Here is a 55,768-nt window from a genome sequence, read left to right on the forward strand (position 1 = left end):
TCTACCTGTTCCTTGGCCATCACCGGTTTCGCGGCTACCGCATCGCGCGGCGCGAGAGTGAGCGGGTGGTGGCCGGGCTGCGCGCCCATGCCGATGCCACCGCCCCCGATCCCGACCGCGTGATGGTCAACACCCGCCCTTTTGAAAAGATCGCCCATATGGCGGTGAGCCGGGGCAATGGCGCCCGGCTGCTGGTCGATGGCGAGGCCACATTTGCCGCGCTCTTTGCCGCCATCGATGCCGCGCGCCACTATGTGCTGATCCAATTCTATATCGTGCGCGACGACGATCTGGGGCTGGAACTGCGCGACCGGCTGATCGCGGCGGCCCGGCGCGGGGTCAAGGTGCGCTTCCTCACCGACGCCATCGGCAGCTACCGTTTGTCGGACAGCTATGTCGAGGATCTGCGCGCCGCCGGTATCGACATAGCCGACCCGCGCAAGCAGCGCGGTCCCAACACCCGGTTTCAGGTCAACTATCGCAACCATCGCAAGACGGTCGTGGTGGATGGGCATACCGGATATATCGGCGGCCACAATGTGGGCATCGAATATCTGGGCCAGGACCCGGCGATGGGCCGTTGGCGTGATACTCATGTGGAAATCACCGGTCCTTCTGTCCTGCAACTCCAGTTGGTCTTTGCCGAGGACTGGCACTGGGCGCGGGGCGAGGACCTGCTTGATCTTCTCATTTGGGATACCCGACTGGCCCAGCAGGATGCAAATGCCCTGATCGTCGCCACCGGCCCCGGTGACCGGACCGAGAGCGGCGCCATGATGTTCTTTGCCGCGATCACCGCGGCACAGCGCCGGTTCTGGATCGCCTCGCCCTATTTCGTACCCGATCTCGACATTCTGGCGGCGCTGAAACATGCCGCCCTGCGCGGGGTCGATGTGCGCCTTCTGGTACCCGACGAGGCCGACCACACCATCCCCTGGCTGGCGGCCTTCGCCTATTTCGACGAGGTGCGCGAGGCCGGGGTGCGCGTGATGCGCTATACCGACGGATTCCTGCATCAAAAGGTGTTCGTGGTCGATGACACCATCGCCGCCGTGGGCACAACCAACCTGGACAACCGGTCCTTCCGCCTGAATTTCGAGGCGATGGCGCTGTTCTTTGACGCTACCGTGGCCGCGCAGGTGGCGGCCATGCTGGAGCATGATTTTGCCAGCAGTACCGAGCTGACGCGCAGCCTGGAGGCGCAGCCGGCGTTCATCCGCTATGGCGCGCCGCTGGCACGGCTGTTTGCCCCGATCCTCTAGCGCGGCAACCGCCCTTCAAAGACACGGGTCATCAGCGCCACCAGATAGGCGGTCGACAAGCCAAAGGTCAGCAGCCCCGCCACCGCCGCAAAGGCCGCAAAGATGCGCAGCCCCGGCCCCAGCACGATGTCGCCATAGCCCAGCGTGGTATAGGTAACGAGCGAGAAATAGAGCGCCTCGTTCCAGTCGACCAGAACATCGCTCCAGATCCAGACCCCGGCCCAGAGCCAGACCTGCAAGGTATGGGCCAACACGATAAAGACCAGCGAGACCGACATCACTGCCGCCGTCCGCATCGCCTGCGACAGATGCCGCAGCCGCGCCGCAAGCCGCACGAGCAGCAAGGTACACCAGACCAGCAGCAGAACCTCGACCACGAAACACAGGCCCAGATACAGGCTGCCCCACATGATCTGTTGCAAGAGTGTCATCGGTTCCCCGCCTTTGCGCCTGTTCGCTCCGGGCGCAGGATGACGGTGCTGGCCAGTGGGTGCAACCCCGCCGCCCCCTCAGGCCGCGGCGTCACGCTCAGCGCGTCTGCGCCATGCAGTCGTCGTAGGTCCGGGTGTAGATCTTCTTGCGCCGCTTTTCCTCGAATCGCTCCGATGCAGCCGACCCGGCATAGGCCGGCGCCCCCTGCGTCGCGGGCCCCGAGGAGCGCGACACACCCACGCCCACCGACCCTCCAAGGCGCAGTGTCGTGCGCCCCTGCGACCATTCGGTGTCACGGATACCCGCCTGTTTCAGCGCCCTCTCATGGCAAAGGGCGGCGCGGTCCTGTGCCAAGGCGGGCGCGGCGGCGAGGACAGCAAGCAAAAGGGTAGTTCTGAACATGAAACGGCTCCTGACCCTTTGCACATGGGGCCGCGTGCGACCGATTGCAATCGCGACCCGTGTCCTGCGGCGAAAGGTGGCCATCGCGGCTTGGGGCTGGACAGCGGCGGTGGACGGACCATTCTCTGACCCATAACTGCCCGGAGGCCGCGCGCCCATGCTTCTGACCGTCGATACCGTGACCAAGACCTATCCAGGCGGCCGCCCGGTGCTGCGCGGCGCCTCGATCACGCTGGATCGGGGGCAGAGCCTGGCGCTGACCGGCGAAAGTGGCAGCGGCAAGAGCACGCTCTTGAACCTGACCGGCGCGCTGGACGGGTTCGACAGCGGCGAGATCATTCTGGACGGGGTGGCGTTGTCGCGGCTTGACGATGCGGGCCGGGCGGCGCTGCGGCGCGACCACGTGGCGCTGGTGTTCCAGCAGTTCAACCTGATCCCGGCGCTGACCGTGGCACAGAACCTCTCGTTCCAGGCGCGGCTGGCCGGTCGGCTGGATGCCGATTGGCTGAAAGAGATCACCGCGCGGCTGGGGCTGGGCGATCTGACCGAACGCTATCCCGAGCAGCTGTCGGGCGGGCAGCAACAGCGGGTCGCCATCGGGCGGGCCATGGCGGGGCGCCCGAAACTGTTGCTGGCGGACGAGCCGACCGGCAACCTCGACGAGACCGCCGCCGGCACCGTGCTGGACCTGATGCTGGACCTGGTGCGCGACAGCGGCACGGCGCTGCTTTTGGTGACCCATTCGCAGGCCATCGCCGCCCGGCTGGACCGGCGCGCGCATCTGACCGGCGGGCGGGTGGCGGCGTGATCGGCGCCGCGCTTCTGGCGCTGGGGTCGCATTGGCGGCGCCATCCGGTGCAACTGGTGACGCTGCTTCTGGGCGTGGCGCTGGCCACCGGTCTGTGGTCGGCGGTGCAGGCCATCAACGGTGAGGCGCGCGCCTCTTACGCACAGGCCGCCAACCAGATCGGCGCTGGCGGACTGGACCGCCTGCGCCGTGCGGACGGGGCGGCCCTGACGCTTGATGACTATCTTGCGCTGCGACGGACAGGGTGGCAGGTGGCGGCGGTTCTCGAAGGCGAGATGCGGCTGGGCCTGCGTGCGGTGGCGGTGACCGGCATCGACCTTCTGACCTATCCCGACCTGCCCGCCATCGCCGAAAGCGCCGCCGCCGCCGAAATCGCCCCGGTCGAGGCGCTGACCGCGCCCGGACGTCTGTTTGCCGCGCCAGGGCTGGCGCTGACCTTGCAGGGTGAACCCGGCCTGCCGCCCGTGGTCGCGACCACCGCCCTGCCCCCCGACACGATGCTGACCGATATCGGCACCGCCGAGACGCTGCTGAACCGTCCCGGCCAGATCTCGCATCTGCTGGTCCTGCCCGAGCAGCCGCTGCGCCGCACCCCTCTGGCCGAGATCGCGCCCGACCTGATCCGCCAACCGGCATCCGGCGCCAAGGACATCGCGCGGCTGACCGACAGTTTTCACCTCAACCTCACCGCCTTTGGGCTGCTCTCCTTCGTGGTGGGCCTGTTCATCGTGCATGGCGCGGTCGGGCTGGCGTTTGAACAGCGGCGCGGCCTTATCCGCACGCTGCGCGCGCTGGGCCTGCCGCTGCGGCTGTTGACCCGGCTGCTGCTGGCCGAGCTGTGCCTGCTGGCGCTGCTGGGCGGCGCGGCGGGGCTGGTGCTGGGCTATGTGGTGGCCGCCGCCCTGCTGCCGGACGTGGCCGCCACGCTACGCGGTCTCTACGGCGCGCCGGTCTCGGGCGCACTGGAACTCAGGCCCGTCTGGCTGCTGTCGGGCCTTGGCATGGCGGTGGCGGGCACCCTGCTGGCCAGCGCGCAGGCGCTGTGGCGACTGGCGCGCATGCCGATCCTGGCCGCTCCCGGGCAGCGCGCCTGGGGCAGCGGGCGCCCGCGCGCCCGGACCCAGCTGCTGCTGGCGCTGGCGCTGTTGCTGGGTGGGCTGGCGGGCTTTGCGCTGAGCGGCGGGCTGATCGGCGGTTTTGTCCTGTTGGGCGCGGTGCTGATGGCCGCCGCGCTGACGCTGCCGCCGACCCTCTCGGTTCTGCTGACGATCGGCGCTGCGCGGGCGCGTGGCCCGGTTGCAGAATGGCTGTGGTCCGACATGCGGGCACAGCTGCCCGGCCTGTCACTTGCGCTGATGGCGCTGCTGCTGGCACTGGCCGCCAATATCGGCGTAGGAACCATGGTGGCGAGCTTTCGCCTCACCTTCGACGGCTGGCTTGACCAGCGGCTGACCTCGACCCTTTATGTCACCGCCCGCGACGATGCGCAGGGCGCCGCGTTAGCGGACTGGCTGGAACCGCGCGCCGATGCGGTGCTGCCGATCCGCTCGACCGAGATCGACCGCGCAGGCATGCCGCTGTTCGTCTATGGCATCGTCGATCACCCGAGCTATCGCACCCACTGGCCGCTGATCGCGCGCAGCGCGCAGGACTGGGACCGGGTGATGCGCGGAGAAGCGGCGCTGATCAACGAACAGATGGCGCGGCGCGAAGCGCTCTGGCCCGGCGACAATGTCGAGCTTGCTCCTGGCTGGAGCCTGCCTGTCGCCGCCGTCTATTCCGATTACGGCAACCCGACCGGTCAGGCCATCGTGTCGCTGGAGCAGTTGCTAGACCGCTACCCCGGCACGCCGAATACAAGGTTCGGCGTACATCTGGCGCCTGAGCGGGCCGAGGGACTGGCCGATGAGATCGACGCCACATTCGACCTGCCCGCCGGCTCGGTGATCCGTCAGGAGACGCTCAAGGCCCGCTCACGCGCGATCTTTGAAAAGACATTCCTGGTGACCGGCGCGCTCAACATCCTGACATTGGGGGTGGCGGGGTTTGCCATCCTCACCAGCCTGCTGACCCTGTGGACTCAACGACTGCCGCAGCTGGCACCGGTCTGGGCTCTGGGGCTGACCCGTGCGCGACTGGCACGGCTGGAACTGGCGCGCGCGGTGGCGCTGGCGGCGATGACGGCAGTGCTGGCCTTACCGCTGGGGCTGGTATTGGCCTGGCTTCTGCTGGCAGTCATCAACGTGGCGGCCTTTGGCTGGCGGCTGCCGATGTATCTGTTCCCGCTCGACTGGCTGCGGCTGATCGGGCTGGCGCTGGCCACCGGCGCGCTGGCCGCCGCCCTGCCCGCGCTGCGCCTGTACCGCCTGCCACCCGCCCACCTGCTGAGGGTCTTTGCCAATGAACGCTAGGCTGCTTGTCTTTCTGCTGCTCTGGCCCTGGGCGGCGCTGGCGCAGGGCTTTGCCGGGCTGGGAACCGAGGCCGACGGCTTTGCCGTGCCAGAGCGCGGGCACAGCCCCGCCTTTCCCGCCGATCACGGGCCACATCCCGATTTCCGCATCGAATGGTGGTACCTGACCGCCACGTTGACCGGGGCGGACGGGCGTGATTATGGCCTGCAATGGACGCTGTTCCGCTCTGCCCTGAAACCGGGCGAGGCACCGGGCTGGCACAGCCCGCAGCTGTGGATGGGACATGCCGCCGTGACCACGCCCGACAGCCACCTCTTTGCCGAGCGGCTGTCGCGGGGCGGCATTGGACAGGCAGGCGCCCAGGCCACCCCCTTTCACGCCTGGATCGACGAATGGGAGATGGCGGGCGACATGAGGGGCGACATGGTGCTGCGCGCCGGGGGAAGCGATTTCGCCTATCACCTGACCATGCGCGCCAGGGGGCCGCTGGTCCTGCATGGCGAGGGCGGTTATTCGGTCAAATCCGCGGCCGGTCAGGCCAGCTATTACTATTCACAACCGTTTCTGGAGGTTTCGGGCAGCCTGACCCTGCCCGACGGAGAGATGCCTGTGACCGGACAGGCCTGGATCGACCGGGAATGGTCCTCGCAACCGCTGGCCGAGGATCAGAGCGGCTGGGACTGGTTCTCGCTGGTGCTGGACGACGGCAGCCGCGTCATGGCCTTTCGCTTGCGCGGCGACACGGATTTCACATCCGGAACATGGATTGGAGCCGATGGGCACGCGACCGCCCTGCCCGATGGCAGTATCCGCGCCGAGCCATTGGCCACTGCGCCCAGCGGAGCAGGCCCCGAGGTGCCGGTGCGCTGGCGGCTGGCGATCCCGGCGCGGGGGCTGGACGTGACAGTCGAGGCGCTGAACCCGAAGGCGTGGATGGGCACGTCTTTTGCCTATTGGGAAGGGCCGGTGCGCGTCAGCGGCAGCCATGCCGGGCGCGGCTATCTGGAAATGACGGGCTACGGGGGCGAGTGAAGCAGGATCGCGCCCGAACGCGGAGGACGGGCGCGACCTTCTGCTTTCTGGCCTATACCCCGTCGGCGTTGCGGGCGCGGGCAAGCTCCTTGTAGACCTTGTTGCGCACCCGGTTCACAGCACCCAGCGGTCGATGTTCGGGCAGCGTGTTCCACGGGTTAAAGGCCATCCTGTCGCCCGCCGCGACCCGAGCCGCGCGCGCCACCGCATCGCCCGCGTCAAGCGCCGGGATCTCGATCCGCGCCAGTTTCACCCAGCCCGCCCCATTCTCGGTCCAGTTCACGTTGGGATCCTCGATCGGATGCGCGGCCACGTCCTCTTGCGGCTGGATATAGAAATCAAAGGCCGCTGCCTTGCCCGACAATCCGTCGAGCAATTGCTCGGTCAGCCCGTCCGCGCCCTCGACCCCGTCGCGCAACTCTCCCGGCGCGGGCGCGGGATCGGGCACCACGCGATGCTTGACCGCGATATCGCCATGCAGAAACGGTGTCGTGCTCCAATAAATCGCCCGCAGGGGCGAGGTCGGATGCTGATCGCCGAATTTCTGGGCCACCGCATAGATATCGTGGCTGAAATACTTCTTGAGGAATTTCAAGTAGATACCGTTCACGATTGCGGCAAGCGCCTCGTCTCCGTTGCGTTTAAAATTCAGAACCTCGGAAACCAGATCGTTGAAGGCGGAATACTCGTTCAGATCGCCCTCGAAAAAGGTCTCGTTGTCGACCAGCACGAAATCGAGCGTGCCCTTGGCGTCCGCCGCCCCCGCGACCCGCGCGCCCGGCACGCCGAAAAGCTTGATCGCCATGCCATGGGCATCGCCACCCTTGGGATCGTCGCGCCGTTCGGTACCGTTGGAAAACCGGATCAGCGCCGCATACTCACCGGGTTGCGCAAACAGCCCCACGCGATGGGCTTGCGGCACGTCAGGGCCGACGATGAAGCGGGCCGGAATGGCGCCATGCCCCTTGGGATGCTGGGCCCGCCATTTGAAGCCGTTCTCCTCGACCTCCATCATCTTGAGATTCGCCTGAATGATGTCGGCGATGATCTGGTCCTCATTGGCCGAGATCGGCGCCTCGCCCAGATCGGCGCGAATATCCGTCATGTCAAATTACCCTTCAAAGAAACTGCCGGCGAAATAGCGCCGACAGCCAAGGCTACCACGGACGGTTGAAAAATCCAGATGCGGCAGGCGGGGTCAGCCCGCGCGCACCACATAGACCGAGACCGGCGCATGGCGCACCACGCGGGCGGCGTTGGGGCCCAGCAGGTAATCGGCCAGATCGGGCTTGTGCGCTCCCACCACGATCAGATCGCTGCCCGCGCTTTCAGCGGTTTTCAGGATCTCCTTATAGGCGGTGCCGGTGGCCACCACATGGCGGATATCGGCATTGCGCTCGGCCCCCAGTGTCTGGGTACACAGCGCCACCAGCGTGTCATGAGCGGCCTTGACCGCCTTGTCGTGATGGCCCGCCTCGAAGAAACCCGAAACCCAGGTTTCGCCGAAATCGGGCAGTACGGTCACCACGTCCAGCCGCGCCCCGTCCAGATCGGCCAGGCGCGCGGCCTGTTTCAGGATCGGGGCGTCGCTGTCGGGATTGCTGATATCGACGGCACAAAGAACAGAGCTGCTCATGCGGGGACTCCCTGTCTGGCGGCGCGGCCGCGTTGGAGAAAGGCGATAAGGCCAAGCAGCAGCAGCGCCGGGATGAACACCAGCTCCTTGGGTGGCTGATTGGCCGGGGCCTTGACGGTGACGACACGCACCGCCTCGTCAGCGTAAAAGTCGAAATCCTGCATCGATTCAGCGATCGGCGTGCCAAAGAGCGGCTCTTCGAGCTTGATCAGCCCGTCCTCCTCGAACGGCAGGAAACCCATCGCCTCGACCCGGGCGGCGCCGTCGGCCTCGTCGCCCACGGTCAGCTCCAGGCTCAGGTCCTTCATCTCGCCACTGTCGAAATCAGGCCCAGACACGATGACCCGCAGCACGTCGCCCGGCGCGGCATCGCCCACCGCCTGTTCCAGGCGGGCGGGTTCGAACAGCTCGAATGGCGGTGCGATCCGGTTCATCACATAATCGGGCCGGAACAGCACGAAAGCCACCAGGATGAGCGCAACGCTTTCATAGATGCGGTTGCGGGTCAGGAAAAAGCCCATGGTACCGGCAGTAAAGACCAGCACAGCGATGGTTGCGGATATGGCCACCAGGATGCCGCCCACCCAGCCTACGTCGATCAGCAGCATGTCGGTGTTGAAGATGAACACAAACGGCAGCGCCACGGTACGCAGGGAATAGAAGAAAGCGGTGAAACCGGTCTTGATCGCATCGCCCCCCGACACCGCGGCGGCGGCGAAACTGGCCAGCCCCACCGGTGGCGTCACATCCGCCATGATGCCGAAATAGAAGACGAAGAGATGCACCGCGATCAGCGGCACGATCAGCCCCGATTGTGCGCCCAGTTGAACCACCACACCGGCCATCAGCGAACTGACCACGATATAGTTGGCTGTGGTCGGCAGGCCCATGCCCAGAACCAGGCTCAGCAGACCCACCATCACCAGCATCAGCACCAGGTTGCCGCCCGACAGGAACTCGACCAGATCGGCCATCACCTGCCCCACCCCGGTCAGGGTGACGGTGCCCACGATCACGCCCGCCGTGCCGGTCGCCAGCGCGATGCCGATCATGTTGCGGGCGCCGTCGATCAGCCCCTGCCACAGATCGGCGACCCCGGACATGAAGCTGGTCGCCATCGCGGATTCACCCCGGAACAGCGATTTCAGCGGCTTTTGAGTCAGCAGGATCACAAACAGCAGCGCGGTCGCCCAGAACGCGGACAGGCCGGGCGATTTCTGCTCGATCATCAGGAAATAGACCAGCACCACGATGGGCAGCAGGTAATGCAGCCCCGCCTTGTAGATCTGGGCGATATCGGGCAGTTCGACCACCTCGGCATTAGGGTCGTCGGGTTCCAGATCGGGCACCTGCGCGGCGAACCACACCAGCACGATATAGATCGCTGTCACGATCAGCCCCATGATCAGCCCGGCGGAACTGGGCGCCCAAGCGGCAATCGCCTGCGCCGGGAACTGGGTCGCATAGCACAGCCCGGCAAAGATCACGAAGAAGCTGAGCATGCCCGCCACGGTGCGGATCAGATGCACCTCGCGGTCGCCCAGCGTGGGCATGTTCCGCTTCACCGCCTCGAGATGCACGATATAGATCAGCGCGATATAGCTGATCGCGGCAGGCAGGAAGGCATGGGTGATCACCTCGACATAGGAGATACCCACATATTCCACCATCAGAAAGGCCGCAGCCCCCATCACCGGCGGCATGATCTGGCCGTTGACCGAGCTGGCCACCTCGACCGAGCCGGCCTGTTCGCTGGTAAAGCCCACCCGCTTCATCAGCGGGATGGTAAAGGTGCCGGTGGTAACCACGTTGGCGATGGACGAGCCCGAGATCAGGCCGGTCGCGGCCGAGCCGACAACAGCGGCCTTGGCCGGGCCGCCGCGCAGGTGCCCCAGCGCGCCGAACGCCATCTTGATGAAGTAGTTGCCCGCGCCCGCCTTGTCCAAAAGCGCGCCGAACAGCACGAAGAGAAACACGAATTTGGTCGAGACCCCCAGCGCGATGCCGAACACGCCCTCGGAGGTGATCCACATATGGCTCATTGCCTTTTTCAGGCTGGCGCCCTTCCAGCGGATCACCTCGGGCACCCATTCCGAGGCGCCCCAGAACACATAGGCCAGAAAGATGGTGGCGATGATCGCCATGGCCGGCCCCAGCGCGCGGCGCGCGGCCTCGAACAGCAGGATCAGACCGACCAGCGCGATCCATTTGTCGGTATCGTCGGCCAGACCGCCCGAATTCACCAGCTTGTCATAGAAGATATAGCCATACAGCGCGATCCCCGCCCCCAGCACGGCCATCACCCAGTCCTGGGCGGGAATGCGGTCGCGCGGGCTGGATTTCAGCGCCGGATAGGCGGCAAAGGCCAGAAACAGGGCAAAGGCGAGATGCACCTGACGCGAGTTGTTCACGATGCTGCCGGGCAGGATCATGTTCGACATCGGCGAGGCCAGGATCAGCTGAAACACCGACCAGATCACCGCGACGATGGCCAGGAACAGCCCGATGCTGCCAGCCGGATCGCGCGCGCCCGCATCGGACGAGGCGACAAGATCCTGAAGCTCTTCTTCGGATAGCGGCCGCTTGCCCTGAATCTCAGAGGTCATGAAAATCTCTCCCTGTCACGCCGTGCTGCTTTGGCTGGTGGCGTCATTTATCCATTGCCCGGCCCCCGCCGGGAGTGAGCGGGGCGCGCCATCGCGCCCCGCCCGAAATCATCGCGTCGCGGATCAGTTGATCCAGCCGCGCTCGCGGTAATACTTCTCGGCACCCGCATGCAGCGGCGCCGACAGACCGTCCTTGATCATTTCCTCTTCCTTGAGGTTGGCAAAGGCCGGGTGCAGCTTCTTGAAGTCTTCGAAATTGTCGAACACCGCCTGCACCAGCGCATAAACCGCGTCCTCGGACACATCGGCCGAGGTCACCAACGTGGCGCCCACACCAAAGGTGGTGGTGTCACCGTCATTGCCGCGATACATGCCGCCGGGAATGGTGGCCTTGCGATAGAAGCTGTTATCGGCAATCAGCTTGTCGATGGCGTCACCATCGACGCTCACCAGCACGGAGTCACAGGCGGTGGTGGCCTCCTGGATCGAGCCCGACGGGTGGCCGACGGTATAGATCATCGCGTCGAGCTGGTTGTCGCAGAGCGCCGCCGACTGTTCCGCCGCCTTCAACTCGCTGGCCAGCGCGAAATCGCCGGTGGTCCAGCCCTTGGCCTCGAGCACCACGTCCATGGTGCCGCGCTGACCCGAACCGGGGTTGCCGATATTCACCCGCTTGCCCTTGAGATCGTCAAAGCTCTTGATGCCGGCATCGGCGCGGGCAACCACGGTAAAGGGTTCGGGATGGATCGAGAAGACCGCGCGCAGGCCTTCGAACTTGCCCGCCTCTTCGAATTTCGAGGTGCCGTTATAGGCATGGTACTGCCAGTCCGACTGCGCCACACCGAATTCCAGCTCGCCCTCGCGGATGGTGTTGATGTTATAGACCGAACCGCCGGTGGATTCGACCGAACAGCGCACGCCATGTTCCTTGCGCCCCTTGTTCACCAGACGGCAGATGGCACCGCCGGTCGGGTAATAGACGCCGGTCACACCGCCGGTACCGATGGTGATGAACTCTTCGGCCATCGCCGCGGGCGCCATGAAGGCCGCCGTGACCAATGCGCCAAGACCAAGCTTGCTGTTCCGATTCATGCTGTAACTCCCGTTAGTTATTATACGCGGGCAGAAACGCCCGAGAGATAGATTCCGGGACTGCCTCCGCCGGCTATCGCCCATACGAAGCGCAGGGGCGGGCTGCAATCCGTCAGGGCGCGCGGGGCGCGGGTCCCGATGGATCAAGGGTTCCACCCGGGCTTTGGACTTGTCAACCCGCAGGGGTGAACCGGTTGGCGAAATCGCCAGATGTGAACCGATATCGCAGATTTTCCCCCCGCGCTTGCCCGCCCGTTACCGCAGACTGCGCCAAAGCAGCAGGTCGCCATCCGACATCTCGCAAAAGACCTGCCAACCGACGCGGCGATAGAACCGCTCGGCCCGCGTCCCTGCCCCGGTCGTAAGCCAAGCCTTGCTCCAGCCTGCGCGCCGCAGATCGGCACAGGCCCGCGCCAGGAGCGCGCGGCCACCGCCGCCCCCTTCGCGGCCCGGGGCCACGAATAGCGCCCAGATGCTCCCATTGCGTGGATCGCAGGCGGAAAAACCGACCACCTGCCCGCCGGTTTCACACATCCAGAGGGTCGAGTTCCGGTGAAAGTCCAGATAGTCCGAACGCGGGACGCGCGCCGGATCCGAAAGCCGGTTTTCACTCACCGCCGCCCGGATCGTCATCAGGGCGTCGATATCGCCGATACAAGCCGGTCTGATCCGCATGGCCCGATCCCCTTGTGCCCGCCTCAACTAGCAACGGGCGCGCACGCCTGTCCATCCTTTCGCGCCGCGGCATTGGCCCCACTCACGCGGCCGCGGTTCTCCGATTTGGCCTTGCGTGGTCTGGCCGTTGCGTTTAAACGGCGAGCGCAACGCCGGAGCGTCAGGATGTGCGCCTTTCCTTCGGCCGGATTGCCCGAGAATCCGGGCAGTTCATGCCGCTTTGATGCGGCGCGGTGTTGATGGTGGTGGCCAGCGTTCGGCCCGCACAAAGAGAAGAGTGCCGCTGTAGCTCAGCTGGTAGAGCACGTCATTCGTAATGATGGGGTCGGGGGTTCGAGTCCCTTCAGCGGCACCAGTCTTCTCTCGGGCTTCCATTTCTTCAGAATACTCCGACGCTTGGTGAGCCTGTTTCCCGGTCGGCTTTGACCGCATTTCTTTCGCCGGGTTCACGCGCAGGATTCCCAAACGGAAACCGCCCTCAGGACCCATCGCCGTTCAGCCCGATCCAATTGCACCTGCCCTGCAAGATTATTTGGTGCCCAAGGAGAGACTCGAACTCTCACGCCCGTAAAGGCGGGGGATTTTGAATCCCCTGCGTCTACCATTCCGCCACTTGGGCCACCTGAGGACATGGATTAGCCGCAGCCGCGGCGAAGGTCCAGAGGCAAAAACGAGATCGGCAAGACGGTTGACCCCAACCGCGCCGCATGGTTTGCAACCTGCAACCTCAATCACAGGGCAGGCACGGGCGGCATGCTGACATCGCTCTATCACCGGACCATGGCGCTTGCCGATCACCGTCACGCACTCTGGGCGCTGGCGCTGGTCGCGTTTCTGGAAAGCTCGGTCTTTCCGATCCCGCCCGACCTTCTGATGATCCCGATGATTCTCGCCCGCCCCTCGCGGGCCTGGCTGATCGCGCTGGTGGCACTGGTGGCCTCCGTGCTGGGTGGCCTGCTGGGCTATGCCATCGGCGCTTTCTTCTATGACAGTATCGGTGCGCCGATCCTCGAGGCGATGGGCAAGGCTGAGGCGATGGAGGCCTTCAACACCCGCTTCAACGATTTCGGCTTCTGGGCGGTGCTGACGGCGGGTGTGACCCCCTTCCCCTACAAGGTGATCACCATCATGTCGGGCTGGACGGGCATGCCGCTGGGCACCTTCATCGCCACCTCGATCCTGGCGCGGGCGCTGCGCTTCTTCCTGGTGGCCGCGTTGCTCTGGAAATTCGGGGCCCCGGTGCGCGATTTCATCGAAAAGCGTCTCGGGCTGGTGATGACCGTCTTCATGGCGCTGCTTATCGGCGGCTTCTTTCTGGTGAGGTATCTGTGATGACACGTAACCGCTTGGTTCTCCTGGCCGCGGGCGGCTCGGCGGCGCTGCTGCTGGCGGCCTGGGGATTTCAATATCTGGGCGGAATGGCGCCTTGCAAACTGTGCATCTGGCAACGCTATCCGCATGGGGCGGCAGTGCTCATCGGGGCGGTGACGCTGGCAACCGGCTGGCGCATTCTGCCTTGGGCCGGCGCCTTGGCGGCCCTGACCACAGCTGGCATCGGCCTTTATCACGCGGGTGTCGAACAGGGCTGGTGGGAGGGTCCCACAACCTGCACCTCCGGCCCGATCGGCGGTCTCAGCGCCGAACAGCTGATGGCGCAAATCATGGAGGCGCCGCTGGTGCGCTGCGACGAGATCCCGTGGGATCTGTTCGGCATCTCGATGGCGGGTTGGAACGGGCTGATCTCGCTGGCCCTGGCGTTGATCTGGCTGCTGGCCGCGACCCGGCGGGCCTGACCGCGCTCTCGCGGCGACGCACCCGCCCTTCCCCTTCATTTCGCTGAAAATACTCCGGGGGAGTCGCCCCTTGGGGCGACGGGGGCAGCGCCCCCTCCCCCTCAGGTGGCTTTCTTGGTCGACAACAGCAGGCTGGTTTCGCTGGCCTGCACGCCTTCGAACAGGCGGATCCGCGCCAATGCGTGATCGAGATCTTCCAGCGTCTCGGTCCCCAGTTCAACGATCAGATCCCAGCGGCCATTGGTCGAGTGGATTGCCCGCACCTGTTTCAGCCCCTGCAACTGCCGCGTGATGCGCGCGGCGCCACGCCCTTCGATCTCGATCATCATTAGCCCACGCACCGGATCGTTCAACACGTCCTCTTTCAACGTGACCGTGAAACCCAGGATATCGCCACGCTGCATCAAACGCTCGATTCGCGCCCGCACGGTGGTGCGCGACAGGTTCAGTTGCAGCGCCAGATCCGACAGCGACGCCCGCGCGTCATGTCTGAGTGCGGCAATCAGGCGCTCGTCCGTTTTGTCCATGATGATTTCCGATTTGCACAATCCCCCTTCCTACTGAGCAAAATCACCACTGGAATTCAACACGTTTCGATCAGAATCTGACAAAAACGCAAAGAGACTGCACCCTATGACTGCCAAACGCTGCATTTTGATCGGCGCCCCGGTCGACAGCGGCAAGCGCCGCACCGGCTGCCTGATGGGCCCCGATTCCTATCGTACTGCCGGCCTGGCCGAGGCGCTCTCCGATCTCGGCCATATCGTTGAAGACCTGGGCAATCTCTCGCCCGCCGAACACGCGCCCGAGCCGAACGACACCCATCTGCATCAACCCAACCGCACCATCGGCTGGACCAACCGCCTGATCCGCGCCGCCGAACAGGCGATGCCGCGCGGGCTGCCGATCTTTCTGGGTGGCGACCATGCGCTGGCGCTGGGCAGCGTGGCGGGTGTGGCCAATCACGCCGCCCGGGTCGGGCGCCCGCAATTCGTGCTCTGGCTCGACGCCCACAGCGACTATCACACGCCGGAAACCTCCGCCTCGGGCAACCTGCACGGCACGCCGCTGGGCTATGTGACCGGGCGCGGCGGCTTTGCCGGATTCCCGGTGATCACCAACCCGGTGAAGCAACGCAATATCTGCATCCTCGGCCTGCGCTCGGTCGACCGCGCCGAGCGCGAGGCGCTGCAACAGACCAAGATCCGCTTTCACGACATGCGCCAGATCGACGAGACCGGAATCGCAAAGCCGCTCCAGGCCTTCCTCGATACCGTGGCGGCGGCCAACGGCCTGCTGCATGTCTCGCTCGACGTCGATTTCCTCGACCCTGCCATCGCACCCGCCGTCGGCACCACCGTGCCCGGCGGCGCCACCATCCGCGAGGGCCATCTGGTAATGGAGATGATCTGCGACAGCGGTCTGATGACCTCCCTCGACCTGGTCGAACTCAACCCCTTCCTCGACGAACGCGGCCGCACCGCCCAGCTGATGGTCGATCTGGCCGCCTCGGCGCTGGGCCGCCGCGTTTTCGACCGCCCGACGCGGAGCTTTTCATGACCACGATCCAGGCCCCCCAGGCGGTGGTGATGATCCGCCCGCACGTGTTCCGCTCGAACCCGGAAACCCGCGCCGACAACGCGTTCCAGACCGACTGCGCCTCGGGTGACACCGCGCCGCACGCCCTGGCCGAGTTCGATGCTGCCGTTGCCACCCTGCGCGCGGCGGGCGTCCGGGTGCATGTGTTCGATGACAAAGGCACACAGGACACGCCCGACAGCGTCTTTCCCAACAACTGGTTTTCCACCCATACCGGCGGCCATGTGGCGCTTTATCCGATGTATGCCGAAAACCGCCGCCGCGAACGCCGCCCGGACGTGATCGAGCTGTTGAAACGCGAATACCGCGTCTCGGACGTGATCGACTATAGCGGGCTGGAACAGGACGGCCTGGCGCTCGAAGGCACTGGCGCCATGGTGCTCGACCATATCGGCCGCATCGCCTATGTCGCCCGCTCGCACCGGGCCGACCCGGTGCTGCTGGAACGCTTCTGCGCCCATTTCAACTATGAACCCGTCTGTTTCGATGCGACCGACGCACAGGGTTGCCCGGTCTATCACACCAATGTGCTGATGGGGATCGGCACCGACTATGCGCTGATCTGCCTGTCGATGATCCCGGACCCCGAACGGCGCCGGACCGTCGCCGAACGTCTGGCCGAAAACGGGCGCACCGTCATCGACCTGACCCCGGCGCAGATCGGCGAGTTTGCCGGAAACGCCATCGAACTGACCGGTCATCGCCGCCTGCTGGCTCTTTCGGCCCGCGCCCACAGGGCGCTGACCCCCGATCAGATCGCAGTCATCGAACGCTCGGCACAACTGCTGCCGCTCGCGATCCCCACCATAGAAACCGCCGGCGGATCCGTCCGCTGCATGATCGCCGGCATCCACCTGACACGCCGCCCGGAAAGGATCGCCGCATGACCGCCACCACCATCCCCTCGGACAAGGCGCTGGTGCCCTTCGTCTCGGTCGATCACATGATGCAGCTGGTGCACCATATCGGTGCCGAAGAGATGATGCGCGGCATCGCCAAATATATCGAGGCCGATTTCCGCCGCTGGGAAAGCTTTGACAAGACCCCGCGCGTGGCCAGTCACTCGCCGGTCGGCGTGATCGAGTTGATGCCGACCTCGGATGGCGAGCTTTACGGCTTCAAATACGTGAACGGCCACCCCAAGAACACCAAGGAAGGGTTGCAGACCGTCACCGCCTTTGGCCTGCTGGCCTCGGTCGAAACGGGCTATCCGGTGCTGCTGAGCGAGATGACCCTGTTGACCGCGCTGCGCACCGCCGCAACATCGGCCCTGGTGGCCAAGTACCTTGCCCCCAAGGGCGCGCATACAATGGCGATGATCGGCAATGGCGCCCAGTCCGAGTTCCAGACCCTGGCGATGAAGGCGATCTGCGGCCTGAAATCCGTGCGTCTTTATGACACCGACCCGGCCGCCACCGCCAAGGCCGCCCGCAACCTGTCTGGTCAGGGGATCGAGGTGGTGAGCTGCGCCAGCCCCGAAGAGGCGATCGAAGGCGCGCAGATCCTGACGACCTGCACCGCCGACAAGCAATATGCCACCATCCTGACCGACAACATGGTGGGCTCGGGCGTGCATATCAACGCCATCGGCGGCGACTGCCCGGGCAAGACCGAACTGGCCGAGGCGATCCTGCACCGCTCGGACATCTTCGTCGAATACCCGCCGCAGACCCGGATCGAGGGCGAGATCCAGCAACTGGCCCCCGACCATCCGGTGATCGAGATGTGGCAGGTGATCACCGGCAAGGTGCCCGGCCGCACCTCGGACCGCCAGATCACCCTGTTTGACAGCGTGGGCTTCGCCATCGAGGATTTCTCGGCCCTGCGCTATGTGCGCGACCGGTTGCAGGAGACCGGCCTCTATCACGCGCTCGACCTGCTGGCCGACCCCGACGACCCGCGCGACCTGTTCGGCATGCTGCAACGGGCGGCGCCTGCGGCGGGGTAAAGGCATGCGAGGCGCTGCCTCGCGCTCCGGAGTATTTGTGGCGAAATGAAGGAATGGACCCCTGTCTTTCCTCTTGCTGCAAATATCCCCGCCGGAGGCATCGCGCGGCACGCGCGAACAGCTCCCTTGCCAGCGGGCGAGCGGATCAGTATGGCGGGGGCATGAGCGATACCTTGCCCCCCTGCCCCGATTGCGCCTCTACCTTCACCTATCAGGTGGATGCGCTGCTGAACTGCCCCGAATGCGGCCATGAATGGCAGGCGACAGAAGAAGCCGAGGCGGGCATCCGCGACAGTGTCGGCAATCTGCTGGCCGATGGCGATACGGTGACCGTGATCAAGGATCTCAAGGTCAAGGGATCCTCGGCCGTGGTCAAGGTGGGCACCAAGATACGCAACATCCGCCTGGTGGGGGGCGATCACGATATCGACTGCAAGATCCCCGGCATCGGCCCGATGGGGTTGAAATCGCAATTCGTGAAGAAAGCCGCCGACTGAGCGTCAGGCGTCCAGTTCGGCATCCCAATAGAGGAAATCCATCCAGCTTTCGTGCAGGTGGTTGGGCGGGAACTTGCGGCCCACATTCTGCAATTCCTCGGCCTGCGGGCGGCGCGGCGGGCGGCGCAGCGACATATTGGCCTGGCGCAACGATTTCGACCCCTTGCGCAGGTTGCAGGGCGCGCAGGCGGCGACCACGTTTTCCCAGCTGGTCACGCCCCCGGCGGCGCGCGGCACCACATGGTCAAAGGTCAGATCCCCCTTGCCACCGCAATACTGGCAGCGGAATTCGTCCCTCAGAAACAAATTGAAGCGCGTGAAGGCCACGCGCTTCTGAGGTTTCACATAGTCTTTCAGCACCACGACCGAGGGTATTCGGAGCACCACGCTGGGGCTGCGCACCACCTCGTCATATTCGGCGATGATATCGACCCGGTCCAGCCAGGCCGCCTTGATCGCCTCCTGCCAGGGCCAGAGCGACAGCGGATAATAGGAGAGCGGGCGGTAATCGGCATTGAGCACCAGCGCCGGGTGATGTTTCAACGCACCCGGTTCGCGCACAAAATCAGTCCTGAAATCGCCATCCATCCCGGATTCTCTCCTCGCCCCGGATTGCCGTGAGACCTGTCCAGAGCGGGGAGCACCCGCCCCGGCTTCGAACCAACTATATATCGTGTCCGGTCGCTGGCAAGCCTTGATTTTCCACTACATGTCGGCACTGCACTAGCTTGTGCAAGTAACAGGGTCGTGACGGTTATCCACAGGCTTGCCGCTGGCGTGCGCGCGCGCTATTGGCAACGCCCATGGCCTGGTTCATCCGCTTCAACAAACCTTATGACGTGCTGTCGCAATTCACCGATCGCGGCAGCGCCGACAGCCCGCGCGCAACCCTGTCCGACCATATCGACCTGCCGGGCGTTTACCCCGCCGGGCGGCTGGATCGCGACAGCGAGGGGCTGATGCTGCTGACCGACGATGGCCGGTTGCAGGCGCGCATCGCCGATCCCAGGCACAAGCTGGCCAAGACCTATTGGGTGCAGGTCGAAGGCGTGCCAGATGCGGCCGCTCTCAAGGCGCTGAGCGAGGGGGTTGAGCTGAAGGACGGGCTGACCCGACCTGCCCGTGCCCGCGTCATCGCAGAGCCGGCGAACCTCTGGCCGCGCAATCCCCCTATCAGAGAGCGCAAATCGGTGCCAGACAGCTGGATCGAGCTGACCATTCGCGAAGGCCGCAACCGGCAGGTGCGCAGGATGACCGCCGCGGTCGGCCACCCGACCCTGCGCCTGATCCGGGCGCGGATCGGGGAGTGGACGCTGGACGGGTTGGCGCCGGGCGAATGGCAAAGCCTGCCGATGCCCGCCGCCCGATCCGGCCCCCCAAAAGGGCGCCCGCGCCGCTGACCGCGCGGCGCAGCACGCCTCAGAGGCTCAGCTTGTCCCGCATGAAGGCCAGCGCCACGCTCAGCCCGTCGGGAGCGATGCCGTGGCCGGTCCCCTTCATCACATGGGCATAGACCTCTTTGAAACCGGCGCCCTGCAAGGCCTCTGCCGCCTGCGGCAGCGATTGCGCCGGCACCACGTCATCGGCATCGCCGTGCACCAACAGCACCGGCATCCGGCTGACAACCTCATCGGACAACAGGTCCGGCTCCAACAGGCGGCCTGAAAAGGCGACAACGCCCGCCACCGGATCCTCGCGCCTTGGCGCGACATGCAGGCTCATCATCGTGCCCTGGCTGAAACCGAACAGCACCACCTGTTCGGGCAGCAAATCCTCGTCCACCATCAGCGCGTCGAGGAAGGCGTTGAAATCGGCCACTGCCGCCTCCATCCCGCGCCGCGCCTCCTCTTCCGAGGACCCGTCGAGCCAGGGGATCGGAAACCACTGGAACCCGAAGGGCATACCCGGGATCGTCTCGGGCGCGTCGGGCGCCACAAAAAGCGTGTCCGGCAGATGTTCGCCCAGAACATCGGCCAGCCCCAACAGATCGGCCCCATTGGCGCCATAGCCATGCACGAATACCACCGCCGAGCGGGTGTCGCCCGATACCGGCGCCTTGCGCTCGGCCCTCAGAACACGTGTCATCTGATCCCTTCCCTGTCCTTTGCCACCCGGTAATAGGCCCAGAGCACGCGCGCCGCAACCGAGCGCCAGGGCGACCAGGCCAGCGCCATCTGTCGCAGGGCGCGTTCGCTGGGACGCTCGGGCAGATCGTAGAGGGCGCGCGCTGCCTCTTGCAGGGCCAGATCGCCGGGCGCGAACACATCGGCGCGGCCCAGGCTGAACATCGCGTAGATCTCGGCCGTCCAGACCCCGATGCCGGGCACCCGGGTCAGCTCGGCAACCACATCCGCATCAGGAGCGGTGCGCAAGCCCTTGAAATCAATGCGCGCCTTGGCCAGCTCGCGGGCATAGCGGATCTTCTGCCGACTCAACCCCACGGCGCGCAGATCGTCGTCACTGGCCCAGAGGATCTTGCGCGGGCCGATCAGTCCCGCCGCGCGCATCCGCCCCCAGATCGCATTCGCAGAGGCGACGCTGACCTGCTGGCTGACAATGGCGCTGAGCAATTCGGCAAATCCGTCCGGCCGTCGGCGCAACGGCAAGGGCCCGGTCAGCGTCATCGCATGGGCCATGCGCGGGCAACTCTCGGCCAGCCAGGCCGCCCCTTCGGCCACGCAATCGGGGGTTTCGATGATACGTCCAACCGTCATGCCTGCCCCCTTGGCGCGATTCCCATAGGTGGCAAAGTTAATCTGTTCACAATTGGTTTCAACCGGCTTGCCGCCGCATGCATTCGCCGATACGCATGCGTTCATGACCCTCGCCGATAGCCACACCAACGACAGCCGCGCCAAGCGAAACGTCGCCGTTCTCGTCGCCGCCCAGGCCATTCTGGGCGCGCAGATGCCGATGATCTTTACCATTGGCGGGTTGGCCGGCCAGTCGCTGGCCAGCAATGTCTGCCTTGCGACGCTGCCGATCTCGCTCATCGTGCTGGGGTCGATGCTGTCGGCGACACCGATTTCGGCCATCATGCAGAAATGGGGACGCCGGGCCGGGTTCCTGCTGGGGGCACTGGCAGGCGCGCTGGGCGGGGCTGTCGGGGCCTATGGGCTTTACCTTTCGTCTTTCCCTGTCTTTCTGGCGGGCAGCCTGCTGACCGGCGTCTATATGAGCGCCCATGGCTTCTATCGTTTTGCCGCCGCCGATACCGCCTCGGACGCGTTCCGTCCCAAGGCGATCTCTTATGTCATGGCCGGCGGTCTGGCCGCCGCGATCATCGGGCCGCAACTGGTGAAGGCCACCTCGGACGCCTATGTCATCCCGTTTCTGGGCACCTATTACGCGGTGATCGCGGTCAACCTGCTGGGTGCGCTCCTGTTCTTTTTCCTCGACATCCCGCGCCCGACCCCGCCCGCCGCCGACAGCCCGCGCGGACGCAGCCGGATGGAACTTCTCAAGACCCCACGCATCGCGGTGGCGGTGATCTGCGCCATGGTCTCCTATGCGCTGATGAACCTGGTGATGACCTCGACCCCGCTGGCGGTGGTGGGCTGCGGATATGATCAGGGCGACGCGGCGGATGTGGTGACCAGCCATGTGCTGGCCATGTATGTGCCCAGCTTCTTTACCGGCCACCTGATCGCCCGGTTCGGGGTGGAGAAGGTCGTGGCCGCCGGTCTGGTCGTGCTGGCCGCAGCCGGCGTGGTGGCTCTGCAAGGCGTGGATCTCAACAACTTCTTCATCGCGCTGATCCTCTTGGGTCTGGGCTGGAACTTTGGCTTCATCGGCGCCACCACGATGCTGGCGGGCGCCCATCAGGCACATGAGCGCGGCCGGATGCAGGGGCTGAACGACCTTCTGGTCTTTGGCGGCGTTACCATGGCCTCGCTGGCCTCGGGCGGGTTGATGAACTGCTCGGGCGGCAATGCGGTCGAGGGCTGGACCGCCGTCAACCTGGCGATGGTGCCCTTCCTGACCCTGGCGGGGGGCGCGTTGATCTGGCTGATGCTGCGCCCCAGGGAGGCCTGAGCGGGGGCGCTGCCCCCGTCGCCTGACGGCGACTCCCCCGGAGTATTTACGGCGAAATGAAGAGATGCGAGTCTGCTGCTTCTTTCTGGTTTAAAATACTCCGAAGCGCGAGGCGGAGCCTCGCAAATCCCCTCACCAGCGGCCGGTCGCGGCCTGCAGGCCCAGGCGCAGGTGACGGGCAAAGGGGCTGAGGCCAAGCTGACCGGTCGCAACGCTTGCGGGGTGTTTCTGAACCTGACGCAGCAGCGCGCCGCTTTGCCAACCAGCCAGCAGCGCGGGCCGCGCGGCGTGCGAAATCAGCGAGCGTTTGGCACGGGCGCGCGACAGGTGGTCAAGCCCCTCTTCGGCAAGGCGTCGGATACCCGCAGGGGTGCCATCGAGCAGCGGGACGCGCCCGCGCGCCTCCAGCTCGGGGATGGCGCGGAACCAGTTGGCCAGTCCCATCGCATAGCCGTAATCGCGCAAGACATCCTCGTCCGCCTGTCCCAGCGCCGTCGCGCTAACGCAAAGCAGGCTGGCGCTGCTCTGTTCCAGGTAACGGGTCAGGTGGGCTTTATCCTCAAACGGATCGCGATAGATGTCCCAGCGCCGCACCGCCACGAACCCATCCAGCCGCGCCGCCATCTGCGGGCTGAGGGTACCCGCCAGCGGCGTCACCACCGGATGCCGGCGCGCTGGCTTGCCCAGGGCAAGCTCTTCGAGCGCGTCGCGCCACCATTGCAGCCGCATCTCGGCGATCATCGGTTCGGCCGAGGCCCAGGGCGCGCGCGCCACCTCGACCGCCAGCGCGTAGAGCGGGAACAGCACCCGCCGCGCCGCCACCGGCGCCGCCATCGCCGCCGCGAAACGTTCCGGATCGGCGCGCTGGACCAGTTCGGCGCAGGCGGTCAGATCGGCGTCGAAGACGTCGCTCACTCTGCCGCCACCCCTTGCCCCGCGCAGTCGCGCAGCAGTTTCCAGTTGATCGCGTCAAGAAGCGCCTCGAACGAGGCATCGACTATGTTGGCGCTGACCCCCACAGTGGACCAGCGCCGCCCCTTGCCATCCTCGCTGTCGATGATGACGCGGGTCACCGCCTCGGTGCCGCCTTGCGTAATGCGCACCTTGAAATCCACCAGCCGCATGTCGCTCAGGATCGCCGAATAGCGCCCCAGATCCTTGGCCAGCGCCTTGTAAAGCGCGTTGACCGGGCCGCGGTCGCTGCCCGTCTCGTCCAGCGACTCGCTGACCGAAAGCAGCTTTTCGCCATCCACCTTGACCACCACGACCGCCTCGGAGAGGCTGACCATGCGGTCATACTTGTTCTTGCGCCGCTCGACCGTGACCTTGTAGCGCTTGACCTCGAAAAATGCGGGCATCTGGCCCAGTTCGCGCCGCGCCAGCAGCTCGAAACTGGCCTGTGCGGTGTCGTAGGAATAGCCCTCGTCCTCGCGCGCCTTGATCCGCTCCAGAATATGACCCAGCGCCGGGTCGCCCTGCGACACGCTCAGCCCCGCATCGGTCAGCCGCTTGCGCAGGTTGGACTGGCCCGCCTGGTTCGACATCGGAATGATGCGCTCGTTGCCCACCAGACCCGGGTCGATATGCTCATAGGTCGACGGATCCTTGAGGATGGCGCTGGCATGCAGCCCGGCCTTGTGGGCAAAGGCGGACGAGCCGACATAGGGCGCCTGTTTCACCGGCACCCGGTTCAGGATATCATCCAGCATGCGGCTGATCCGGGTCAGGTCGGCCAGCGCCCCCGCGCTGACACCGGTTTCGAACCGGCTGGCATAAGGTTCCTTCAGCAGCAAGGTCGGGATCAGCGAGGTCAGGTTGGCATTGCCACAGCGCTCGCCCAGCCCGTTCAGCGTGCCCTGGATCTGGCGCGCGCCCGCCATCACGGCGGCCAGCGAACAGGCCACCGCCTGATCGGTATCATTGTGGCAATGGATGCCCAGCCGGTCACCGGGAATACCGGCGGCAATCACCTCACCCACCACGCGGGCCACATCGGCGGGCATGGCGCCGCCATTGGTGTCGCACAGCACGATCCAGCGCGCGCCTGCCTCCAGCGCGGCGCGGCAGACCTCCAGCGCATAGGCGGGATTGTCGCGATAGCCGTCAAAGAAATGCTCGGCATCAAACAGCGCCTCGCGCCCCTGCGCCACGATATGGGCCATCGAGGCGCGGATATTCTCGGTATTCTCGGCCAGCTCGATCCCCAGAGCCTGGGTCACATGGTAATCATGCGCCTTGCCGACCAGACAAACGGTGCCCGTGCCCGCGTTCATCACGGCGGCCAGCACATCGTCATTTTCCGCCGAGCGGCCCGACCGTTTGGTCATGCCAAAGGCAGTCAGCTTGGCGCGGGTCGCTGGCGCGGCCTCGAAAAACGCGCTGTCGGTGGGGTTGGCACCGGGCCAGCCGCCCTCGATATAGTCGATGCCGAGGCTGTCGAGCGCACCCGCGATGCGCAGTTTTTCCGGGGTCGAGAATTGCACGCCCTGGGTCTGCTGCCCGTCGCGCAGGGTGGTATCGTAGAGATAGAGGCGCTCGCGGGTCATGCGGTGTCTCCTCGACAGGGCCGCGCCCGGCCCGGGGTGGGCGCATCGCGCCCGCCCATGGGGGCGGGTCGGGCGCGGCCCGGGCAAGCCCGGGCGGGGCATTCGCGATGGAGGGTCATTTCAGGACCTCCAGTTCATCAACTGTTGGGCTTCCTTTGATCGTTGCACTGGGAACTTGAATGCCACCCTCTTTTGAAACACTGAGATCAACACCAGCGAGCAACGCGCTTTTCTTTAGTCTATCAGCTGCTTCGAAGTTCTTCGCATCGCGAAAGGCCATCCAGCGACGCGCTAGATCGTTCGCCGCTTCCAGAACTTCCACACTTGTTGAAAAACCGAAAGAGGCCACCCCAAAATTCACAGTCTCTTGCAGCCCGAGCATCTCCAAGCCCGCTTCAAGCGCCGCATAGTCCTTCTCTTTAGCCAGGCGATGCAACTCCGCAATCGCACCAGGCGTATTCAGATCATCTGTCAATGCATCAATGAACTGCGGCGATGGTTTGATTTCCAGTTCATCAAGAGGAGCAGTCAACCGCCACCACTTGCGCAGGGTTGCTTCTGCCTCTTTCGCCTTCTTCTCGGTCCAGTCCATCGGCTTGCGGTAATGGGTACTCAGGAACACGAAGCGGATCACCTCGCCCGGGATGCCCTGATCCAGCAGGTCGCGCACGGTAAAGAAATTGCCCAGCGACTTGGACATCTTCTTGCCCTCGACCTGCAACATCTCGTTATGCAGCCAGACATTCGCAAAACGACCCTCGGGATGGGCGCAGCAGCTTTGCGCGATTTCGTTCTCGTGATGCGGAAACATCAGGTCGTTGCCGCCACCATGGATGTCGAAGCTTTCGCCCAGAAGTTCGAAACTCATGGCCGAGCATTCGATATGCCAGCCGGGCCGCCCCCGGCCCCAGGGGCTGTCCCAGCCGGGCAGATCGGGGGTCGAGGGTTTCCACAGAACGAAATCCATCGGGTTCTTCTTGTAGGGCGCGACCTCGACCCGGGCGCCCGCGATCATGTCATCGACCGAGCGGCCCGAGAGCTTGCCGTAATGCTCTTTCCACGAATCCACCGCGAACAGCACATGCCCCTCGGCCGCATAGGCATGGCCCTTGGCGATCAGGCTTTCGATCATCGCCACCATCTGCGGGATGTACTCTGTGGCGCGCGGCATGTGGTCGGGCTCCAACGCGCCAAGCGCGCCCATGTCGTCCAGAAACCACTGGGTCGTCTCGGCGGTGATGTCGCCGATGGGCCGCCCGCTCTCAGCCGCGCGCGCGTTGATCTTGTCGTCGACGTCGGTGAAGTTGCGCACATAGGTCACGTGATCCGCGCCATAGACATGGCGCAGCAACCGGTAGAGCACGTCGAACACCACCACGGGTCGCGCGTTGCCCAGATGCGCCCGGTCATAGACCGTGGGACCGCAGACATACATGCGCACGTTCTGGGGGTCGATCGGGACAAACTCTTCCTTTGTCCGCGTCCGTGTGTTGTGCAGCTTGATCGTCGTCATCGGGTCTTGTTCCTCAACAGCATGCGGCAGGCGCTTGTCAGCGCGGGCTTAGCAACTTGTCTTTGCGAAGAAAACGACGAATGACCAGCCCGCGAATGGATCAGCGGGTAATGCAGCAGATAATGATGCGAATGGTGCGGGTCATGGATCATCCCTTAGCACGCCGGGCCTGCTTCTCCAACATGAAATCCGGACGGCAATTGACAAGCGGAACCGGCTCTGCCCCTCTCCGCCTGGGACTCAGGCAAGGGAAGCGGGATGAGACTGTCACGGCGGATAACCGGCCTGACCGGGGGCGGATCGGACGGATGGGACCTGTTCCTGCGGGCGCGGCGGATGATCGCCGAAGGCATCGCGGTGACCGAACTGACCATTGGCGAGCATGACACGCGGACGCACAGCTCGATTCTCGATGCCATGGACCGCTCTGCGCGCGGTGGTCATACCGGGTATGCCATGGTTCCGGGCACGGCCCTGTTGCGCGATACCGTGGCCGCAAGGGTGCAGGAACGGACCGGTCAACGCACGACCCGCGACAACGTGCTGATCACACCGGGCGGTCAGGCGGCCCTCTTCGCGGCGCATAGTGCCGCTTGTGATCCCGGGGATATGGCGCTGTTTGTCGATCCCTATTACGCCACCTATCCAGGCACGATTCGCGGTGTCGGTGCCCTGCCCCGCGCCGTGATTGCGAGGGCCGAGGACGGGTTCCAGCCGCGTCCCGACGTGATCGAGGCCGAGGCAAAAGGGGCGGTGTCGCTGCTCATCAACTCGCCCAACAACCCGACAGGAGTGGTCTATAGCCACGAAACGCTGGAGGAGATCGCCAATGTCTGCCGAGACCGCGATCTGTGGCTGATCTCGGACGAGGTCTATGACACCCAGATCTGGGAAGGGGCGCATCTGTCCCCCCGCGCTTTGCCCGGAATGGCCGAGCGCACGCTGGTTGTCGGTTCGATGTCCAAGTCCCATGCCATGACCGGGTCGCGCTGCGGCTGGATCGTCGGACCGGAAGAGGCGATTTCGCATCTGATCACGCTGGCCACCCACACCACCTATGGTGTGCCCGGGTTTGTGCAGGATGCGGCGGTTTTTGCCCTGGGTCAGGGACGGGATCTGGAAGAGGAGATCGCAGCGCCCTTTCGTCGCCGTCGCGACCTGGCGCGGCACATCCTGGCGGGTCAGAATGCCGTCCGTCTCAGCCCGGCCCAGGGGGCGATGTATCTGATGCTGGATATTCGGGCGACCGGCCTGTCGGGCGAGGCATTTGCCACAGCCTTGCTGGAGACCCACCATATCGCCGTGATGCCCGGGGAGAGCTTTGGCAAGGCGGCGGCGGGCCATGTCCGGGTGGCGATGACCGTCGCCGATGATGCCTTTGTTGAGGCACTCAAAACGCTCTGTCACTTTGCGGCGCAGCAGGCGTCTGGCCTGTCCGAAGGCTGATATCGGGCGGCCCGCAGGCCGCCCGCCCTTGATTTCGGTCGCGTCAGAACCGCAGCGATGCCCGCAGGTTGAAGGTGTTGACGTCGAAATCGCTTCCGGCGCCGCCAAAATCGTTGAACTGGTGGCGCAGCACCTCGCCGCTGACCGACAGGTAGTCGGTCACCGGCATTGCCAGACCCAAGCCATAGACCAGACCGTTTTCATTGCCGAATGTCGAGGTGGCGCGCGCCGCCCCCAGCACGCCATAGCCCAGCACCGGGCCAAAGTCGTAACCGGCCTTGACCTTGATCCGCCCGATCTCGTCCAGCGTGCCACCACCGCCGCCCAGATCGTTGTTGACCCGGTCATATTCCAGTTCACCGCCCATGACGAACCGGTTGCCCAGATCAAAGTTGTACCCGATATGGCCGCCAAAGGTAGCGGCCTCGCCATCGCGCGCGCCGGGGCCATCGACATCGCCATAACCGACACCCAGCCCCAGATAGGCGCCGCTCCAGTCACCTGCGATTGCCGGGGCGGCGGCCATAGATACCGCGACCAGCGCGGGAACCAAATGCTTCATTGTTCTACTCCTTGCCACGGGACAAGAGAAACCCGGCAAGATATTGTCACCAATATCTTTTTCAGCGTCGCTCTCCTGTCGCCACCAGACAGATGCGCCTTGTCGTCACTTGCTTCAAGCCGCCAGAGCCACGGCCCTGCAGGCTGGGCCGGAACCCGCCACAGGGGGGCTAGAGCGTCGCGGAATCCCGCGCACGAGCGCTGCGACACGCAGGTCGCAAACAGGACAGATCAGGTCGGATCGGGATGGCATTCTGCCACAGGATGAGGAGCGCAAGCATGCAAGAGGAACGCAGCAAGATCTGCCTGGTAAGCCGCACCATCGGTGCCGACCGGGGGCGTGCCGCACGGGGTCGGCCTGGCCACCGCTGACGCGTTTTCTTCCTTATCCATTCCCAAACTCACCAGGATTCTACCTGCATGAACGATCAGACTCGTAGCACTGCCCGTGCGGGCGGGCGTTCGGCCCGTCGCGCCGCCCGCTCTGCCGCGCTTCCCGACCATCTGCGCCCCATCCGCCCCGGTATGAGCGGTGGCGCGCTGAACCTTCTGAGCCAACAGGACATGGAGCGTATCCATGCCGCGGCCCTCGACGCGCTGGAGCGGATCGGTCTGGCCGATGCCCCGCAAAGCGGCGTCGACTATCTGGTCGGCGCCGGCTGTATCCTGGGCGAGGACAAGCGCATCCGCTTTCCCCGCGCTCTGGTCGAGGACACGCTGGCCCGCGCCAACCGCTCGGTGACGCTCTACAGTCGCGACGGCAAGACCGATCTCGAGCTTTCGGGTACGCGGGTCCATTACGGCACCGCAGGCGCGGCGGTTCACATGGTCGATGTCGATGGCCGCGAATACCGCGATTCGACGGTGCAGGATCTGCACGACGCCTCGCGGATCTGCGAACGGCTCGACAATATCCATTTCGTGCAACGCCCGATGGTCTGTCGCGACATCAGCGACAATTTCGAAATGGATATGAACACGATTTATGCTTGTTGCTCAGGCACGTACAAGCATGTCGGCGTGTCCTTTACCGATCCGTCCTATGTGGCGCCCGCCATCGAAATGCTGCACATGATCGCCGGAGGCGAGGCCAACTGGCGCGAGCGGCCCTTCGTGTCGAACTCCAACTGCTTTGTTGTGCCGCCGATGAAGTTTGCCACCGAATCCTGTCTGGTGATGGAGGAATGCATCAAGCACGGCATGCCGGTGCTGTTGCTGTCGGCGGGCATGGCCGGGGCCACCGCGCCCTCGACCGTGGCAGGCGCCATCGTTCAGGCGGTGGCCGAATGCCTGGCCGGTCTGGTCTACGTGAACGCGGTCAAGCCGGGTGCGCCCGCGATCTTTGGCACCTGGCCCTTTGGCCTGGACCTGCGCACCGGCGCGATGACCGGCGGGTCGGGAGAACAGGCGCTGCTGACTGCGGGCTGTGCCCAGATGCACCGTTTCTACGATCTGCCCGGCGGCGCGGCGGCGGGGATCGCCGACAGCAAACTGCCGGACATGCAGGCCGGGTGGGAGCAGATGTGCTCGAACGTCATGGCGGGTCTGTCGGGGTTGAACATGGTTTACGAGGCGGCGGGCATGCATGCGTCGCTGCTGGGCTTCTGCCATGAGAGCCTGATCCTGTCCGACGACCTGATCGGCCAGGCGCTGCGCTGCGTGCGCGGCATCGAAGTGACCGACGAGACGCTTGCGGTGGATCAGATCGCCGAGGTCTGTCTGGGCGGCAGCGGCCATTATCTGGGTACCGACCAGACGCTGGGCCGGATGCAGGTGGACTATGTCTATCCCACGCTGGGGGACCGGACCTCGCCAAAGGAATGGGTGGAAAAGGACAAGCCCGACCTGATCGCCAAGGCCGTGGCCCGCAAGGAGGCCATTCTGGCCGAACGCTCTCCGGCGCGGTTCGATGCCGCCACCGATGCGGCAATACGGGCGAAGTTCAACATTCACTTGCCCGCGTAACACCTTGAATAAAAACGGCGGCCCCAAAGCCGCCGTTCCTGACGGCGGTTAGCCGTCGCTGGCGGGCAGCAGACCTGCCTCTTGTGCGGCGGCCACCTCCTCGGAATCGAGGACCGCATCACCATTGGCGTCCATCCGCACAAAGGTTTCTGCGTTCACCTCGGGGTTGGCGGCCTGAACCTCGGTCAGGGTCAGCACGCCGTCGCCATCCGTATCCGCGCTGCTTTGCGCCCAGGCGGTCGCAGGCAGGGCCAATCCCAGGGCGCCCAGCAGGGCCAGCAGTTTCGGTGTCATCTGAGTCTCTCCTCAAGTGGGGTTATGTCTCTGTCTTGTCCGGACAGGACCACAGTCCCCTCTCTGCACATCGCTGTCACCTTGCGCGGACCGACGACCCGGATTCGCGCTGACAGGTGCCGGTTGTCCCGTAACCCGTCGGCAACGTGCCGCCCGCCGCCGCGCGCCCGAGCGGTTTCGGCGGAACTCCTCGGATGATATCGCCCGGATCCGGCAGGCTCTTGCCGGAAACCTGTCTGCACGGCGCCGGATACCGGACGACCCGAGTCGCGCGTGCGGCGGTTCAGCCGAGCGCGGTCTTGGGAAAGTAGAAACTCACGGTCCAGTTCGGCATGTCCACGATCTCGCTGATGCGCAGATCGCCACAGACCGAGCAGAGCATATAGGCGTCCAGCGCGCTCATCCCCGTGGTGGCGGCAATCCAGTCGATCATGCCCGACACCGCATCGCGCGCCGCCTGCATCAGGTCGGGGCCGATCCCGGTGGTGGCCTTGTAGCCTGCACCGTCGAAATGGCGGCTGACCGGTCCGTCGGTCTCGAACCGGGGAAAGGCCAGATCGGCGCCCTTGAGCAGGTCGATCCTGATCGCCACATCCATCGGGCTTTCGATGGCGGTGCCACAGATCTCGCCATCTCCCTGCGCGGCATGGGTGTCGCCCAGCGACAACAACCCGCCCGCCACCTCGACCGGCAGATAGAGCGTGGTGCCCACCGCATTGTCGCGAATGTCCAGATTGCCGCCCACCCGGCGCGGCGGCACCAACGAATGATTGCCCGCCTCTGCCAGTGCCAGCCCGATGGTGCCCACAAAAGGCTTCAGCGGCACCTGCCCCCCCGGGCCGTAAAGCGCGGGCCGCATCGCCACCTTGTCATAGCTCCAGATATGCAGGGCGGGATCGGGGAACTGGTCGGTCAGCAGGCCGAAACCGGGGATATTCGCCGTCCAGCCCCAGCCCGAGGGCTTGAAATCGAGAAAGCTGATCGCCACCGCGTCACCCGGCTCGGCCCCGTCGATATGGATGGGGCCGGTCACCGGGTTCACCTTGTCGAACGACAGCGCGCCCAGATCGGCCAGGGTCGACCCCGGCCCCAATTGCCCGCCCGAGCTGTCAATCGTCTCGATCTCGACCGTCTGGCCGGGGGTGACCCGCAACACCGGCTCGATGCTGTTGTCCCAGCCGAAATGGTGAGAGTGCTTGTGGATCGTGTGATTGCAGCCCATTGCCGTCTCCTATTTCAAGATCAGATCCTCGATTTCGCGGTCGCCCATCAGCCCGCCGGGGCGCAGCGCCATGGTCAGCACGATCACCCCGCCCAGCACGATGCCCGACAGGCCCAGCGCCTCGGGCAGGTCGATGCCCAGCACCACCGGACCGGTTTCCAGCCAGCGCACCCATTCCAGCCCGAACGAGATCAGAAAGGTGCCCAGCACCGCCCCTGTCACCGTCCGCATCCCTCCCAGGATCAGCATGGCAAGTGTCAGGAATACATGGTTGAAATAGAAGGGCCGCGCCGAGATCGTGCCCAGGTAATAGGCATAGGCGATGCCCGCCACCGCCAGCAGCACCCCCGACAGCACCCAGGCCATCAGCCGCAGGCGGTGGATATCCACCCCCATGGTGGCGGCGCCCACCTCGTCATCGGCCGAGGCACGCAGGGCAACGCCCCAGCGGCTCTCGCGAAATCCACGGGTGATAAACACCACCAGCACCGCCAGCCCCACCACCCAGGTCAGGTTGAAGAGTTGCGGAATGCCGAAGAACGCCTGGTTCCCCTTGAAGATATCCGTGCGGTAGAGGAACAGCCCATGCACGATGACCAGCACCGCCAGCGACACGATGGTGGCGCCGATGCCGGTCAACCGCACGATGAACACCCCCACCAGCCAGGCCACCAGCCCGGTCAGCACCAGCGCGATCAGCGCCGAACTGACCGGGTCGAGCGCGAATGCGTTCAACCCCCAGGGCGCATCGGGCAGCGAGATCGCCTTGATCTTCTCCGGCGTCACGCAGATCGCGGCGGCATAGGCGCCGATCCCCATAAAGGCGGAATGGCTGAGATTGGTGACCCGCGCATTGCCCATGAATACTTGCAGCGCCAGCACCACCAACAAGTTGACATAGGCGCCATAGACCAGCCGCAACTGATAGCGCGAGCCGAACCAGGTGGCGGCCAGACCGATCACGATCAGGATCAGTGCAAGCAGCGCGGCGCCGACAATGCCACGGCGCTGGGCCCGGGACAGGGTCATATCTTGTCCCCCTTCTCGACCGGCGGCGACAGGATGCCGTCAGGCCGCCAGATCAGCACCATCGCGATGATGCCGAACACGAATGCGTCGGTCATCCCGCCCAGCGATTGCGGCAGCATCACCAGCATCGCCACCTCGATCGCGCCCAGCAGGAAACCACCCAGCACCGCGCCCGGCAAGCTGCCAAAGCCGCCCACCACACAGGCGACAAAGGCCTTGAGCACCGGGTCGAACCCCAGATGCGGATCGACCGAACCGCGCCGCGCCATGATGAACACACAGGCGATCCCCGCCAGCAGGCCCGAGATGGCAAATGCCATGGCAAAGACCCGGTTGGCGCGGATACCGCTCAGCCGCACCATCTCGAAATCCAGCGACGCCGCCCGCATCGCAAGCCCCAGCACGGTACGGCGCAGAAACAGCATCAGCGCCACGATCACCACCGCCGTGGTCAGCGCCTCGAACAGTTGCAGCGAGGACACCCGGATCGCGCCCAGATCGACGGGCCAGTCGAGGAAGTAAAGAGAGGTCACCGCGATCGGCCGGGGCGAGACCAGCAGCAGGAACAGGTTCTGCAACACGATCGAGACGCCAAAGGCCGTGAGCAACCCCGTGGTCGGATCGGCATAGCGCACCGGGCGGAACGCCACCCGCTCCAGCAGCATGGAGCCCGCCACCGCCGCCAGCACCGCCGCCCCGATCACGATCAGCGGATTGCTCAGCGCCAGCGCGGCCATGGCCACCATGGTATAGCCGCCCACCGCGATGATCTCGCCATGGGCGAAATTCACCAGCCCCATGATCGAGAACACGATGGCCAGCCCCAGCGCCAAGAGCGCGTATTCGGCACCGAAAGAGAGGGCGTTCATCGCCTGCTGCGCAACATAGTCCATCTCAGCCGATCCCCGTCAGTTCCGCCATCAGCGCGTCGCTCTGGCCCAGTGTCCCGGCCGTTCCCTCGGCCACGATGCGCCCGTTGTTGAGCAGATAGGCATAGTCCGACAGCCTCAGAGCCTGGGTTGCGTTCTGTTCGACCAGCAGGATGGTCATCCCCTGCTGGCGCAGCGTTTCGATCATGGCGAAGATCTGCGCCACGATGCGCGGCGCCAGCCCCAGGCTGGGTTCGTCCAAGAGAAGGATGCGCGGTTCGGACATCAGCGCGCGGGCAATCGCCAGCATCTGCTGTTCACCCCCTGACAGGGTGCCCGCCTGCTGGTCGCGCCGCTCGCCCAGAATGGGAAAGGTGTCGAACCAGCGCGCGATCCGTTCCGCCTGCCCCTCGGGCCGCATCGCGGCACCCAGCCGCAGGTTCTCGGTCACCGTCAGGTTGGCAAAGACGCGCCTCCCCTCGGGCGAGATGGCCAGCCCGCGCCGCATCCGCGCCTCGACCGGCAGGCCCCCCATGTCGGTGCCGTCAAAGGCGATGGCGCCCGTGGCCCGCGCGATGCCGGTGATCGCCGACAGGGTCGAGGTCTTGCCCGCCCCGTTCGGCCCCAACAGCGAGACGCATTGCCCCGGCTTCACCTGAAAGGTGATCCCGTGCACCGCCTCGATCGGCCCGTGATAGACCCGCAGGTCCGTGACATTCAGCATCCGCCGCCCCAGATTTGGTTCCGGCGGGGCCAGTACGGCCCCGCCCCAGCCTCAGTTCAGCCTCAGTTCCAGTCCATGGGCGTGTTGGCGGGAACCTCGTTCGAGATCAGCACCCGCTTGCCACCTTGGAAGCCGATCACCGGAATGGTGCGCTGCGCATAGGTCCGGGTCTCCTTGAACGAGATCGCATCCACCGACATCACCGGGATGCTGTCGGCGTTGCGCAGGGTCTCGGCCAGGGTGACCGGATCGGTGCTGCCCGACTGTTCCACCGCCCAGGCGACCGCCTTGACCGTGTCGGCGCCGGTGGCCGGGAACAGGCCCGGCACGTCGATCCCCATCTCCTTGCACTCGGCGATGAACTTGACCACCGCGCTATCGGCATGGCTGGGCGCCAGCGTGGCAAAGAACACCTTGTCCAGCATCGCCGGATCATCCGTGCCGATGGCATCCAGCGACGGGTCGTCAAACCCGTCCGAGCCCACCACATAGGCCTCGATCCCGGCGCTGCGCATCTGCCGGATCAGCACCGCGATATCGGGCATGATGGACGAGATATAGACCGCGTCGATCTGCTCGCCCAATGCTTTCATCTCGGCGATCTGCGGCGACCAGTCCGAGGTTCCGAAGGAGAAGTTGAGCTTGCTCAACACCTTGCCGCCCCCGGCCTCGACCACATCGCCGAACCAGAGCGGCGTGCGCGCCGACCACGAGCCGCCCTCGTCCGAGGTCATCAGCACCACGTTCTTGACCCCGAGGCTGAGCGCATGATTGGCCGCCGCAGTGGCGGTGAACGGGTCGGGGGAGACGCCGGTAAAGAAGTTGTCGACAATGCCCGCATGCATTTCGACCTGGGTCGATTGCGGCTGAAAGATCGATACGCCATAACCCTGTGCGACCTGCGCCACCGGGATCATCGTGTCCGAGAACGGGATGGTGCCCAGCATCACCGCGCCCTCGTCCAGGAACTTCTGCGCCAGGCTGATGGCGGTCTGCGTGTCGGCGCCACTGTCCTGGATCAGCACTTCGATCTTCATGCCGTTGACGCCACCCTTGGCGTTGATCATGTCCGCCATGCAGCGCGCGCCCTGCCATTCGGAATAGGGCGCATAATCGCCGGTCATCGGCACGCCGAGGCCGATCTTGATGGTGTCCGCCGCCAGCGCGGGGCTTGCCAGTGCAACGCAGGCCAGAGCCGCGATCGAGGTCTTTCTCATGTCATTCTCCTGTTGGTTGCCCGCCGCCCCGTTCAGGCGGCGTGGTCGTTGCCTTCTCCCAGATATGCGTCGATGACCTGCCTGTTTTCCGATACCTTGCGCGGGGTGCCTTCGGCGATCACCGCGCCCATGTTCAGCACCGTGATCCGTTCGCACAGCGACATGATGAATTTCAGGTCGTGGTCGATGACCAGCAATGCGCAATCGGTCTGGCCGCGCACCCATTGCAGCGCGCGGCCCAGTGCCTGGGTCTCCTGTTCGTTCATGCCCGCCGCCGGTTCGTCCAGCATCAGCACCCGCGGCGCCAATGCCAGCGCGCGCACGATTTCCAGCCGGCGCAATTGGCCATAGGCCAGCGCATCGGCGCGGCTGTTGCGGCGGCTGTCCAGATCGAACTGGACCATCGCCTCGGCCACCAGCGCATCGGCACCGCGCCCGGCCCGCGCGGCGGTATAGCGGGCGACGTCGATATTCTGTTCCACCGTCAGCGCCGGAAACACCCGCAGGTTCTGAAAGGTGCGCGCGATGCCGTATTCGGCCCGGCGCGGCGCGCTCATCCCGTCAAGCGATTGCCCGTCCAGCGTCAATGTCCCCGCCGAATGAGACAGCAGGCCCGAGATCAGGTTCACCAGCGTGCTCTTGCCCGCGCCATTGGGGCCGATCAACCCATGCACCTGCCCCGCCGCCAGCCGCATCGACACATCGCGCACCGCCTGCACGCCACCAAAGGACTTGCTGAGACCCTTGAGTTCAAGCACGGGCCAGCTCCGCCACCAGCTCTTGCGTGGTCACCTGTCGGCAATAGCCCTTGATCGCCGAAAGCGAATTGTCATGCCGCGCCTGGCTGTATGTGAGGCAGGCATCGCTGACCTGGGTCACCAGATAGCCTAGGTCGCAGGCATCGCGGATGGCGCTTTCGACGCATTGATCGGTGATCAGACCCGAAATCACCAGTTGCCGCACGCCCAGATTGCGCAGCACATAGTCGATATGGGTCGAGACAAAGACCGAGGACGACCCCTTGGGCAGCACGATCTCATCCCCCTCTGGCGCGATCTGGTCGATCACCTTGCCGTCCCACGAGCCCTTGGGCACGTTGAACCCGGTGATCTTGTAATCCAGCGAGCGGTCGCGCCCGTCCAGTGTCAGGCTTTCGATGGTGGTATACATCACCTCGACCCCGGCCGCGCGGCAGGCCGCCTGTACCGCCTGCATGTTGGGGATCACACGGCTGTCGAGCTGGTCGAAATACCAGCCATATCTGGCATCGAATTCGGCGGGGTCCAGCCCGTCGAACTCGGCCCCCTTGCGATGGGCCGAAAAGTTCTGAACGTCGATGAACAGCAGCGCCGATTGCGCCGGGATCAGCGGCAGATCACGGGTCAGGGTCATGTCAGGCTCTCCATCACATGGGCGATCGCAGCAGCCAGCAGCCCGGCCCACAAGGCCGCGCCGGGGGCGCTGTCGATCTGGTCGTTGCGAATCTCGATCAGGCAATGCGGCAGGCCACGGGCCTCGGCATGGACCGGGATGAACCAGTCTGTCGCATCCTCGATCCGGTAGGGTTCGTTGATCGCCAGCACCAGATCGGGGCGGCGGTCGGCGATGTGGTCGCGCAGCGCCTCGGCGGTGGCGCGACTGCGGCGGCTGAGGAAACCGGCATGCCAGGGGCGCAGCTGCCCCGACAGGTTGGGCGTGTAGGAATGGATGGAAAAGGCCGCCCGGCGCGGCGGACTGTCCAGCAGGCGCACGATCTGGCGATCCATCGGGTCGAAGATTTCGGCGATGCGGCTGGCGCGCGCCGCGCTGCTCAGCCCGCGATTGCCAGGCACGGCGGCGCCATCGCTCTCCTCCGGCATCGCCTCGCCGCTGTGGGGCGGGCGGTTGGCATCGATCACCAGCCGGCTGTAGCGTTGCAGGATCAGCGGCGCCCCCAGTTCCGCCGCCACCGCGCGCGCCACCGCCTCGGCCCCGATATCCCAGCCGCGATGACTGTCGAGCACCCCCGGCGCCAGCCCCAGATCACCGAGCGCTTGCGGCACCGCCCGCCCGGCATGTTCGCAGACCAGCAGCACCGGCACGGCGCTGTCGGCCTGCACCAGGTCGACCGGCGCGGGATCCGCATCTGTCAGCAAAAGAGGCGTGGCAGCAGCTTGCATGCCGCCAGAGTAGAGAAAGAAATTTTTCAATGTCAAGAAAATTGCCATTGAATGAAAATTTATTCTCATCATAATCGGACCCATGACCATTCGCCATGCAATCGAGGCCCATGCCGACAGCCTGACCCAGTCCGAGCGCAAGCTGGCTGCGGCGCTGCTGTCGGATTATCCCTATGCCGGGCTGATCTCGATCCAGGAACTGGCCGAACGGGCCGAGGTCTCGGCCCCCTCGATCACCCGCTTCGTGACCAAGATCGGGCTGGGCGGGTATCAGGAGATGCAGCGCCGCCTGATCTCGGAACTGAAGGAGGGCGACCGCTCGCCCGTTGAACTGCATGATGGCGGCACCCGGATCGAGGGCGGTTATCTGGACGAATTCGTGACCCGCGCGGCCGCACAGCTGCATTCGGCCCGCGACGCGATCACCGAGGGGCAATTCTCGCGCATCTGCGCCCTGCTGGGCGATCCCAAACGCGCGGTCTATGCGCTGGGCGGGCGGATCAGCGACACCATCGCCCAGCATCTGTCGTTTCACCTGCGCCAGGCGCGTCAGGGCGTGTTCCACCTGCCCCGCGACCCCGAGACCTGGCCCGAATACCTGCTGAGGATGCGACCGGGCGACGTGTTCTTCATGGTTGATTTCCGCCGCTACCAGACCAATCTGGCCCGGCTGGCGGAACAGGCCGCCCGCGACCGCAAGGCGCATGTGGTGCTGATGACCGACAAATGGCTGTCCCCGGCCACCCGCCATGCCTCGGAGGTGCTGGCGGTGCCGATCGAGACGGGCACGATCTGGGACAGTTATTCGGCCGCGCTGGCGGTGACCGAGGCACTGGCGACCCGCGTCGGCGAAGACAATTGGGACCAGACCCGCGCCCGGATCGAAGCCTGGGACGCGGCCAGGGGACATGCACGGGAGAGCTGAGATGACACCGTTGATTTTTGCGGCAACCTGCGATCTGGCGGGCAAGGTGCGGGGCAAGGCTTTTCCGGCCGAGCATCGCGACAAGCGGCTGGTGCGTGGCGTCGGCTGGACCCCCACCAACGCACTGATCACCTGTTTCGACACCATCGGCGACAGCCGCTATGGCGCGCTGGGCGATCTGCTGCTGATCCCCGACGAAGACGCCGAGGTCGAAGTGACGTTCGGCGATGTGACCGAGCGTCTGATGCTGGGCGATATCGTCGAACTGGATGGCAGTCCCTGGGACCTGTGCACCCGCGCCCTGCTGCGCGGGGCGCTCGACCGGCTGGAGGCGCTGAGCGGTACCCGGCTGCTGGCGGCCTTCGAGCACGAGTTCCAGATCCGCGGCGGCCCCGGCCCGGTGGGCGAGGCCTATGGCCGCGGCGGGTTCGAGGCGCAGCGCGCGCTGTGCGAAACGCTGATGGCGCGGCTGGCACAAGTGGGCCTGTCGCCCGACAGTATCATGAAGGAATACGGCCCCAACCAGTACGAGGTGGTGATCGGCCCCGAAATCGGGCTGCGCGCGGCCGATGCGGCGGTGATCCTGCGCGAGATCACCCGATCCTCCGCGCGGCATCTGGGGCAAGAGGCCACCTTTACCCCGATCCGCGACCCCGCCAGCGTCGGCAACGGGGTGCATATCCACATGAGCTTTCTAAACGCCGATGGCAGCCCGGCCACATATGATGCCGATGGCCCCTGCGGCATGTCCACCCTGACCGCCAGCTTTGCCGCCGGGGTGCTGAAATACCTCGACAGTATCCTGGCACTGACCGCGCCCTCGGTTGTGTCCTATCTGCGGCTGACGCCGCATCGCTGGTCGGCGGCCTATAACAACCTCGGCTTTCGCGACCGCGAGGCGGCGCTGCGGATCTGCCCGGTGACGGCGCGGGACCCGGCATCGGTGGCGCGGCAGTACAATATCGAATACCGTGCCGCCGATGCCGCCGCCTGCCCGCATCTGGCGCTGGCCGCGATCGTGCATGCGGGATGCCAGGGCATCGAAGAGGGATTGTCGGCCCCCGAGCCAACCGAAGAGGACCTGTCGCTGCTGCCCCCCGAGGCGCTGGATGCGCGCGGCCTCGTTCGCCTGCCGCAAACGCTGGAGGAGGCGCTGGAGCGGCTGGGTGCCAATTCCACCGTGGCGGGCTGGTTCCCCGAACCGCTGGTGCCGGTCTACCTGGCCCACAAGGCGTCCGAGATTGCCCATGTGGCCGGGATGGACACAGCCGGGCGCTGCGCCGTCTATGAGGCGAGTTACTGAAGGTTTCGGTGTCTCGGATCGCTGACGCGATCCGACCGATCGGGGAGGGCTCTGCCCTCCCCGAACCCCTCCCGAGGTATTTTTGAACAGAAGAAGATGAGGGGTGGTATCCGATCCTGGAAGTGGTGTCAGCCGCCACGCATGGCGCGCCAGATCAGGTTGGCGCCCAATACCACGAAAAGCAGGATGAGCGCGCGCCGGAACAGGGCCGGGTCGGCACGGTGGCGCAGGCGCTCGCCCAGGGCGAAGCCCGCGAAAGTGGGCGCCAGCAACAGAGCCGAGAGGCCGAGCCCGCGTGGATCGGCGTGGCCCGCTGCAACATAGGAGAGCATCAGCGGCAGGCTGCCAGCGGCGATGAGCAGACCGCTGGCCTGCACGAACTCGTCCCTCGGCGCGCGGCGGGCGCTGAGATACATCGCCATCGGCCCGCCCCAACCCGCGGTCAACCCGCCGATCACGCCGGTGAGTGCGGCCCAGATCACCTCGATCAAACCAACGTGGCGTTCGGGCATCGGCGGCACCCGGCGCAGACTGTCGAGCAGTGCGTAAAGCAGCAGGATCGCCCCCAGCGCCCCCATCAGCAGCCGGTCGCCCGCCGCGCGACTGAACCAGGCGGTCAGCCCCACCGACAGGCCCAGCACCAGCGCGAACCGGCCATACCGGCGCAGCAATATGCCTAACGGCCCGCCCCGCGCCATCTGCCAGAGATTGCTGAGCAGCATCGGCATCAGGATCAGCGTGATCGCCATGCGTGGATCGGTGCCCAGCGTCAGCAGCGCCAGCGACGCGGTGGGCAGGCCCAAGCCGATGAAGCCCTTGATCGTCCCCGCCAGCAACAGCACCGCGCTGGCAAAGAGCATCAGGTCGAGCGTGGTCATGACGCCTCTCCGCCTGGCCCTGGACGGGCCCGCGCCCGACCAGAGCCGCGCGCGTCGGGTCTGTCAAGGCGACAGCGTTCACGGTTGCCTGTGCGACCGCCGCTCACCCTGCCAGCACCTCGCGCATCAGCATTCCCAGCCCCAGGCAGAGGCAGAGCAGCACCAGGAGGCGCTGGAACTGCGCGTCGGTGATGCGGCGAAAGGCGAAGATCCCAGCCTGCGCCGCCAATACGCCGGCCGGCAGCACCACGGCGAAAGCGGTCCAGACCTGCGCCTCGTAGGCGCCGCGCAGGGCCAGCCCTGCAACGGTGATGAGCAGGATCGAAAAGTTGTAGCTTTGCAGCACCGCCCGTGTCTCGGCCCGGGGCCAGGCCCGCATCGACAGCCAGATGGTCGGCAGCACGCCCGACAGCGAGGCGAAGCCACCCAGAATGCCGCCGACGAACCCCAGGGCACGGTCGATCCAGCGATACTGTCCCTCAAGACGGGGCAAGGACCGGCGCAGGCCGAAGTAACCACCGTACAGGACCAGCCCCGCCGCGATGATCCGGCGCAGCACCGCCGGATCGACCCAGTCGAGCAGCATCAGCCCAAGCGGAACGCCCAGAATGCCCGGCAGGGTGAAGCGCAGCCAACGGCGCGGATCCTCCCAAAGCACCGAACGCGAGATCCAGAGGCCCTGAACCCCCGCCAGCACCGCCAGAAGCGCGGTCAGCGCCACCGCCGAAACCGGGTCGAGCACCACCAGAAAGAACCCCAGCGCAAAAAGCGAGGTGCCCATGCCCGCAAGCCCGTTGACGAAACCGCCCGCCAGACCGCCAAGCAGCACATAGATGACGGTCTCGATCTGCATCCGGTCTGTCCCCCTGCCCTGCCCGTTGCCGTATCGTGGCATTGGGCAGGGGTCAACGACGCTCTACCCGGCCAATGTCGGTAGCCAGAGAACGATCTGGGGAAAGGCGACCAGCAGGCCGATGGTCACCGCATCGGCGACAAAGAACGGCATGACACCGCGGAACACGTCCTGCACGCTCAGGTCCGGGCGCACACCGGCCACCACGAAACAGTTGAGGCCGATGGGCGGGGTGATCAGGCAGAACTCGGCCATTTTCACCACCAGGATACCGAACCAGATCGCGCACATCGGCCCCGACATGCCAAAGGCGCTGTCCGCCGCGCTGACCGCCTCGCCCCCGTTCAGCGCCATCACCGCCGGATAGACCACCGGCAGGGTCAAGAGCAGCATGCCGATCGCGTCCATGAACATGCCCAGCACCGCATAGGCCAACAGGATACAGATCAGGATCAGCATCGGCGACATCGCAAGCGAGGTGATCCAGTCGGAAAACGCCCCCGGCAGATCGGCAAAGCCCAGGAAGCGGACATAGATCAGCACCCCCCAGATGATGGTGAAGATCATCACCGTGAGCTTGGCGGTCTCGATCAGCGCGCTCTTGAACTCGGCCCATTTCATGCCGCGCAGCACGGCCATGCAGAACACCACAAAGGCACCCAGCGCGCCGCCCTCGGTGGGCGTGCCCCAGGCATCGCCGCCAAAGGGGTTGTAGACAAAGAAGATGATGATCACGACGACGAAGACGATGGGCAACGCGCCGGGCAGCGCGGCAAAGCGCTGCCGCCAGGTAAAGCCGGTCACTGGCGGGCCCACCGATTTGAACACCACCGCGATGCCCACGATCAGCGCCACATAGATCACCGCGCTGAACGCACCAGGCACGAAGCCCGCCAGCAACAGCTTGCCCACGTCCTGCTCGACGATGATGGCATAGATCACCAGGATCGCCGAGGGTGGGATCAGCGAGGCCAATGTCCCCGCCGCCGCCACCACGCCCGCCGCAAAACGCTTGTTATAGCCGATTGCCAGCATCTCGGGGATGGCGATGCGGGCGAACACGGCAGAGGTCGCGACCGACGCCCCGGACACCGCCGCAAAGCCCGCGGTCGCGAACACGGTCGATACCGCCAGCCCGCCCGGCACCCAGGCCATCCAGCGCTTGGCCGCCTCGAACAGCGCCCGCGTCAGCCCCGCATAATAGGCGAGGTAACCGATCAGGATGAAGGTGGGGATCAGGCTCAGCGCCTGGCTGGCCACCTTGGAATGGGGCACCTGCCCCGCCGTCTTGACCGCCACCGTCAGCGCCCAGCCGAAATCCTGCGGGTCATAGCCCTTCTTCGACCAGAAGATCCAGATGAGCCCCACCAGCCCTGCCAGCGCGGCGGCAAAGGCCACGCGCATGCCGACCAGAACCAGAACCAGCAGCCCGCCGGTGACCCAGAGGCCGATCTCGATACTATCCATTGTCATGCCCCGCCAGTTGCTCGGCCTCGGCCGCCGCCTGGGCGGCCACATCCTGGATCAGCGGCACCGCTACCGGCGCATCAAGCCCCAGCAGAAAGGCCCGGCCATAGCCCCAGACCTGCAAAACCAACCGCAGGCACAGAACCGAAAACGCCACCGGCGCCAGCAATTTGGCGGGCCAGAGCGGAATGCCGATATCGATAGAGCTGTCGCGGCTCCAGAGCGGCGCGTTCATGTCAAAGGCGCGCAGGAAATGCGCCCAGCTGCCCCAGACCAGAAGTATCATCAAGCCCAGGATCAGCAGCACCGAGATCAGCTCGAACAGCCACAGCGCCCGGCCCTGAAGCCGCCCGATGAACAGGTCCATCCGGATATGGCCGCCCTCGCGCTGGACAAAGGCGATGCCCATGAAGGCGATCAGCGGCATCGCCTGTTCGATCCAGTCGACATAGCCGGGCAAAGGCGCGTTCATCGTGTTGCGCCCGCCGACCGAGACCACTGCCAGCAGCATCAGCGCAAACACCGCCAGCCCGCTGATCAGCGCCAGGACCCGCTCCAGCCGCAAGAGCGCCCGGTCCAGACGGCTCAGCGCGCTGCCGTCCTCCAATACTGATGCATGCCCTGCCATGGCAAAGCCCCCTTACGTCCGGTATTCTGAAAAGAGCGGACCGGGCACATATGCGCCCGGCCCCCGTTGCGGCCTCAGCTGCCGCGTGCCGATTTCAGCGTCGCATGGACCAGATCCAGCAGTTCCTGCCCCGGCAGGCCCTGCGCGGTCATGTCCTCGACCCATTTGGCGCTGATCGGTCCGGCAACCTTGGCGCGGAACTCTTCCAGCACCTCGTCCGAGATCATCACCTTTTCAACGCCCTTTTCGGCCAGCACGTCATCCCATTTCTTCAGCAGAGTGCCGTAGTTGGTCAGATAGTGGTCGATGGCCTCGTCGATCGAGCTGTCGAGCGCCGCGCGCTCGTCATCGCTGAGCGCCTCGTAGGCGTCGATATTCACCACCACGGGGCAGTTCACGGTGCCCGGGTTCAGGTTGGCGGTCCACCAGTCGGCCTTGTTGATGGTGCCAAAGCTCAGATGTGCGTGCTGGGCAAAGGCCACGGTATCCACAACGCCCGATTCCATCGCGTTATAGGCCTCGGTCGCAGGCACCGAGGTCGGCACCCCGCCAACCGCCGCGAATGCCGCGCCCAGACCGCCGGTCGCGCGCACCCGCATGCCCTCGAACTCGGCCAGCTCGTCACGCGGCGAACCGGTTCCCACCAGGTTGTATTGCGGCATCGGTGAGGTCATCAGCAGCTTGGCATTCCACTGCGCCATTTCCTTTTGCGCCGCCGGATGGGCATAGACCGCGTTCGACACGGCAACCTCTTCGGCCAGCGTATTCACGCCCAGGAACGGCAGTTCCAGCACCGTGATCGCCCGGTTCTTGTCGGCGTGATAGCCGGCACAGAACTGCGCCATCTCGAACGCACCGATCGAGATCCCGTCCAGGTTCTCGCGGGGCTTGGACAGGCCGCCATAGCTGACATTCAGGGTGAACGACCCACCCGTCTTCTCGCTGACCAGTTCTGCCAGCTTCTCGACATGCTCGGTAAAGGCGCGGCGCTTGCCCCAGACCGACACGTTCCATTCGGTAGCGCCTGCCTCGACGGCAAAAGACACGGTCAGGGCGGCCGCAACTGCGCCGCTCAACATCTTGTTCATCAAGTCTCTCCCTATGCTGCGGTCCTTCCGTCCGGACCGCTTGCGGTCAAGCTAGCGCCAACATGGCAGCATGCCAAGCCCGCAACCCGGCGAGTCGGTCATGCCGCTGCGCAGCATGATTGCCCGGACGAGACCGGCACCGAAACATTATGTCACACCCGAAATGCGGCTTTCGCGCCTTTCGGGAAACCCGGATGGGCCACGACCGCCTCCCGGTCGGGGAAAAATCCTTGACAGGGATAGAGATTGATTTTCATCGGTATTTCCCGGTCAGAGATCACGAAATTTACAAATCACCCCGGCAATCATCAACAAATTTACATTCAATCCCTTGTTTTACAGGTATTTATTTTCTTCTTTTCAGTTTTCGCTATGATTTGCGCAGGGTTGGAACGCAGATCGACAACACCCACGGGGATGGGTGAAAACGGTCGCAATGAAATCAGTGAGAGGGAGGAGCCTCATCCATGTCACCAGCAGCTCAGACCGAGACCAAGCTCTATGCACCGTCCGCCGACACCGTGGCGCGCGCGCATGTGAACGCGGAAACCTATGACCGGATGTATGCCGCCTCGATGGCCGATCCCGAAGGGTTCTGGGCCGAGCAGGGCAAGCGGGTCGACTGGATCAAGCCCTTTACCCAGGTCAAGGACGTCAACTACAATTTCGGCGTGGTTTCGATCAACTGGTATGCCGACGGCACGCTGAACGTCGCGGCCAACTGTATCGACCGCCACCTGGCGACCCGTGGCGACCAGACCGCGATCATCTGGGAGCCGGACTCGCCCACGGAACCCGCCAAGCACATCACCTACAAGGAGCTGCACGGCTCGGTCTGCCGGATGGCCAACATCCTCGAGAGCCTGGGCGTGCGCAAGGGCGACCGCGTGGTGATCTATCTGCCGATGATCCCCGAGGCCGCCTATGCCATGCTGGCCTGCGCCCGTATCGGCGCCATTCATTCCATCGTCTTTGCCGGTTTCTCGCCCGACGCGCTGGCGGCCCGGATCAACGGCTGCGACGCCAAGGTGGTGATCACCGCCGACGAGGCGCCGCGCGGTGGCCGCAAGACGCCGCTGAAATCCAATGCCGACGCGGCCTTGCTGCATTGCAAGGACAGCGTCAAATGCCTGGTGGTCAAGCGCACCGGTGGCCAGACCACCTGGATCGCCGACCGCGACTTTGACTATAACGAGATGGCGCTCGAGGCGTCGGATTACTGCGCGCCTGCCGAGATGGGTGCCGAGGATCCGCTCTTCATCCTCTACACCTCCGGCTCGACCGGCCAGCCCAAGGGCGTGGTGCATACCACCGGCGGCTACCTGGTCTATGCGGCGATGACGCATGAGATCACCTTCGATTACCATGACGGCGACATCTATTGGTGCACCGCCGATGTGGGCTGGGTCACCGGCCACAGCTATATCGTCTATGGCCCGCTGGCCAATGGCGCCACCACGCTGATGTTCGAGGGCGTGCCGACCTATCCCGACGCGGGCCGCTTCTGGGAGGTCTGCGCCAAGCACAAGGTCAACCAATTCTACACCGCCCCCACCGCCATCCGCGCGCTGATGGGTCAGGGCACCAGCTTTGTCGAAAAGCACGACCTGAGCGACCTGCGCCTGTTGGGCACCGTGGGCGAGCCGATCAACCCCGAGGCCTGGAACTGGTACAATGACGTGGTGGGCAAGGGCAAATGCCCGATCGTCGACACATGGTGGCAGACCGAGACCGGCGGCCACCTGATGACGCCGCTGCCGGGCGCCCATGCCACCAAGCCGGGAGCCGCGATGAAGCCCTTCTTTGGCGTGCAGCCGGTGGTGCTCGACCCGCAATCGGGCGTCGAGATCAGCGGCAACGGAGTCGAGGGCGTGCTCTGCATCAAGGACAGCTGGCCGGGCCAGATGCGCACCGTCTGGGGCGATCACGAGCGGTTCCAGAAGACCTATTTCGCCGATTACAAGGGTTACTACTTCACCGGCGACGGTTGCCGCCGCGATGCCGACGGCGACTATTGGATCACCGGCCGCGTCGATGACGTGATCAACGTCTCGGGTCACCGCATGGGCACCGCCGAGGTCGAAAGCGCGCTGGTGGCGCATGCCGCCGTGGCCGAGGCCGCCGTGGTCGGCTATCCGCACGAGATCAAGGGCCAGGGCATCTATTGCTATGTCACCCTGATGAACGACCGCGAGCCGTCGGACGAGCTGATGAAGGAGCTGCGCACCTGGGTGCGCACCGAGATCGGCCCGATTGCCAGCCCGGACGTGATCCAGTGGGCGCCGGGCCTGCCGAAGACCCGCTCGGGCAAGATCATGCGCCGCATCCTGCGCAAGATCGCCGAGAACGACTTTGGCTCGCTGGGCGATACCTCGACGCTGGCCGATCCCTCGGTGGTCGACGACCTGATCGCCAATCGCGCCGGCAAATAAGGGGATGACCATGGACGCTGCCACTCTGACCACCCCCGCCGTTCTGATCCTTCTCGGCCCTCCGGGCGCCGGGAAGGGCACCCAGGCCCGCATGCTGGAAGACAAGTTCGGGCTGGTGCAACTGTCGACCGGCGACCTTCTGCGCGCCGCCGTGGCCGCCGGCACTCCCGCCGGCAAGCAGGCCAAGGCGGTGATGGAGGCGGGCGACCTGGTCAGCGACGAGATCGTCATTGCCATCCTGCGCGACCGGCTGGCCGAGTCCGATTGCGCCAAGGGCGTGATCCTCGACGGCTTTCCCCGCACCACCGTGCAGGCCGAGGCGCTGGACACGCTGCTGTCCGAGAGCGGCCAGCGTATCAACGCCGCCATCAGCCTAGAGGTCGAGGATGCCGAGATGGTTACCCGCATCTCGGGCCGCTACACCTGTGGCGGCTGCGGCGAGGGATATCACGACACGTTCAAGCAGCCGGCCGAGGCGGGCAAATGCGACAAGTGCGGCGGCACCGAAATGAAGCGGCGCGCCGATGACAATGCCGCGACCGTCGCCAGCCGGCTCGAGGCCTATCACGCACAGACCGCGCCGCTGATCGCCTATTACGACGGGCACGGCGTGCTGCAACGGATCGACGCCATGGGCGGGATCGAAGAGATCGCCCAGGGCCTCGCCACCATCGTCAAGGGGGCGATGGCCTAGGCGGGAAAGACCGGGGCGCGGCCCGCGCCGCCCCCACCCCCCGCAAGACAGTTCCGAAGGACCGCCCTGGCGGACCGGAGGAGTCATGCCCGCCGCCAACCGGCGGGTTTCAGGAGTGAGACCGTCCGGGCCGCAGCCGGGCGCCTCAGGAGGAAGCAAGGAGGACCCGCGACATGGCGGACCATACCACCACCTCCGCACAGGTCAGCGATGCCCAAAAGGGCTATTGGCAGGCCAATGTGCGGATCATTCTCATCAGCCTCGTCATCTGGGCGCTGGTGTCTTTCGGGTTCGGCATCGTGCTGCGCCCCATGCTCAGCGGCATCGCCGTGGGCGGTACCGATCTGGGCTTCTGGTTTGCCCAGCAAGGCTCGATCCTGGTGTTCCTGGCGCTGATCTTTTTCTACGCCTGGCGCATGAACAAGCTCGACGCCGAATTCGGCGTGGACGAGGAGTAATCAGCCATGGATCAGTTTACCATCAACCTGCTGTTCGTGGGCGCCTCGTTTGCGCTCTATATCGGCATCGCGATCTGGGCCCGCGCGGGTTCCACATCGGAATTCTACGCCGCCGGGCGCGGCGTGCACCCGGTCATGAACGGCATGGCCACCGCGGCCGACTGGATGTCGGCGGCCTCGTTCATCTCGATGGCCGGTCTCATCGCCTTTGTGGGCTATGACAACTCGACCTTCCTGATGGGCTGGACCGGCGGCTACGTGCTGCTCGCCCTGCTTCTGGCGCCCTATCTGCGCAAGTTCGGCAAGTTCACCGTGTCCGAGTTCATCGGCGACCGTTTCTACAGCTCGACCGCGCGCCTTGTGGCCGTGATCTGCCTGATCGTCGCCTCGGTGACCTATGTGATCGGCCAGATGACCGGTGTGGGCGTGGCCTTCGGCCGCTTCCTCGAAGTGTCCAACACCGCCGGCCTGTTGATCGGCGCCTGTGTGGTGTTCGCCTATGCGGTGTTCGGCGGCATGAAGGGCGTGACCTATACGCAGGTTGCCCAATATGTCGTGCTGATCATGGCCTATACCATCCCGGCCGTGTTCATCTCGCTGCAACTGACCGGCAACCCGATCCCGGGCCTGGGCCTGTTCGGCGACCATGCCGCAAGCGGCGAGCCGCTGCTGGCCAAGCTGGACGCGATCCTGAAAGAGCTGGGTTTCGCCGAATACACCACCCATAACGGCGACACGTTCAACATGGTGCTGTTCACCCTGTCGCTGATGATCGGCACCGCCGGTCTGCCCCACGTCATCATGCGCTTCTTCACCGTTCCCAAGGTGTCGGACGCACGCTGGTCGGCGGGCTGGGCGCTGGTGTTCATCGCGCTGCTGTACCTGACCGCGCCTGCCGTGGGCGCCATGGCCCGCCTGAACATCACCGACATGTTCTGGCCCAACGGCACCAATGGCGAGGCCGTCTCGATCGAGCAGATCGAAACCGACCCGCGCTATGACTGGATGGCCAACTGGCAGAAAACCGGTCTGTTGGGCTGGGAAGACAAGAACGGCGACGGCAAGATCCAGTACTACAACGACGCCTCCGAGGCCATGCAGGCCAAGGCCGCGGAAAAAGGCTGGGCCGGCAACGAGCTGACCAACTTCAACCGCGACATCCTGGTTCTGGCCAACCCGGAGATTGCCAACCTGCCCGGTTGGGTGATCGGTCTGGTCGCGGCCGGTGGTCTTGCCGCCGCGCTGTCCACCGCCGCCGGTCTGTTGCTGGCGATCTCCTCGGCGGTCAGCCATGACCTGATCAAGGGCTCGATCAATCCGGGCATCTCGGAAAAGGGAGAGCTGTTGTCGGCGCGGATCGCGATGGCCGTGGCCATCGGGGTGGCGACCTATCTGGGTCTGAACCCGCCGGGCTTTGCCGCACAGACCGTGGCGCTGGCCTTTGGTCTCGCAGCGGCCTCGATCTTCCCGGCGCTGATGATGGGGATCTTCTCGAAGAAGATCAACAACAGCGGCGCGGTGGCCGGTATGCTGGCCGGTCTGCTGGTGACCTTGCTCTACATCTTCCTGCACAAGGGCTGGTTCTTCATCCCCGGCACCAACTCCTTCACCGATGCCGACCCGCTTCTGGGCACGGTCAAGTCGACCTCGTTCGGCGCCATCGGTGCGGCGGTCAACTTCGGCGTCGCCTATCTGGTCGCCGGCATGACCAAGGAGACCCCGCAGGAAATCAAGGACCTGGTCGAAAGCGTGCGCATCCCCCGAGGCGCAAGCGCAGCTCAGGATCACTGAGATGCAAGGCGGCCCGCACTCCCTCCCGATTGCGGACCGCCTTTACTGACCATGTCCCGCCTGGCCCTGTCCCGGCGGGACTTTTTCATTCAAGACCCGGTGTTGAGCCATGCCCCTTACCCCTGACCAGATCACCCGTTTCCTGAAATCGGTGCACCCCTATGATGCGCTGCCGCTGGAAGAACTGGAGCGGATCGCCACCCGGCTGGACGCCTGGGAGGTCGAGCGCGATTTCGCCGTCTATGATCTGGGCGAGAAACTTCCGGGCCTGTTCATCGTCTACGAGGGCCAGATCGAGATCCGCGACGAGAACGGCGCGGTGGTCTCGCATCTGGGCCTGCGCAATTCCTTTGGCGAACGTGGCCTGTTGCGAGACGGGCACGCCGTCACCTCGGCCCGGGCCGATGCCCGTTCGGTGCTGCTGGTGCTGCCGCCCGATCTGTTCACGGACCTGATGGCCGCCCATCCGGTGGTGGCAAAGTTCTTCAACCGTGCCCGCGCGCCGCGCCCGCAGGTGCAGAGCCTTGCGACCAGCCGGGTCGAAACCCTGATGGCCCGCGATCCGGCCACCTGCGCGCCCGGCGCCACGGTGCAGGCGGCGGCGCAGGAGATGCGCGCGCGCGGCATCTCCTCGCTCTGCGTCTGCGAAGGCGAGGCGCTGGTCGGCATCCTCACCCAGCGCGATCTCTCGGGCAAGGTGGTGGCCGAGGCGCGCAGCCCCGACACACCCGTGGCCCAGGTGATGACCCCTGCCCCTCTGACCCTCGCCCCCTCGGCCATCGGATCGGACGTGCTGCACGCGATGATGGAGCACCATATCGGCCATATCCCGATTGTCGAAGCCGGGCGGCTGGTGGGCATGGTCACCCAGACCGACCTGACCCGGTTCCAGGCGGTCTGTTCCGCCGAGCTGGTCAGCCGCCTCGCCCGTGCCACAAGCGCCGCCGAGATGGCCGAGGTTACCGCCGAGATCCCGCGCCTGCTGGTGCAGCTGGTCGCCGGAGGCAACCGGCACGAGGTGGTCACCCGCCTGATCACCGATATCGCCGACACTGCCACCCGCCGCCTGCTGGCACTGGCCGAGGAGAAGCTGGGACCGCCGCCGGTGCCCTATCTCTGGCTTGCCTGCGGCAGCCAGGGTCGCCAGGAACAGACCGGCGTCTCGGATCAGGACAATTGCCTGCTGTTGGACGATGCGGTGACCGAGGATCAGATGCCCTATTTCCGGGAACTGGCGCAGTTCGTCTGCGACGGGCTCAACACCTGCGGCTATGTCTATTGCCCGGGCGACATGATGGCCACCAACCCGCGCTGGTGCCAGCCGGTGCGGGTCTGGCGCGACTATTTCCGCGGTTGGATCGCCAAGCCGAACCCCGAGGCGCAGATGCTGGCCAGCGTGATGTTCGACCTGCGCCCGATCGGCGGGCATCAGGCGCTGTTCACCGATCTTCAGGCCGAAACCCTGCGGGCGGCGCGGGCCAATTCGATCTTTGTCGCCCATATGATCTCGAACTCGCTGAAACACACGCCGCCGCTCGGCCTGTTGCGCGGTTTCGCCACCATCCGCTCGGGCGAGCATCGCAACACGCTCGACCTGAAACACAACGGTGTGGTGCCGGTGGTCGATCTGGGCCGCATCTATGCGCTGCAAGGCGAGCTGACCGAGGTCGGCACCCGCGCCCGGCTCGAGGCCGCCGAGGCGGCGGGCGTGCTCAGCCCGTCCGGCGCGCGCGACCTCAAGGACGCCTATGACCTGATCGCCGAAACCCGGCTGGAGCATCAGGCCGCGCTGGTGCGGCGCGGCGAGGCGCCGGACAACTACTTGGCGCCTACGTCTTTGTCGGACTTTGAGCGAAGTCATCTGCGCGACGCGTTTGTGGTGGTAAAGACGATGCAATCGGCCGTGGGCCATGGCAAAGGCATGCTGAGCTGACCGGCGCGCGGGGCAGAGATTTTTCGACGAAAAATCTTGCCCCTGCCGAACGGTTGGCGGCCTGGAAGGCTGGAGGAGAAAGGCGATGTTTCTGGAACTGATCGGAACGTTGGTGGCAGGTCTGGCCATGGCTGGCGTGGTCATGGCGCTGAACCGGCTGTTGGGCGGGCGCCTGCCGCGCTGGCTGGCACCGGTGGCCGCTGGCTGTGGCATGATCGGCGTGACCATCGCCAGCGAATATGGCTGGTATGCCCGCACCCGAGCCGCCCTGCCCGAGGGCATGGTGGTCGTCGAAACGGTGGAAAGTCGCGCCCTCTACCGCCCCTGGACTTATCTGGTGCCGTTTGTCGACCGCTTCGCCGCGCTGGATGCCACCAGCCTCAAGACCCATCCGGGTCAGCCCGGTCAGCGCCTGATCGATCTCTATTTCTTTGGTCGCTGGGCCGCGGTCAACCGCGTGCCGGTGCTGGTCGACTGCGACGGCCAGCGCCGCGCCAGCCTGGCCGATGGCGCCGAGTTTGCCGCCGATGGCAGTGTCGCGGGTGCCGACTGGCGCCGCCCGCCGCAGGGCGATCCGCTCATCCAGGCCGCCTGCGAGGTGTGACATGCTGACCGGATTGAGCCTGCGCCTGCGCATCTTTCTCTTCTTCTGCCTGCTCGCGGCAGGAGGCGTGGCTGTCGTCCTGGGCGCGCTCTGGCTGGCCTATGTCCGCGCGGGCAGCTCCGACTTGCTCGACGCCTTCGTGCTGGCGGCGCTGGCAGCGGGCTTTGGCCTTCTGGCGCTGGTGGCGGGGGTCTGGCTGCTGTTCGACGAGAATGTCGCCAAGCCGATCGAGCGCCTGTCGGCCAGCATGCGCGCCCGCGCTCATGCGGGTGTGGCGGGCGAGCTGGACCTGCACGCGGCACGCTACCTGGGCGATCTGGCGCCTGCCGCCGCCGGGCTGGCGGGCCAACTCAGCAGCAACGCCATGGATACCGCCGCAGCCGTCGCATCCGAGACCGCGCATCTGGCCGCCGAGACCGCCCGGCTGACCGCGCTGTTGACCGAGATCCCGGTGGCCATGCTGCTCGCCAACCCTGCCCATCAAATCGTGCTTTATGACGGTCAGGCGGCGGGCGTGCTGGCGCAGATCGCCCATCCCCGGCTCAACGCCTCGCTGTTCGACTATTTCCAGCGCGACGGGCTGGAGCGTGCCTATGCAAGGCTGGTCAAGTCCGGGCTGGAGCAGAGCTGTACCCTGACCGGCACCGACGGCGCGCAAAGCTATCAGGCGCGGATGAAGCCCTTGGGGGACGCGCCGGGTTACATGCTGATCCTTGACGAGGCCAGCAGCCGCATCGCCCCCGAAGCGGCGCGGCCGCTGGTCTATGATTTCGACCTGCTCAGCCAGCCCGCCGAGGCGGCGCTGGAGGCGCGCGGTCTCGACAGCCTTGTCTTTGCCGTCTTCGACACCGAGACCACCGGGCTCCTTCCGCACAAGGACGAGATCGTGCAGATCGGCGCAGTCCGCGTGGTCAAGGGCCGCATCGTGCCGGGAGAGCGCATCGACCAGCTGGTCAACCCCGGTCGCCCGATCCCGTCCGCCTCGACCAAGGTGCATGGCGTGTCCGACGCGATGGTGGCCGATGCCCCCGATATCGTGACCGCTGCGCGGCAGTTCCACCACTTTGCCCGCGACGCGGTGATCGTTGCCCATAACGCGCCTTTCGACATGGCGTTTCTGCGTCGTCACGGTAAACGTTGCGGGTTGGAGTGGGATCACCCTATCCTCGACACGGTGCTGCTTTCGGCAGTGCTGTTCGGCGCCAGCGAGACCCACACGCTCGACGCGCTCTGCGACCGGCTGGGCGTCACCATTCCCGCACCGCTGCGTCACACCGCGCTGGGCGATGCCCAGGCCACCGCCGAGGTGCTGTGCCGGATGCTGCCGATGCTGCGGGCGCGCGGGCTCGAGACCTTTGGCGCGGTGATTGGAGAAACCCGCAAACACGGGCGATTGCTCGAGGATCTGAACTGAGCCGGTCGCGACCCGACCTTCATGTGGCGCAATTCAAACATCAAAAACGCATATTTTGGTGTTTTGCTGCGGGAATGAACCGCAAACCCGATCTCTCGACCGCCGAAAGTCATGCGATCCCCGGCATGGACAATCCCGCCCCGCCATGGCACGTGGGGGCGCGTTCCCGACCCGAGGCTGAGATGACCGAGACCACATTCACCCCCGGCCCCGACAGCGCCCGCGCCTTTCGCGACGCGCTGGGCTGTTACGGGACCGGTGTGACCGTGATCACCGCGCAATCCGCGCGGGGGCCCGCCGGGATCACCGCCAATTCCTTTGCCTCGGTCTCGCTGGAACCGGCGCTGGTGCTGTGGAGCCTGGCCAACACATCCGCCCGTTTCGAAACCTTTGCCAATACCCGCCACTACGCGATCCATGTGATGGCCGAAGGTCAGCACGCGCTCGCACAGCGATTTGCGCTGGACGGGCTCGACTTCAGCGGCATCGACTGGGCGCCGGGCCTGAACGGGGTGCCGACACTGGCCGGGGCACTGGCCCGGTTCGATTGCGAGATCCAGGCCCGTCACCCGGCGGGCGACCACCTGATCCTGGTCGGCGAGGTCCTGCGCGCCACCCATCGTCCCGGCAAGGGACTGATGTTCAAGCGCGGCCAGTATGGCGGTTTCACAGACCTGCTCTGACCGCGCCTGTTGCCAGGCTCAGGACCCATTCATCCTGCACCTAAAGGCTGATAACTGCCCGCAACTCGGCCGGCGAGACCCCGTCCGCCTGACCGTTGAGCACAACCCGGCCCGCGTCGAGGCCCAGATAACTGTCCGCGACGCCGGTCAGAAACCCCAGGTTCTGTTCACACAGCAGGATCGCGGCACCCGCCGCCGACCGCTCCTTCAGACTGTCGGCCATCAAACCGATATTCTCGGGCTGCACGCCTTCGGAAGGTTCATCGAGAACGATCAGCACCGTGTCCTCTATCATGGCGCGGACAAAGGCGAGGATCTTCCGCTCGCCGCCGGACATCGTACCGGCGGGTTGCTCCAGCCGTTCACCGAGCCTCGGGAACCGGTCAAGGAACCGGTCCGGCGCCTCGCGGGTCGGGCCAAGCGTCAGGTTCTCCCGCACCGTCAGGTCATCGAACACCATACCGGTCTGCGGCATGTAGCCGATGCCAAGCCCGCGGCGCTGATGCGGGCGCAGCGTCGTGACCGTCCGGCCCTGAAACCGGATCTCGCCCGCGGCGGGGATCAGGCTGCCCTGCACAAGCCGCGCAAGTGTGGTCTTGCCCACCCCGTTCCGGCCGAGCACGCCCAGGATTTGGCCCGCCGCGATCCGAGCCGACAGATCGAACACGACATTGGTATCGCGATAGCCACCGGTCAGCCGGTCGATCTCTAACAGCGCGCTCATTTCGTGCCTCCGGCATAGACGGCCTGCACCGCCGGGCTGCGCCGCACGGTGGCGTAGCTGTCATAGGCCAGCACCTGCCCCAGATGCAGGACCAGCACCTTGTCCGAGATCGCCTCGAC

General features: G+C 65.4%; 55 protein-coding genes and 2 tRNA genes (2 of these 57 cut by a window edge). 25 read left to right on the forward strand and 32 right to left on the reverse strand.

Going from position 1 to position 55,768, the window contains the following annotated elements; genetic code table 11:
* Positions 1-1,262, forward strand: partial view of a cardiolipin synthase gene (cls, locus tag AC2FLM_RS11955; RefSeq protein WP_496858149.1) — the 3' portion only. Its footprint begins 151 nt before the window's first position; the window shows 1,262 of its 1,413 coding nt (coding positions 152-1,413); its start codon lies off the left edge, out of view; the stop codon is at positions 1,260-1,262.
* On the opposite strand, the gene AC2FLM_RS11960 is transcribed toward cls, so the two are convergent.
* Both AC2FLM_RS11960 and AC2FLM_RS11965 read right to left on the reverse strand, forming a co-directional pair.
* The gene (locus AC2FLM_RS11960) at positions 1,259-1,693 is read right to left on the reverse strand and encodes a potassium channel family protein (protein ID WP_234220121.1); all 435 of its coding nucleotides are present in this window, start codon (positions 1,691-1,693) and stop codon (positions 1,259-1,261) included. The two genes, cls and AC2FLM_RS11960, sit on opposite strands and share 4 nt — an antisense overlap.
* Positions 1,694-1,790: 97 nt before the next feature.
* Positions 1,791-2,096: a hypothetical protein gene (locus AC2FLM_RS11965; RefSeq protein ID WP_234175700.1), complete on the reverse strand. Its 306-nt coding sequence runs from the start codon at positions 2,094-2,096 to the stop codon at positions 1,791-1,793.
* Positions 2,097-2,253: 157 nt separating this feature from the next.
* On the opposite strand from AC2FLM_RS11965, the gene AC2FLM_RS11970 reads away from it, so the two are divergent.
* The 3 genes from AC2FLM_RS11970 to AC2FLM_RS11980 are packed head-to-tail and all read left to right on the forward strand — an operon-like array spanning position 2,254 to position 6,348.
* Positions 2,254-2,904 carry an ABC transporter ATP-binding protein gene (locus AC2FLM_RS11970; protein ID WP_238903797.1) on the forward strand — a complete coding sequence of 217 codons (651 nt, stop codon included), beginning with the start codon at positions 2,254-2,256 and terminating at the stop codon, positions 2,902-2,904.
* Positions 2,901-5,315, forward strand: a complete 2,415-nt coding sequence (locus AC2FLM_RS11975) for an FtsX-like permease family protein (RefSeq protein ID WP_496858152.1) — start codon at positions 2,901-2,903, stop codon at positions 5,313-5,315. The genes AC2FLM_RS11970 and AC2FLM_RS11975 overlap by 4 nt, the downstream gene beginning before the upstream one ends.
* Complete coding sequence (locus tag AC2FLM_RS11980; RefSeq protein ID WP_496858154.1) at positions 5,305-6,348, forward strand: lipocalin-like domain-containing protein; 1,044 nt, start codon at positions 5,305-5,307, stop codon at positions 6,346-6,348. Before AC2FLM_RS11975 ends, AC2FLM_RS11980 begins: the two co-directional genes overlap by 11 nt.
* A 52-nt stretch (positions 6,349-6,400) precedes the next feature.
* Here the strand turns inward: AC2FLM_RS11980 and AC2FLM_RS11985 are convergent, their stop codons facing one another.
* The 5 genes from AC2FLM_RS11985 to AC2FLM_RS12005 all read right to left on the reverse strand — a co-directional run bounded on the left by AC2FLM_RS11985 (position 6,401) and on the right by AC2FLM_RS12005 (position 12,357).
* Positions 6,401-7,453 (reverse strand): catalase family protein, encoded by a 1,053-nt coding sequence (locus tag AC2FLM_RS11985; protein WP_496858156.1) that lies wholly within the window; start codon positions 7,451-7,453, stop codon positions 6,401-6,403.
* Positions 7,454-7,546: 93 nt separating this feature from the next.
* On the reverse strand, positions 7,547-7,984 hold the full coding sequence (locus tag AC2FLM_RS11990) for a universal stress protein (protein WP_234220116.1): 438 nt from the start codon (positions 7,982-7,984) through the stop codon (positions 7,547-7,549).
* Positions 7,981-10,590, reverse strand: a complete 2,610-nt coding sequence (locus tag AC2FLM_RS11995; RefSeq protein ID WP_496858159.1) for a TRAP transporter permease — start codon at positions 10,588-10,590, stop codon at positions 7,981-7,983. Before AC2FLM_RS11995 ends, AC2FLM_RS11990 begins: the two co-directional genes overlap by 4 nt.
* Positions 10,591-10,713: 123 nt before the next feature.
* The gene (locus tag AC2FLM_RS12000) at positions 10,714-11,682 is read right to left on the reverse strand and encodes a TAXI family TRAP transporter solute-binding subunit (RefSeq protein ID WP_234136782.1); all 969 of its coding nucleotides are present in this window, start codon (positions 11,680-11,682) and stop codon (positions 10,714-10,716) included.
* Positions 11,683-11,937: 255 nt separating this feature from the next.
* A complete protein-coding gene (locus AC2FLM_RS12005; protein WP_496858161.1) occupies positions 11,938-12,357 on the reverse strand; it encodes a GNAT family N-acetyltransferase in 420 nt (139 codons plus the stop codon).
* Between the two features lie 279 nt (positions 12,358-12,636).
* On the opposite strand from AC2FLM_RS12005, the gene AC2FLM_RS12010 reads away from it, so the two are divergent.
* Positions 12,637-12,712 (forward strand) — tRNA-Thr (locus AC2FLM_RS12010).
* Positions 12,713-12,890: 178 nt separating this feature from the next.
* On the opposite strand, the gene AC2FLM_RS12015 is transcribed toward AC2FLM_RS12010, so the two are convergent.
* Positions 12,891-12,976, reverse strand: a tRNA-Leu gene (locus AC2FLM_RS12015).
* Between the two features lie 134 nt (positions 12,977-13,110).
* On the opposite strand from AC2FLM_RS12015, the gene AC2FLM_RS12020 reads away from it, so the two are divergent.
* Positions 13,111-13,689, forward strand: a complete 579-nt coding sequence (locus AC2FLM_RS12020; RefSeq protein ID WP_234145154.1) for a YqaA family protein — start codon at positions 13,111-13,113, stop codon at positions 13,687-13,689.
* The gene (locus tag AC2FLM_RS12025) at positions 13,689-14,150 is read left to right on the forward strand and encodes a disulfide bond formation protein B (RefSeq protein ID WP_496858164.1); all 462 of its coding nucleotides are present in this window, start codon (positions 13,689-13,691) and stop codon (positions 14,148-14,150) included. Before AC2FLM_RS12020 ends, AC2FLM_RS12025 begins: the two co-directional genes overlap by 1 nt.
* Before the next feature lie 101 nt (positions 14,151-14,251).
* On the opposite strand, the gene AC2FLM_RS12030 is transcribed toward AC2FLM_RS12025, so the two are convergent.
* Complete coding sequence (locus tag AC2FLM_RS12030; RefSeq protein ID WP_234136786.1) at positions 14,252-14,677, reverse strand: Lrp/AsnC family transcriptional regulator; 426 nt, start codon at positions 14,675-14,677, stop codon at positions 14,252-14,254.
* Positions 14,678-14,783: 106 nt separating this feature from the next.
* Between AC2FLM_RS12030 and rocF the strand changes: the two genes are divergently transcribed.
* From rocF to AC2FLM_RS12050, 4 genes are all read left to right on the forward strand, one after another.
* Positions 14,784-15,710, forward strand: a complete 927-nt coding sequence (gene rocF, locus AC2FLM_RS12035; RefSeq protein WP_496858166.1) for an arginase — start codon at positions 14,784-14,786, stop codon at positions 15,708-15,710.
* Positions 15,707-16,636: a citrulline utilization hydrolase CtlX gene (ctlX, locus tag AC2FLM_RS12040; RefSeq protein ID WP_496858168.1), complete on the forward strand. Its 930-nt coding sequence runs from the start codon at positions 15,707-15,709 to the stop codon at positions 16,634-16,636. Before rocF ends, ctlX begins: the two co-directional genes overlap by 4 nt.
* Complete coding sequence (ocd, locus tag AC2FLM_RS12045) at positions 16,633-17,697, forward strand: ornithine cyclodeaminase (RefSeq protein ID WP_496858170.1); 1,065 nt, start codon at positions 16,633-16,635, stop codon at positions 17,695-17,697. Before ctlX ends, ocd begins: the two co-directional genes overlap by 4 nt.
* Before the next feature lie 161 nt (positions 17,698-17,858).
* Entirely contained in the window at positions 17,859-18,194 is a 336-nt protein-coding gene (locus AC2FLM_RS12050; protein WP_496858172.1) for a zinc ribbon domain-containing protein YjdM, read from the forward strand.
* A 3-nt stretch (positions 18,195-18,197) separates the two neighbouring features.
* On the opposite strand, the gene AC2FLM_RS12055 is transcribed toward AC2FLM_RS12050, so the two are convergent.
* The gene (locus tag AC2FLM_RS12055) at positions 18,198-18,782 is read right to left on the reverse strand and encodes an HNH endonuclease (RefSeq protein WP_011047847.1); all 585 of its coding nucleotides are present in this window, start codon (positions 18,780-18,782) and stop codon (positions 18,198-18,200) included.
* Positions 18,783-18,997: 215 nt separating this feature from the next.
* Here AC2FLM_RS12055 and AC2FLM_RS12060 point away from each other — a divergent pair, with 215 nt between their 5' ends.
* Positions 18,998-19,594, forward strand: a complete 597-nt coding sequence (locus AC2FLM_RS12060) for a pseudouridine synthase (protein WP_496858174.1) — start codon at positions 18,998-19,000, stop codon at positions 19,592-19,594.
* 19 nt (positions 19,595-19,613) lie between these two features.
* Here AC2FLM_RS12060 and AC2FLM_RS12065 read toward each other — a convergent pair whose 3' ends face one another.
* On the reverse strand, positions 19,614-20,279 hold the full coding sequence (locus tag AC2FLM_RS12065) for an alpha/beta hydrolase (RefSeq protein ID WP_234220108.1): 666 nt from the start codon (positions 20,277-20,279) through the stop codon (positions 19,614-19,616).
* The gene (locus AC2FLM_RS12070) at positions 20,276-20,908 is read right to left on the reverse strand and encodes a DNA-3-methyladenine glycosylase family protein (RefSeq protein WP_496858176.1); all 633 of its coding nucleotides are present in this window, start codon (positions 20,906-20,908) and stop codon (positions 20,276-20,278) included. The genes AC2FLM_RS12065 and AC2FLM_RS12070 overlap by 4 nt, the downstream gene beginning before the upstream one ends.
* 103 nt (positions 20,909-21,011) lie before the next feature.
* Here AC2FLM_RS12070 and AC2FLM_RS12075 point away from each other — a divergent pair, with 103 nt between their 5' ends.
* Positions 21,012-22,229 (forward strand): MFS transporter, encoded by a 1,218-nt coding sequence (locus AC2FLM_RS12075; protein WP_496858178.1) that lies wholly within the window; start codon positions 21,012-21,014, stop codon positions 22,227-22,229.
* Positions 22,230-22,361: 132 nt separating this feature from the next.
* Here AC2FLM_RS12075 and AC2FLM_RS12080 read toward each other — a convergent pair whose 3' ends face one another.
* The 3 genes from AC2FLM_RS12080 to cysS all read right to left on the reverse strand — a co-directional run bounded on the left by AC2FLM_RS12080 (position 22,362) and on the right by cysS (position 26,288).
* Positions 22,362-23,144, reverse strand: coding sequence for a squalene/phytoene synthase family protein (locus AC2FLM_RS12080; protein WP_496858180.1), 783 nt, complete (start codon positions 23,142-23,144; stop codon positions 22,362-22,364).
* Entirely contained in the window at positions 23,141-24,775 is a 1,635-nt protein-coding gene (gene cimA / locus AC2FLM_RS12085; RefSeq protein WP_496858182.1) for a citramalate synthase, read from the reverse strand. Before cimA ends, AC2FLM_RS12080 begins: the two co-directional genes overlap by 4 nt.
* Positions 24,776-24,890: 115 nt before the next feature.
* A complete protein-coding gene (gene cysS, locus AC2FLM_RS12090) occupies positions 24,891-26,288 on the reverse strand; it encodes a cysteine--tRNA ligase (protein ID WP_496858184.1) in 1,398 nt (465 codons plus the stop codon).
* Positions 26,289-26,546: 258 nt separating this feature from the next.
* On the opposite strand from cysS, the gene AC2FLM_RS12095 reads away from it, so the two are divergent.
* Positions 26,547-27,734, forward strand: a complete 1,188-nt coding sequence (locus AC2FLM_RS12095; protein WP_496858186.1) for a pyridoxal phosphate-dependent aminotransferase — start codon at positions 26,547-26,549, stop codon at positions 27,732-27,734.
* Between the two features lie 43 nt (positions 27,735-27,777).
* On the opposite strand, the gene AC2FLM_RS12100 is transcribed toward AC2FLM_RS12095, so the two are convergent.
* Positions 27,778-28,296: an outer membrane beta-barrel protein gene (locus AC2FLM_RS12100; RefSeq protein ID WP_496858188.1), complete on the reverse strand. Its 519-nt coding sequence runs from the start codon at positions 28,294-28,296 to the stop codon at positions 27,778-27,780.
* Positions 28,297-28,715: 419 nt separating this feature from the next.
* Here AC2FLM_RS12100 and AC2FLM_RS12105 point away from each other — a divergent pair, with 419 nt between their 5' ends.
* A complete protein-coding gene (locus AC2FLM_RS12105) occupies positions 28,716-30,260 on the forward strand; it encodes a trimethylamine methyltransferase family protein (RefSeq protein WP_496858190.1) in 1,545 nt (514 codons plus the stop codon).
* A gap of 48 nt (positions 30,261-30,308) precedes the next feature.
* Here the strand turns inward: AC2FLM_RS12105 and AC2FLM_RS12110 are convergent, their stop codons facing one another.
* The 9 genes from AC2FLM_RS12110 to AC2FLM_RS12150 form a co-directional block, all read right to left on the reverse strand.
* Positions 30,309-30,554: an EF-hand domain-containing protein gene (locus AC2FLM_RS12110; RefSeq protein WP_234145141.1), complete on the reverse strand. Its 246-nt coding sequence runs from the start codon at positions 30,552-30,554 to the stop codon at positions 30,309-30,311.
* 283 nt (positions 30,555-30,837) lie between these two features.
* Positions 30,838-31,776, reverse strand: coding sequence for an acetamidase/formamidase family protein (locus AC2FLM_RS12115; RefSeq protein WP_496858192.1), 939 nt, complete (start codon positions 31,774-31,776; stop codon positions 30,838-30,840).
* 9 nt (positions 31,777-31,785) lie between these two features.
* Positions 31,786-32,805 (reverse strand): branched-chain amino acid ABC transporter permease, encoded by a 1,020-nt coding sequence (locus AC2FLM_RS12120; protein WP_496858194.1) that lies wholly within the window; start codon positions 32,803-32,805, stop codon positions 31,786-31,788.
* A complete protein-coding gene (locus AC2FLM_RS12125; RefSeq protein ID WP_496858196.1) occupies positions 32,802-33,698 on the reverse strand; it encodes a branched-chain amino acid ABC transporter permease in 897 nt (298 codons plus the stop codon). The genes AC2FLM_RS12120 and AC2FLM_RS12125 overlap by 4 nt, the downstream gene beginning before the upstream one ends.
* Before the next feature lies 1 nt (position 33,699).
* Positions 33,700-34,398, reverse strand: a complete 699-nt coding sequence (locus tag AC2FLM_RS12130; protein ID WP_234145138.1) for an ABC transporter ATP-binding protein — start codon at positions 34,396-34,398, stop codon at positions 33,700-33,702.
* A gap of 62 nt (positions 34,399-34,460) precedes the next feature.
* Positions 34,461-35,615, reverse strand: coding sequence for an ABC transporter substrate-binding protein (locus AC2FLM_RS12135; RefSeq protein WP_496858199.1), 1,155 nt, complete (start codon positions 35,613-35,615; stop codon positions 34,461-34,463).
* A gap of 32 nt (positions 35,616-35,647) precedes the next feature.
* Entirely contained in the window at positions 35,648-36,373 is a 726-nt protein-coding gene (locus tag AC2FLM_RS12140) for an ABC transporter ATP-binding protein (RefSeq protein ID WP_496858201.1), read from the reverse strand.
* Positions 36,366-37,007 carry a cysteine hydrolase family protein gene (locus tag AC2FLM_RS12145; protein ID WP_234183636.1) on the reverse strand — a complete coding sequence of 214 codons (642 nt, stop codon included), beginning with the start codon at positions 37,005-37,007 and terminating at the stop codon, positions 36,366-36,368. Before AC2FLM_RS12145 ends, AC2FLM_RS12140 begins: the two co-directional genes overlap by 8 nt.
* Complete coding sequence (locus AC2FLM_RS12150) at positions 37,004-37,810, reverse strand: N-formylglutamate amidohydrolase (protein ID WP_496858203.1); 807 nt, start codon at positions 37,808-37,810, stop codon at positions 37,004-37,006. The genes AC2FLM_RS12145 and AC2FLM_RS12150 overlap by 4 nt, the downstream gene beginning before the upstream one ends.
* A gap of 46 nt (positions 37,811-37,856) precedes the next feature.
* On the opposite strand from AC2FLM_RS12150, the gene AC2FLM_RS12155 reads away from it, so the two are divergent.
* Together AC2FLM_RS12155 and AC2FLM_RS12160 are read left to right on the forward strand one after the other, a co-directional pair.
* Positions 37,857-38,699 (forward strand): MurR/RpiR family transcriptional regulator, encoded by an 843-nt coding sequence (locus tag AC2FLM_RS12155; RefSeq protein ID WP_234145133.1) that lies wholly within the window; start codon positions 37,857-37,859, stop codon positions 38,697-38,699.
* 1 nt (position 38,700) lies between these two features.
* Positions 38,701-40,002, forward strand: a complete 1,302-nt coding sequence (locus tag AC2FLM_RS12160) for a type I glutamate--ammonia ligase (RefSeq protein ID WP_496858206.1) — start codon at positions 38,701-38,703, stop codon at positions 40,000-40,002.
* A gap of 128 nt (positions 40,003-40,130) precedes the next feature.
* Here the strand turns inward: AC2FLM_RS12160 and AC2FLM_RS12165 are convergent, their stop codons facing one another.
* From AC2FLM_RS12165 to dctP, 5 genes are all read right to left on the reverse strand, one after another.
* Complete coding sequence (locus tag AC2FLM_RS12165; protein ID WP_496858208.1) at positions 40,131-40,880, reverse strand: sulfite exporter TauE/SafE family protein; 750 nt, start codon at positions 40,878-40,880, stop codon at positions 40,131-40,133.
* Positions 40,881-40,983: 103 nt separating this feature from the next.
* Entirely contained in the window at positions 40,984-41,733 is a 750-nt protein-coding gene (locus tag AC2FLM_RS12170; protein ID WP_234183639.1) for a sulfite exporter TauE/SafE family protein, read from the reverse strand.
* A 63-nt stretch (positions 41,734-41,796) separates the two neighbouring features.
* Positions 41,797-43,200 carry a TRAP transporter large permease gene (locus tag AC2FLM_RS12175; protein WP_496858210.1) on the reverse strand — a complete coding sequence of 468 codons (1,404 nt, stop codon included), beginning with the start codon at positions 43,198-43,200 and terminating at the stop codon, positions 41,797-41,799.
* Positions 43,193-43,828 carry a TRAP transporter small permease subunit gene (locus AC2FLM_RS12180; protein ID WP_234215826.1) on the reverse strand — a complete coding sequence of 212 codons (636 nt, stop codon included), beginning with the start codon at positions 43,826-43,828 and terminating at the stop codon, positions 43,193-43,195. Before AC2FLM_RS12180 ends, AC2FLM_RS12175 begins: the two co-directional genes overlap by 8 nt.
* Before the next feature lie 74 nt (positions 43,829-43,902).
* Positions 43,903-44,916 carry a TRAP transporter substrate-binding protein DctP gene (gene dctP / locus AC2FLM_RS12185; protein ID WP_234136561.1) on the reverse strand — a complete coding sequence of 338 codons (1,014 nt, stop codon included), beginning with the start codon at positions 44,914-44,916 and terminating at the stop codon, positions 43,903-43,905.
* Between the two features lie 467 nt (positions 44,917-45,383).
* Between dctP and acs the strand changes: the two genes are divergently transcribed.
* The 8 genes from acs (at position 45,384) to AC2FLM_RS12225 (ending at position 54,925) form a co-directional block, all read left to right on the forward strand.
* Positions 45,384-47,348 carry an acetate--CoA ligase gene (gene acs / locus AC2FLM_RS12190; RefSeq protein ID WP_496858213.1) on the forward strand — a complete coding sequence of 655 codons (1,965 nt, stop codon included), beginning with the start codon at positions 45,384-45,386 and terminating at the stop codon, positions 47,346-47,348.
* Positions 47,349-47,358: 10 nt separating this feature from the next.
* Positions 47,359-48,042, forward strand: a complete 684-nt coding sequence (locus AC2FLM_RS12195; protein WP_496858215.1) for an adenylate kinase — start codon at positions 47,359-47,361, stop codon at positions 48,040-48,042.
* A 173-nt stretch (positions 48,043-48,215) separates the two neighbouring features.
* Positions 48,216-48,500 (forward strand): DUF4212 domain-containing protein, encoded by a 285-nt coding sequence (locus tag AC2FLM_RS12200; RefSeq protein WP_234136558.1) that lies wholly within the window; start codon positions 48,216-48,218, stop codon positions 48,498-48,500.
* 6 nt (positions 48,501-48,506) lie between these two features.
* A complete protein-coding gene (locus AC2FLM_RS12205; RefSeq protein WP_496858217.1) occupies positions 48,507-50,291 on the forward strand; it encodes a sodium:solute symporter family protein in 1,785 nt (594 codons plus the stop codon).
* A gap of 109 nt (positions 50,292-50,400) precedes the next feature.
* On the forward strand, positions 50,401-52,224 hold the full coding sequence (locus AC2FLM_RS12210) for a DUF294 nucleotidyltransferase-like domain-containing protein (RefSeq protein ID WP_496858219.1): 1,824 nt from the start codon (positions 50,401-50,403) through the stop codon (positions 52,222-52,224).
* Positions 52,225-52,309: 85 nt separating this feature from the next.
* The gene (locus AC2FLM_RS12215; protein ID WP_496858221.1) at positions 52,310-52,828 is read left to right on the forward strand and encodes a hypothetical protein; all 519 of its coding nucleotides are present in this window, start codon (positions 52,310-52,312) and stop codon (positions 52,826-52,828) included.
* 1 nt (position 52,829) lies between these two features.
* Positions 52,830-54,242, forward strand: coding sequence for a 3'-5' exonuclease (locus tag AC2FLM_RS12220; protein ID WP_496858223.1), 1,413 nt, complete (start codon positions 52,830-52,832; stop codon positions 54,240-54,242).
* A 182-nt stretch (positions 54,243-54,424) separates the two neighbouring features.
* Positions 54,425-54,925, forward strand: a complete 501-nt coding sequence (locus AC2FLM_RS12225) for a flavin reductase family protein (protein WP_234184732.1) — start codon at positions 54,425-54,427, stop codon at positions 54,923-54,925.
* 40 nt (positions 54,926-54,965) lie between these two features.
* Here the strand turns inward: AC2FLM_RS12225 and AC2FLM_RS12230 are convergent, their stop codons facing one another.
* The gene (locus AC2FLM_RS12230) at positions 54,966-55,649 is read right to left on the reverse strand and encodes an ABC transporter ATP-binding protein (protein ID WP_496858225.1); all 684 of its coding nucleotides are present in this window, start codon (positions 55,647-55,649) and stop codon (positions 54,966-54,968) included.
* Positions 55,646-55,768, reverse strand: partial view of a branched-chain amino acid ABC transporter ATP-binding protein/permease gene (locus AC2FLM_RS12235; RefSeq protein WP_496858227.1) — the final stretch only. Its footprint extends 1,623 nt past the window's final position; the window shows 123 of its 1,746 coding nt (coding positions 1,624-1,746); its start codon lies off the right edge, out of view; it ends in the stop codon at positions 55,646-55,648. The genes AC2FLM_RS12230 and AC2FLM_RS12235 overlap by 4 nt, the downstream gene beginning before the upstream one ends.

It is taken from the genome of Ruegeria sp. SAZD011, assembly GCF_059612545.1.

Coding starts and splice junctions, on each gene's coding strand:
- AC2FLM_RS12155 (WP_234145133.1), top strand. CDS start 37,857: ATGACCATTCGCCATGCAATCGAGGCCCATGCCGACAGCCTGACCCAG.
- AC2FLM_RS11990 (WP_234220116.1), bottom strand. CDS start 7,984: ATGAGCAGCTCTGTTCTTTGTGCCGTCGATATCAGCAATCCCGACAGC.
- AC2FLM_RS12220 (WP_496858223.1), top strand. CDS start 52,830: ATGCTGACCGGATTGAGCCTGCGCCTGCGCATCTTTCTCTTCTTCTGC.
- AC2FLM_RS12095 (WP_496858186.1), top strand. CDS start 26,547: ATGAGACTGTCACGGCGGATAACCGGCCTGACCGGGGGCGGATCGGAC.
- AC2FLM_RS12025 (WP_496858164.1), top strand. CDS start 13,689: ATGACACGTAACCGCTTGGTTCTCCTGGCCGCGGGCGGCTCGGCGGCG.
- AC2FLM_RS12230 (WP_496858225.1), bottom strand. CDS start 55,649: ATGAGCGCGCTGTTAGAGATCGACCGGCTGACCGGTGGCTATCGCGAT.
- AC2FLM_RS12165 (WP_496858208.1), bottom strand. CDS start 40,880: ATGACCACGCTCGACCTGATGCTCTTTGCCAGCGCGGTGCTGTTGCTG.
- ocd (WP_496858170.1), top strand. CDS start 16,633: ATGACCGCCACCACCATCCCCTCGGACAAGGCGCTGGTGCCCTTCGTC.
- AC2FLM_RS12055 (WP_011047847.1), bottom strand. CDS start 18,782: ATGGATGGCGATTTCAGGACTGATTTTGTGCGCGAACCGGGTGCGTTG.
- dctP (WP_234136561.1), bottom strand. CDS start 44,916: ATGAACAAGATGTTGAGCGGCGCAGTTGCGGCCGCCCTGACCGTGTCT.
- AC2FLM_RS12075 (WP_496858178.1), top strand. CDS start 21,012: ATGACCCTCGCCGATAGCCACACCAACGACAGCCGCGCCAAGCGAAAC.
- AC2FLM_RS12020 (WP_234145154.1), top strand. CDS start 13,111: ATGCTGACATCGCTCTATCACCGGACCATGGCGCTTGCCGATCACCGT.
- AC2FLM_RS11980 (WP_496858154.1), top strand. CDS start 5,305: ATGAACGCTAGGCTGCTTGTCTTTCTGCTGCTCTGGCCCTGGGCGGCG.
- AC2FLM_RS12130 (WP_234145138.1), bottom strand. CDS start 34,398: ATGCTGAATGTCACGGACCTGCGGGTCTATCACGGGCCGATCGAGGCG.
- cimA (WP_496858182.1), bottom strand. CDS start 24,775: ATGACCCGCGAGCGCCTCTATCTCTACGATACCACCCTGCGCGACGGG.
- rocF (WP_496858166.1), top strand. CDS start 14,784: ATGACTGCCAAACGCTGCATTTTGATCGGCGCCCCGGTCGACAGCGGC.
- AC2FLM_RS12160 (WP_496858206.1), top strand. CDS start 38,701: ATGACACCGTTGATTTTTGCGGCAACCTGCGATCTGGCGGGCAAGGTG.
- AC2FLM_RS12005 (WP_496858161.1), bottom strand. CDS start 12,357: ATGCGGATCAGACCGGCTTGTATCGGCGATATCGACGCCCTGATGACG.
- AC2FLM_RS12225 (WP_234184732.1), top strand. CDS start 54,425: ATGACCGAGACCACATTCACCCCCGGCCCCGACAGCGCCCGCGCCTTT.
- AC2FLM_RS12125 (WP_496858196.1), bottom strand. CDS start 33,698: ATGGACTATGTTGCGCAGCAGGCGATGAACGCCCTCTCTTTCGGTGCC.
- AC2FLM_RS11965 (WP_234175700.1), bottom strand. CDS start 2,096: ATGTTCAGAACTACCCTTTTGCTTGCTGTCCTCGCCGCCGCGCCCGCC.
- AC2FLM_RS12070 (WP_496858176.1), bottom strand. CDS start 20,908: ATGACGGTTGGACGTATCATCGAAACCCCCGATTGCGTGGCCGAAGGG.
- ctlX (WP_496858168.1), top strand. CDS start 15,707: ATGACCACGATCCAGGCCCCCCAGGCGGTGGTGATGATCCGCCCGCAC.
- AC2FLM_RS12100 (WP_496858188.1), bottom strand. CDS start 28,296: ATGAAGCATTTGGTTCCCGCGCTGGTCGCGGTATCTATGGCCGCCGCC.
- AC2FLM_RS12050 (WP_496858172.1), top strand. CDS start 17,859: ATGAGCGATACCTTGCCCCCCTGCCCCGATTGCGCCTCTACCTTCACC.
- AC2FLM_RS12180 (WP_234215826.1), bottom strand. CDS start 43,828: ATGGCAGGGCATGCATCAGTATTGGAGGACGGCAGCGCGCTGAGCCGT.
- AC2FLM_RS12200 (WP_234136558.1), top strand. CDS start 48,216: ATGGCGGACCATACCACCACCTCCGCACAGGTCAGCGATGCCCAAAAG.
- AC2FLM_RS12210 (WP_496858219.1), top strand. CDS start 50,401: ATGCCCCTTACCCCTGACCAGATCACCCGTTTCCTGAAATCGGTGCAC.
- AC2FLM_RS12215 (WP_496858221.1), top strand. CDS start 52,310: ATGTTTCTGGAACTGATCGGAACGTTGGTGGCAGGTCTGGCCATGGCT.
- AC2FLM_RS12030 (WP_234136786.1), bottom strand. CDS start 14,677: ATGGACAAAACGGACGAGCGCCTGATTGCCGCACTCAGACATGACGCG.
- AC2FLM_RS12170 (WP_234183639.1), bottom strand. CDS start 41,733: ATGCAGATCGAGACCGTCATCTATGTGCTGCTTGGCGGTCTGGCGGGC.
- AC2FLM_RS12115 (WP_496858192.1), bottom strand. CDS start 31,776: ATGGGCTGCAATCACACGATCCACAAGCACTCTCACCATTTCGGCTGG.
- AC2FLM_RS12175 (WP_496858210.1), bottom strand. CDS start 43,200: ATGGATAGTATCGAGATCGGCCTCTGGGTCACCGGCGGGCTGCTGGTT.
- AC2FLM_RS12195 (WP_496858215.1), top strand. CDS start 47,359: ATGGACGCTGCCACTCTGACCACCCCCGCCGTTCTGATCCTTCTCGGC.
- AC2FLM_RS12110 (WP_234145141.1), bottom strand. CDS start 30,554: ATGACACCGAAACTGCTGGCCCTGCTGGGCGCCCTGGGATTGGCCCTG.
- AC2FLM_RS12120 (WP_496858194.1), bottom strand. CDS start 32,805: ATGACCCTGTCCCGGGCCCAGCGCCGTGGCATTGTCGGCGCCGCGCTG.
- AC2FLM_RS12065 (WP_234220108.1), bottom strand. CDS start 20,279: ATGACACGTGTTCTGAGGGCCGAGCGCAAGGCGCCGGTATCGGGCGAC.
- cysS (WP_496858184.1), bottom strand. CDS start 26,288: ATGACGACGATCAAGCTGCACAACACACGGACGCGGACAAAGGAAGAG.
- AC2FLM_RS12205 (WP_496858217.1), top strand. CDS start 48,507: ATGGATCAGTTTACCATCAACCTGCTGTTCGTGGGCGCCTCGTTTGCG.
- acs (WP_496858213.1), top strand. CDS start 45,384: ATGTCACCAGCAGCTCAGACCGAGACCAAGCTCTATGCACCGTCCGCC.
- AC2FLM_RS12060 (WP_496858174.1), top strand. CDS start 18,998: ATGGCCTGGTTCATCCGCTTCAACAAACCTTATGACGTGCTGTCGCAA.
- AC2FLM_RS12135 (WP_496858199.1), bottom strand. CDS start 35,615: ATGAGAAAGACCTCGATCGCGGCTCTGGCCTGCGTTGCACTGGCAAGC.
- AC2FLM_RS11985 (WP_496858156.1), bottom strand. CDS start 7,453: ATGACGGATATTCGCGCCGATCTGGGCGAGGCGCCGATCTCGGCCAAT.
- AC2FLM_RS11995 (WP_496858159.1), bottom strand. CDS start 10,590: ATGACCTCTGAGATTCAGGGCAAGCGGCCGCTATCCGAAGAAGAGCTT.
- AC2FLM_RS12145 (WP_234183636.1), bottom strand. CDS start 37,007: ATGACCCTGACCCGTGATCTGCCGCTGATCCCGGCGCAATCGGCGCTG.
- AC2FLM_RS12000 (WP_234136782.1), bottom strand. CDS start 11,682: ATGAATCGGAACAGCAAGCTTGGTCTTGGCGCATTGGTCACGGCGGCC.
- AC2FLM_RS11960 (WP_234220121.1), bottom strand. CDS start 1,693: ATGACACTCTTGCAACAGATCATGTGGGGCAGCCTGTATCTGGGCCTG.
- AC2FLM_RS11970 (WP_238903797.1), top strand. CDS start 2,254: ATGCTTCTGACCGTCGATACCGTGACCAAGACCTATCCAGGCGGCCGC.
- AC2FLM_RS12105 (WP_496858190.1), top strand. CDS start 28,716: ATGAACGATCAGACTCGTAGCACTGCCCGTGCGGGCGGGCGTTCGGCC.